51 protein-coding genes and 1 pseudogene (1 of these 52 cut by a window edge) are annotated in these 57001 nt (G+C 70.1%); 17 read left to right on the top strand and 35 right to left on the bottom strand.

Annotated elements, in window-relative coordinates:
- From L0H79_RS00670 to L0H79_RS00655, 4 genes are all read right to left on the bottom strand, one after another.
- Positions 1–710, bottom strand: partial view of a ribonuclease J gene (locus L0H79_RS00670; protein WP_301482600.1) — the beginning only. Its footprint begins 976 nt before the window's first position; 710 of the gene's 1686 nt are visible here — the first part of the coding sequence; its start codon is at positions 708–710; the stop codon falls past the left edge of the window.
- Positions 711–753: 43 nt separating this feature from the next.
- On the bottom strand, positions 754–1641 hold the full coding sequence (gene dapA / locus L0H79_RS00665) for a 4-hydroxy-tetrahydrodipicolinate synthase (RefSeq protein WP_301482599.1): 888 nt from the start codon (positions 1639–1641) through the stop codon (positions 754–756).
- A 292-nt stretch (positions 1642–1933) separates the two neighbouring features.
- The gene (locus L0H79_RS00660; RefSeq protein ID WP_301482598.1) at positions 1934–2383 is read right to left on the bottom strand and encodes a dihydrofolate reductase; all 450 of its coding nucleotides are present in this window, start codon (positions 2381–2383) and stop codon (positions 1934–1936) included.
- Positions 2384–2405: 22 nt separating this feature from the next.
- Positions 2406–3224, bottom strand: coding sequence for a thymidylate synthase (locus L0H79_RS00655; protein ID WP_301482597.1), 819 nt, complete (start codon positions 3222–3224; stop codon positions 2406–2408).
- Positions 3225–3586: 362 nt separating this feature from the next.
- On the opposite strand from L0H79_RS00655, the gene ilvG reads away from it, so the two are divergent.
- On the top strand, positions 3587–5335 hold the full coding sequence (gene ilvG / locus L0H79_RS00650) for an acetolactate synthase 2 catalytic subunit (RefSeq protein WP_301482596.1): 1749 nt from the start codon (positions 3587–3589) through the stop codon (positions 5333–5335).
- Between the two features lie 194 nt (positions 5336–5529).
- Positions 5530–5730 carry an ACT domain-containing protein gene (locus tag L0H79_RS00645; RefSeq protein ID WP_301482595.1) on the top strand — a complete coding sequence of 67 codons (201 nt, stop codon included), beginning with the start codon at positions 5530–5532 and terminating at the stop codon, positions 5728–5730.
- A 52-nt stretch (positions 5731–5782) separates the two neighbouring features.
- Here the strand turns inward: L0H79_RS00645 and paaE are convergent, their stop codons facing one another.
- The 5 genes from paaE to paaA all read right to left on the bottom strand — a co-directional run bounded on the left by paaE (position 5783) and on the right by paaA (position 9675).
- Entirely contained in the window at positions 5783–6922 is a 1140-nt protein-coding gene (gene paaE, locus L0H79_RS00640; protein WP_301482594.1) for a 1,2-phenylacetyl-CoA epoxidase subunit PaaE, read from the bottom strand.
- A 5-nt stretch (positions 6923–6927) separates the two neighbouring features.
- Complete coding sequence (gene paaD / locus L0H79_RS00635) at positions 6928–7431, bottom strand: 1,2-phenylacetyl-CoA epoxidase subunit PaaD (protein ID WP_301482592.1); 504 nt, start codon at positions 7429–7431, stop codon at positions 6928–6930.
- A 5-nt stretch (positions 7432–7436) separates the two neighbouring features.
- On the bottom strand, positions 7437–8222 hold the full coding sequence (gene paaC / locus L0H79_RS00630; protein ID WP_301482590.1) for a 1,2-phenylacetyl-CoA epoxidase subunit PaaC: 786 nt from the start codon (positions 8220–8222) through the stop codon (positions 7437–7439).
- 95 nt (positions 8223–8317) lie between these two features.
- A complete protein-coding gene (paaB, locus tag L0H79_RS00625) occupies positions 8318–8638 on the bottom strand; it encodes a 1,2-phenylacetyl-CoA epoxidase subunit PaaB (protein WP_301482588.1) in 321 nt (106 codons plus the stop codon).
- A complete protein-coding gene (gene paaA, locus L0H79_RS00620) occupies positions 8635–9675 on the bottom strand; it encodes a 1,2-phenylacetyl-CoA epoxidase subunit PaaA (protein WP_301482586.1) in 1041 nt (346 codons plus the stop codon). The genes paaB and paaA overlap by 4 nt, the downstream gene beginning before the upstream one ends.
- A 74-nt stretch (positions 9676–9749) precedes the next feature.
- On the opposite strand from paaA, the gene L0H79_RS00615 reads away from it, so the two are divergent.
- The 3 genes from L0H79_RS00615 to L0H79_RS00605 are packed head-to-tail and all read left to right on the top strand — an operon-like array spanning position 9750 to position 11421.
- On the top strand, positions 9750–10370 hold the full coding sequence (locus L0H79_RS00615) for a GNAT family N-acetyltransferase (RefSeq protein ID WP_301482584.1): 621 nt from the start codon (positions 9750–9752) through the stop codon (positions 10368–10370).
- A 5-nt stretch (positions 10371–10375) separates the two neighbouring features.
- Positions 10376–11110, top strand: coding sequence for an AzlC family ABC transporter permease (locus L0H79_RS00610; RefSeq protein WP_301482583.1), 735 nt, complete (start codon positions 10376–10378; stop codon positions 11108–11110).
- Positions 11107–11421: an AzlD domain-containing protein gene (locus L0H79_RS00605; RefSeq protein WP_301482582.1), complete on the top strand. Its 315-nt coding sequence runs from the start codon at positions 11107–11109 to the stop codon at positions 11419–11421. Before L0H79_RS00610 ends, L0H79_RS00605 begins: the two co-directional genes overlap by 4 nt.
- Before the next feature lie 103 nt (positions 11422–11524).
- Here the strand turns inward: L0H79_RS00605 and L0H79_RS00600 are convergent, their stop codons facing one another.
- The 3 genes from L0H79_RS00600 to dapB all read right to left on the bottom strand — a co-directional run bounded on the left by L0H79_RS00600 (position 11525) and on the right by dapB (position 14769).
- Entirely contained in the window at positions 11525–13216 is a 1692-nt protein-coding gene (locus L0H79_RS00600; protein ID WP_301482580.1) for a hypothetical protein, read from the bottom strand.
- A 150-nt stretch (positions 13217–13366) separates the two neighbouring features.
- Positions 13367–13984 (bottom strand): isopentenyl-diphosphate Delta-isomerase, encoded by a 618-nt coding sequence (gene idi, locus L0H79_RS00595; RefSeq protein ID WP_301482578.1) that lies wholly within the window; start codon positions 13982–13984, stop codon positions 13367–13369.
- Entirely contained in the window at positions 13981–14769 is a 789-nt protein-coding gene (gene dapB / locus L0H79_RS00590) for a 4-hydroxy-tetrahydrodipicolinate reductase (protein ID WP_301482577.1), read from the bottom strand. The genes idi and dapB overlap by 4 nt, the downstream gene beginning before the upstream one ends.
- Positions 14770–14860: 91 nt before the next feature.
- Between dapB and L0H79_RS00585 the strand changes: the two genes are divergently transcribed.
- A complete protein-coding gene (locus L0H79_RS00585; RefSeq protein WP_301482576.1) occupies positions 14861–16438 on the top strand; it encodes an FG-GAP-like repeat-containing protein in 1578 nt (525 codons plus the stop codon).
- A gap of 208 nt (positions 16439–16646) precedes the next feature.
- Here L0H79_RS00585 and L0H79_RS00580 read toward each other — a convergent pair whose 3' ends face one another.
- Together L0H79_RS00580 and rpsO are read right to left on the bottom strand one after the other, a co-directional pair.
- A complete protein-coding gene (locus tag L0H79_RS00580) occupies positions 16647–18890 on the bottom strand; it encodes a polyribonucleotide nucleotidyltransferase (protein ID WP_301482575.1) in 2244 nt (747 codons plus the stop codon).
- Positions 18891–19037: 147 nt separating this feature from the next.
- Positions 19038–19307: a 30S ribosomal protein S15 gene (rpsO, locus tag L0H79_RS00575; protein ID WP_301482574.1), complete on the bottom strand. Its 270-nt coding sequence runs from the start codon at positions 19305–19307 to the stop codon at positions 19038–19040.
- Between the two features lie 210 nt (positions 19308–19517).
- On the opposite strand from rpsO, the gene L0H79_RS00570 reads away from it, so the two are divergent.
- Positions 19518–21551, top strand: coding sequence for an MDR family MFS transporter (locus tag L0H79_RS00570; RefSeq protein WP_301482573.1), 2034 nt, complete (start codon positions 19518–19520; stop codon positions 21549–21551).
- Between the two features lie 107 nt (positions 21552–21658).
- Here the strand turns inward: L0H79_RS00570 and lpdA are convergent, their stop codons facing one another.
- On the bottom strand, positions 21659–23056 hold the full coding sequence (lpdA, locus tag L0H79_RS00565) for a dihydrolipoyl dehydrogenase (protein WP_301482572.1): 1398 nt from the start codon (positions 23054–23056) through the stop codon (positions 21659–21661).
- A gap of 80 nt (positions 23057–23136) precedes the next feature.
- Complete coding sequence (locus L0H79_RS00560; protein WP_301482571.1) at positions 23137–23607, bottom strand: nuclear transport factor 2 family protein; 471 nt, start codon at positions 23605–23607, stop codon at positions 23137–23139.
- 174 nt (positions 23608–23781) lie between these two features.
- Here L0H79_RS00560 and L0H79_RS00555 point away from each other — a divergent pair, with 174 nt between their 5' ends.
- Positions 23782–24255 carry a MaoC family dehydratase gene (locus L0H79_RS00555; protein WP_301482570.1) on the top strand — a complete coding sequence of 158 codons (474 nt, stop codon included), beginning with the start codon at positions 23782–23784 and terminating at the stop codon, positions 24253–24255.
- A gap of 494 nt (positions 24256–24749) precedes the next feature.
- Here L0H79_RS00555 and L0H79_RS00550 read toward each other — a convergent pair whose 3' ends face one another.
- Positions 24750–25205: a hypothetical protein gene (locus L0H79_RS00550; protein ID WP_301482569.1), complete on the bottom strand. Its 456-nt coding sequence runs from the start codon at positions 25203–25205 to the stop codon at positions 24750–24752.
- A gap of 781 nt (positions 25206–25986) precedes the next feature.
- On the opposite strand from L0H79_RS00550, the gene L0H79_RS00545 reads away from it, so the two are divergent.
- Complete coding sequence (locus L0H79_RS00545; RefSeq protein WP_301482568.1) at positions 25987–28014, top strand: hypothetical protein; 2028 nt, start codon at positions 25987–25989, stop codon at positions 28012–28014.
- A gap of 63 nt (positions 28015–28077) precedes the next feature.
- Here L0H79_RS00545 and ndk read toward each other — a convergent pair whose 3' ends face one another.
- The 6 genes from ndk to ileS are packed head-to-tail and all read right to left on the bottom strand — an operon-like array spanning position 28078 to position 34651.
- Positions 28078–28500 carry a nucleoside-diphosphate kinase gene (ndk, locus tag L0H79_RS00540; RefSeq protein ID WP_301482567.1) on the bottom strand — a complete coding sequence of 141 codons (423 nt, stop codon included), beginning with the start codon at positions 28498–28500 and terminating at the stop codon, positions 28078–28080.
- Between the two features lie 5 nt (positions 28501–28505).
- Positions 28506–28883 (bottom strand): DUF4233 domain-containing protein, encoded by a 378-nt coding sequence (locus tag L0H79_RS00535; RefSeq protein ID WP_301482566.1) that lies wholly within the window; start codon positions 28881–28883, stop codon positions 28506–28508.
- A gap of 38 nt (positions 28884–28921) precedes the next feature.
- Positions 28922–29362 carry a hypothetical protein gene (locus tag L0H79_RS00530; protein ID WP_301482565.1) on the bottom strand — a complete coding sequence of 147 codons (441 nt, stop codon included), beginning with the start codon at positions 29360–29362 and terminating at the stop codon, positions 28922–28924.
- Between the two features lie 26 nt (positions 29363–29388).
- Positions 29389–30714, bottom strand: coding sequence for a folylpolyglutamate synthase/dihydrofolate synthase family protein (locus L0H79_RS00525; protein WP_301482564.1), 1326 nt, complete (start codon positions 30712–30714; stop codon positions 29389–29391).
- 56 nt (positions 30715–30770) lie between these two features.
- A complete protein-coding gene (locus L0H79_RS00520) occupies positions 30771–31394 on the bottom strand; it encodes a GNAT family N-acetyltransferase (RefSeq protein WP_301482563.1) in 624 nt (207 codons plus the stop codon).
- Complete coding sequence (gene ileS, locus L0H79_RS00515) at positions 31391–34651, bottom strand: isoleucine--tRNA ligase (protein ID WP_301482562.1); 3261 nt, start codon at positions 34649–34651, stop codon at positions 31391–31393. The genes L0H79_RS00520 and ileS overlap by 4 nt, the downstream gene beginning before the upstream one ends.
- 273 nt (positions 34652–34924) lie before the next feature.
- On the opposite strand from ileS, the gene L0H79_RS00510 reads away from it, so the two are divergent.
- Complete coding sequence (locus L0H79_RS00510) at positions 34925–35092, top strand: FAD-linked oxidase C-terminal domain-containing protein (RefSeq protein ID WP_301482561.1); 168 nt, start codon at positions 34925–34927, stop codon at positions 35090–35092.
- On the top strand, positions 35089–35622 hold the full coding sequence (locus L0H79_RS00505) for an NUDIX hydrolase family protein (protein WP_301482560.1): 534 nt from the start codon (positions 35089–35091) through the stop codon (positions 35620–35622). Before L0H79_RS00510 ends, L0H79_RS00505 begins: the two co-directional genes overlap by 4 nt.
- A gap of 124 nt (positions 35623–35746) precedes the next feature.
- Here the strand turns inward: L0H79_RS00505 and L0H79_RS00500 are convergent, their stop codons facing one another.
- The 9 genes from L0H79_RS00500 to rimP form a co-directional block, all read right to left on the bottom strand.
- Positions 35747–37735 (bottom strand): TIGR03960 family B12-binding radical SAM protein, encoded by a 1989-nt coding sequence (locus L0H79_RS00500; RefSeq protein ID WP_301482559.1) that lies wholly within the window; start codon positions 37733–37735, stop codon positions 35747–35749.
- A gap of 64 nt (positions 37736–37799) precedes the next feature.
- Entirely contained in the window at positions 37800–39665 is a 1866-nt protein-coding gene (locus tag L0H79_RS00495) for a long-chain fatty acid--CoA ligase (protein WP_301482558.1), read from the bottom strand.
- A 133-nt stretch (positions 39666–39798) separates the two neighbouring features.
- A complete protein-coding gene (locus L0H79_RS00490) occupies positions 39799–40758 on the bottom strand; it encodes a bifunctional riboflavin kinase/FAD synthetase (RefSeq protein WP_301482557.1) in 960 nt (319 codons plus the stop codon).
- Positions 40759–40800: 42 nt separating this feature from the next.
- Positions 40801–41730, bottom strand: coding sequence for a tRNA pseudouridine(55) synthase TruB (gene truB / locus L0H79_RS00485; RefSeq protein WP_301482556.1), 930 nt, complete (start codon positions 41728–41730; stop codon positions 40801–40803).
- Positions 41723–42187: a 30S ribosome-binding factor RbfA gene (gene rbfA, locus L0H79_RS00480; RefSeq protein WP_301482555.1), complete on the bottom strand. Its 465-nt coding sequence runs from the start codon at positions 42185–42187 to the stop codon at positions 41723–41725. Before rbfA ends, truB begins: the two co-directional genes overlap by 8 nt.
- A 319-nt stretch (positions 42188–42506) precedes the next feature.
- Entirely contained in the window at positions 42507–45494 is a 2988-nt protein-coding gene (gene infB / locus L0H79_RS00475) for a translation initiation factor IF-2 (RefSeq protein ID WP_301482554.1), read from the bottom strand.
- Positions 45495–45660: 166 nt separating this feature from the next.
- Positions 45661–46056 carry a YlxR family protein gene (locus L0H79_RS00470; RefSeq protein WP_301482553.1) on the bottom strand — a complete coding sequence of 132 codons (396 nt, stop codon included), beginning with the start codon at positions 46054–46056 and terminating at the stop codon, positions 45661–45663.
- Positions 46017–47021, bottom strand: a complete 1005-nt coding sequence (nusA, locus tag L0H79_RS00465) for a transcription termination factor NusA (RefSeq protein WP_301482552.1) — start codon at positions 47019–47021, stop codon at positions 46017–46019. The genes L0H79_RS00470 and nusA overlap by 40 nt, the downstream gene beginning before the upstream one ends.
- A complete protein-coding gene (rimP, locus tag L0H79_RS00460; RefSeq protein WP_301482551.1) occupies positions 47021–47581 on the bottom strand; it encodes a ribosome maturation factor RimP in 561 nt (186 codons plus the stop codon). Before rimP ends, nusA begins: the two co-directional genes overlap by 1 nt.
- 113 nt (positions 47582–47694) lie before the next feature.
- Between rimP and L0H79_RS00455 the strand changes: the two genes are divergently transcribed.
- The 4 genes from L0H79_RS00455 (at position 47695) to L0H79_RS00440 (ending at position 52403) form a co-directional block, all read left to right on the top strand.
- Positions 47695–48690, top strand: coding sequence for a hypothetical protein (locus tag L0H79_RS00455; protein WP_301482550.1), 996 nt, complete (start codon positions 47695–47697; stop codon positions 48688–48690).
- Positions 48687–49616: an aminoglycoside phosphotransferase family protein gene (locus tag L0H79_RS00450; RefSeq protein WP_301482549.1), complete on the top strand. Its 930-nt coding sequence runs from the start codon at positions 48687–48689 to the stop codon at positions 49614–49616. Before L0H79_RS00455 ends, L0H79_RS00450 begins: the two co-directional genes overlap by 4 nt.
- Before the next feature lie 195 nt (positions 49617–49811).
- Positions 49812–51803 (top strand): thioredoxin domain-containing protein, encoded by a 1992-nt coding sequence (locus L0H79_RS00445; RefSeq protein WP_301482548.1) that lies wholly within the window; start codon positions 49812–49814, stop codon positions 51801–51803.
- A gap of 384 nt (positions 51804–52187) precedes the next feature.
- On the top strand, positions 52188–52403 hold the full coding sequence (locus L0H79_RS00440; protein WP_301482547.1) for a hypothetical protein: 216 nt from the start codon (positions 52188–52190) through the stop codon (positions 52401–52403).
- 18 nt (positions 52404–52421) lie between these two features.
- Here the strand turns inward: L0H79_RS00440 and L0H79_RS00435 are convergent, their stop codons facing one another.
- The 3 genes from L0H79_RS00435 to L0H79_RS00425 are packed head-to-tail and all read right to left on the bottom strand — an operon-like array spanning position 52422 to position 55695.
- Positions 52422–53204, bottom strand: coding sequence for a TSUP family transporter (locus L0H79_RS00435; RefSeq protein WP_301482546.1), 783 nt, complete (start codon positions 53202–53204; stop codon positions 52422–52424).
- Entirely contained in the window at positions 53201–53932 is a 732-nt protein-coding gene (locus L0H79_RS00430; protein WP_301482545.1) for an HAD family hydrolase, read from the bottom strand. Before L0H79_RS00430 ends, L0H79_RS00435 begins: the two co-directional genes overlap by 4 nt.
- Positions 53929–55695 (bottom strand): proline--tRNA ligase, encoded by a 1767-nt coding sequence (locus L0H79_RS00425; protein ID WP_301482544.1) that lies wholly within the window; start codon positions 55693–55695, stop codon positions 53929–53931. Before L0H79_RS00425 ends, L0H79_RS00430 begins: the two co-directional genes overlap by 4 nt.
- 230 nt (positions 55696–55925) lie before the next feature.
- Between L0H79_RS00425 and L0H79_RS00420 the strand changes: the two genes are divergently transcribed.
- Together L0H79_RS00420 and L0H79_RS00415 are read left to right on the top strand one after the other, a co-directional pair.
- Positions 55926–56732 (top strand): methyltransferase domain-containing protein, encoded by an 807-nt coding sequence (locus L0H79_RS00420; protein WP_301482543.1) that lies wholly within the window; start codon positions 55926–55928, stop codon positions 56730–56732.
- 50 nt (positions 56733–56782) lie between these two features.
- Positions 56783–57001 (top strand): annotated as a pseudogene (locus L0H79_RS00415) (GNAT family N-acetyltransferase); the annotation flags it as partial.

Genomic DNA, 57001 nt, shown 5'->3' with positions numbered 1-57001 from the left:
ATGATGCGTCGCTGGGCGTGCCGGAAGATCTTGTCGATGGCTGGCGCGATCTCGCGCTCGGGTGTGGTGAAGCCGGGGATGTCGGCGTTGGTCGAGTCGGTGAGGAACAGGTCGACACCTTCCTCGCCGACGCGGGCGAAGGAGCGCAGGTCGGTCAGGCGTCCGTCGAGCGGGAGCTGGTCCATCTTGAAGTCGCCGGTGTGCAGCAGCGTCCCGGCCGGGGTGCGGACGAAGACGGCGAGCGCGTCTGGGATCGAGTGGTTGACCGCGATGAACTCGAGATCGAAGGCGCCGAGCCGTTCGCGCTGGCCCTCCTTGACGGCAAGCGTGTACGGCTTGATGCGATGCTCCTTGAGCTTGGCCTCGACGAGGGCAAGCGTCAGGGTCGACCCGATCAGGGGGATGTCTCCCTTGAGCTTCAGCAGGTACGGGACGGCGCCGATGTGATCCTCGTGGCCATGCGTGAGCACGACTGCCTCGATGTCGCCCAGCCGGCCTTCGAGGTAGGAGAAGTCCGGCAGGATGAGGTCGACGCCCGGGTGGCTGTCCTCGGGGAAGAGGACGCCGCAGTCGATGACGAGCAGCCGCCCCTGGGTCTCGAGGACGGTCATGTTGCGGCCGATCTCGCCGAGGCCGCCGAGGGCGACGACACGCAGGCCGGTTCGGTCGAGCGCCGGTGGATAGGTCAGTTCCGGATGCGGGTGGCTCACGTAGCTCCTGTCGGGTGATGGGTGGACGTGTCGGAGCGACGGCTCAGTCGCCGATCGTCGCGAGGGCGACGCGCAGTATCTCGAGCTGGCTCTCGTCGGCGGGCACCAGCGGAAGACGCACGGTGGGTGTCGCGATGTGGCCCTGCTCCGCCAGCGCGGCCTTGGCCATGATCGCGCCCTGCGTGACGTGCATGACGGCGTCGACGATCGTGTGCAGGGACCGGTGCACCGCGCGGGCCTCGTCCCAGCGCCCGTCGACGACAGCGTCCGCCATTCGTCGGTATGCCGCTGGGCTCACCTGGGAGGTCACGCCGACGAAGCCGGTGGCCCCGTTCACGAAATGGGCGAGGTCCAGCGAGTCGTCGCCGGAGTACCAGGCGAGCCCGGTCGCCTCCATGATCTGGCTGGCGAACCAGAGGTCGGCGCGGGCGTCCTTGACCGCGACGATGCGGTCATGTTCGGCAATCCTCAGGTAGGTGTCACGAGCGATGGCGATCCCGGACCGCCCCGGGATGTCGTAGACCATGACGGGCAGGTCGCTCGCCTCGGCCAGGGCGAGGAAGTGCGCGACGAGCCCCGCCTGCGGTGGCTTGTTGTAGTACGGCGTGACGGCGAGCACGGCGTGGGCTCCGGCCTTCGCGGCGGCCCGGACCGACTCGACGCTCTTGGCCGTGTCGTTGCTCCCTGCGCCCGCCACGACGACCGCCCGGTCTCCCACGGCGTGCACGACGGCCCGAAGCAGGTCCTCCTTCTCGCCGGCCGAGGTCGTCGGCGACTCGCCGGTGGTGCCGGAGATGATGAGCCCGTCGTGGCCCTGGTCGACCAGGTGCGCGGCCAGGCCCGCGGCGGACTCGAGGTCGAGGGAACCGTCCTCGTGCATGGGCGTGACCATCGCCGAGAGAACACGTCCGAGCACGGGTGCGTCTGCCATGCGCCAAGGTTAGCGGCCCGGTGCGACACCGGCCCGGCCTCGTCCGGACCGGTGACCACAGACTCGGCGGACGGGTGCCGACGGGTCCGAGCCATTGCCGCTCCGAGCCACACTGATGCGTCGAGCCACATCTCTAAGCGGCCCGGGAGGGCGGACCTGGAAGCAGGGCACTACTCGCTCGGGGGTCCGAGTAGTGCCCTGCGTCCCTACCATCGGTAGGGACCGACCTGGCGTTACAGTGCGGGCCGTGCTTTCTTGGTGCGGGCCGGCTCCGACAGTGGCCCGACGGTTCTCACCGGCGCTTGTGGACCACCCAGGTGAAGCCGTCGTGCGGATCGCGCGAGACCTCGCGCCACTCGGCAGGGTCGACGTCGGGGAAGGTGACCGAGCCGGCCGGGGACTGATCCACCTCCGTGACCAGGAGGCGAGCGGCATACGGCATGGCGGCGCGGTAGATCTCCCCCCCGCCGACGACGAAGACCTCGTCGGCGGGACCAGCGAGCGCGAGTGCCTCCTCGACCGAGTGGGCGGTCTCCACGCCGGGCTTGAACCACTCGGGCTGCCGCGTCACGACGATGCTGCGCCGCCCCGGTAGGACCCCCGTCGACTCGAAGGTGCGCCGCCCCATGATCATCGGGTGGCCCATCGTCGTGCGTTTGAAGTACTTCAGGTCCTCGGAGATGTGCCACGGCATCGTCGTGCCGTCGCCGATGACGCCGTTGCGCCCGACGGCCACGATCATCGAGACAAGGGTCATGGCCGGCTCAGACGGCGATGGGCGCCTTGATGGACGGCTCGGCAACATAGTTCTCGAGGACGAAGTCGTCGAGGTCGAACTCGTCGATGTGCCGCTTCGCCGGGTTGATCCGCATCGTCGGCAGCGGATGAGGCGTGCGCGTGAGCTGCAGTCGGGCTTGGTCGATGTGGTTGAGGTAGAGGTGCGCGTCGCCGAGGGTGTGCACGAACTCGCCCGGCTCCAGATCGGTCAGCTGGGCCACCAGCTGGGTCAGCAGCGCATAGGACGCGATGTTGAACGGCACGCCGAGGAAGATGTCGGCGCTGCGCTGGTAGAGCTGGCAGGACAACCGACACTTGCCCGAGTCTTCAGGACCCGCCGGCGAGACGTAGAACTGGAACATCGTGTGGCATGGCGGCAGCGCCATGTCCTCGATGTCGGCGACGTTCCACGCGGAGACGACGAGGCGGCGGCTGTCGGGGTTGGTGCGGATCTGCTCGATCACCTTGGCGATCTGGTCGACGTGGCGCCCGTCCGGCGTCGGCCAGGAGCGCCACTGGTGGCCGTAGACCGGGCCGAGGTCGCCGTCGGCGTCGGCCCACTCGTCCCAGATCGTGATACCTCGGTCGTTCAGCCACTTCACGTTCGTCTCGCCGCGCAGGAACCACAGCAGCTCGCCGATGATCGAGCGCAGGTGCAGCTTCTTGGTGGTGAGGGCAGGGAAGCCGTCGGCCAGGTCGAAGCGCATCTGGTAGCCGAAGACGCTGAGCGTGCCGGTGCCGGTGCGGTCGGACTTCTCCTGGCCGTGGGTCAGCACGTGGTCGAGCAGGTCGAGGTACTCGCGCATGGATGCAGCGTAGCCGCGCTCGTCGGCACGCCACCGACGCCGAGCGCGCGGGTGGTAGAACACAACAAGTCCTTGGCCGGCCGACGGCTCACGCTCGCACAGGTCGACACCGGCGGACTTGTTGTGTCCTTGTGCCCGCCTTGCCCGTCTCGCCGTCCCTGGGCCGCCGCCCGTCTCGCAGGGTGGTCGGCCGGTTTCGCCACTCGGCTGGCTGCACTAGTGTGTTCCTCGTGTTGACATGGCTCAGCTCGATTATCGGGCGGCGCGCGGGAATCTGACCCGAGCCGTCCTGGACCGCGCGCCCCTCACCAGACCGGTGATCGGGCGCTTTTTCTTTGCCCATGAGGAGAGAGGAACGCCCGATGACCACCGTGCAGAGCCGCACCACCACCACCGAGGCGCAAGCTGTCAGGACAGGTGCCCAGTGGATCGTCGACGTCCTGGCCGAGCAGGGCGTCACGACCGTCTACGGCTACCCGGGCGGAGCGATCATGCCGCTCTACGACGCGCTCTACGACGCAGACGTGCGGCACGTCCTGACCAGGCACGAGCAGGGAGCGGCCCTCGCGGCCGTCGGCCACGCCCGGTCGACCGGGCAGGTCGGCGTCTGCCTCGCGACCTCCGGCCCCGGCGCGACGAACCTGGTCACCGGCCTTGCCGACGCACTGCTCGACTCCGTCCCGGTCGTCGCGATCACCGGGCAGGTCGCCTCGCCGCTCATCGGCACCGACGCGTTCCAGGAGGTCGACGTCCTGGGCCTGTCCCTCGCCTGCACGAAACACAGCTATCTCGTGCGCGACGTCCGCGACCTGCCGCGCGTGCTCGACGAGGCATTCGAGCTGGCGCGGTCGGGCCGACCCGGCCCAGTGCTCGTCGACGTCGCCAAGGACGTCCAGCTCGCGCCGGTTCCCGCGGACGTCCTGATGGCCCGAGCTGACGCCAACGACCACCCGACGGCGCAGACGCGCGGGGCGAGCCCAGCGGCATACGGGCTGGGTCTGGAGGTCGACGAGCAGGACGTCGCCGCGGCGCGAGAGCTCATCCGTATGGCGCGACGCCCGGTCCTCTACGTCGGCGGAGGTGTCGTCTCGGCGGACGCCACGGCCGAGCTGCGCGCCCTCGCGCGCGCGACGGGCATCCCGACCACGACGACGGCCAAGGCGCTGGGGGCGCTGGAGCGCGGCGCAGGCCTGCACCTCGGGATGCTCGGGATGCACGGCAACGCCGCCGCCAACCTCGCCGTCCAGCAGGCCGACCTGATCGTCTGCGTCGGGGCGCGGTTCGACGACCGGGTGACCGGCAACCCGGCGACGTTCGCTCCGGGTGCCCGGGTCGTGCACCTCGACGTCGATCCCGCCGAGGTCGGCAAGGTGCGACGGGCCGACGTGCGCCTCATCGGCGACCTGCGTGAGCTCCTGCCCCGCCTCACCGTCGAGACCGACATCGAGCCGTGGCGCACCCGGGTCGGCGAGCTCGCCCGGCAGCACGGGTGGCGATACGACCATCCCGGCGAGGGGATCTACGCACCGGCCCTGCTGCGCGAGCTGTCCGAGCGGATGCCGGCCCGGACCGTGGTCACGACCGATGTCGGCCAGCACCAGATGTGGGCCTGCCAGCACGTCGAGGTCGATCACCCACGCGACTTCGTCACCTCCGGCGGGCTCGGCACGATGGGGTTCGGCCTCCCGGCAGCCGTCGGCGCCCAGCTCGCGCGACCCGGCGACACGGTCGTCTGCATCTCGGGCGACGGCTCGATCATGATGAACATCCAGGAGCTCGCCACGCTGCGGCGCTACGGCCTGCCGGTCAAGATCCTGCTGCTCGACAACCAGCGGCTCGGCATGGTGCGCCAGTGGCAGGAGCTCTTCTTCGAGGCCCGCTACAGCGAGACGACGCTCGATGACAACCCCGACTTCGTCGCGGTGGCGGCGGCGTTCGGTGTGGCCGGACGGCACATCTCGCGCCGGGACGAGGTGGCGGGCGGTGTCGCCGAGCTGCTCGCCTGCCCCGGCGCGTTCCTGCTCCACGTGTCGATCGACGCGCAGGAGAACCTGTGGCCCCTCGTGCCACCCGGCGCGAGCAACAGCGACATGATGGGAGAGCTCCCGTGAGCGCCGACCGACGCGAGGACACGACCGAGCGCCAGCGAGGGAGGCCCGCAGCGGCGGGAAGAGGCGCGACAGAAGGCATCAGCGCCGACCGACGCGAGGACACGACCGAGCGCCAGCGAGGGAGGCCCGCAGCGGCGGGAAGAGGCGCGACAACGGGCACGAGCCGGTCACCAGGCACGACACACCTTGAGGTCGTGGCGCGGGTCGCCCCAGAGCTGATCGAGCGGCTCGGCCGGGTGCTGCGACATCGCGGGGCCCTCGTGGAGCGGCTCACCTTCGAAGCCTGCGCGAGCGAGGCAGTGCTGCACGCGGACGTGCGGTGCGCCGCACCGGTCGAGGTCATCGTCGCTCAGCTCGAGCGCCTTCCCGACGTGCACTCGGTGCGTGCGTCATGAGCGCCGACCCGGCGCTCCGATCCTTCCTCGCTGACGCTCGGTCGAGTCTCACTCAGACGTCGTAGTCCAGCTCCACCTCGTCGGTCACCGGGTGGCTCTGGCAGGTCAGCACGAGACCGCGCTCGACCTCGTCCGGCTCCAACGCATAGTTGCGGTCCATCCGCACCTCGCCGGTGAGCAGCTTGGCCCGGCAGGTCCCGCAGACCCCGTTGGTGCACGAGAAGGGCGCGTCCGAACGCACCCGCAGCACCGCGTCGAGGATGACCTCCTCCCGGCTCGGCATGGGCACGATGCTGGTGCGCCCGTCGAGCGACACCGTCACCACGGCCTCGGGCGGTGCCGACTCGTCGATGACAGGCTTGCGCCTCGGCCCGGTGCCGTCGTCGACGTGGAAGATCTCGTGGTGGATATGGCGCGCCTGCACACCCCGGTCCGTGAGCAGCTTCTCAGCACCTGTCACCATCCCGAAGGGGCCACAGAGGTACCACTCGTCGACGGTCTCGACCGGCACGAGCGCCGCGAAGAGCCGTTCGAGCCGCTCCGGGTCGAGCCGGCCGGTGAAGAGCTCGACCTCCTGCGGCTCACGAGAGAGCACGTGGACGAGCTGGAACCTGCTCGGGAAGCGGTTCTTCAGGTCCTCGAGCTCCTCGAGGAACATGATCGTGTCGGTGCGGCGGTTGCCGAACAGCAGCGTCACCCGCGACCCGGGCTCATCCTCCAGGGCGGTCCCGATCAGCGAGATGACCGGGGTGATGCCTGACCCGGCCGCGATCGCGACGTGATGCCGTATGGCGCCAGGCTGGGCGGCGCAGGTGAACGACCCGAGCGGGGTCATGACGTGCAGGTGCTGGCCCACGCGCAGCTCGTCGTTGATCCAGTTCGACATCCGCCCCTCGGGGACCCGCGCGACCGCGACACGTCGGGTACCGGCCCGGCCGATGGCATGCAGGGACTGGCAGATCGAGTAGGACTGGCGGACGTCCTCGCCCATGATCCCGGACCGGAGGGTCAGGTGCTGGCCGGGCAGGAAGGCGTACTCCTCTGCGAGGTCGTCGGGCACCCGGAAGGTCACCGCGACCGCGTCGTCGGTCAGCCGTTCGATGTCGAGGACCTCGAGCTCGTGGAACACCGCCCGGCGCCCGGACGGTGAGGAGGACTCGTCTGCGACGAGGGTGGTCTCGATGTCGGTCATGGGCGTCACATTGCCTTGAACTCGTCGAACGGCTCACGGCACGCGTTGCAGCGCCGCAGCGCCTTGCACGCGGTCGAGCCGAAATGGGCGATCTCGGTGGTGTCGTCCGACCCGCAGTGGGGGCAGACCACGACGTGGCGGCGCAGCTGGAGCGGGACCGGGCCGGCGGCACGGACCGGGCCGGGGGGGGCGATGCCGAAGCGGTGCAGCGCCTCCTTGCCCTGCTCCGTCATCCAGTCGGTCGTCCACGCCGGCGAGAGCTGCGTGCGCACCTCGACGGCAAGACCCCGCACCGATGCCTCGTGCTCGATGCGCGACCGGATCAGCTCCATGGCCGGGCAGCCCGAGTAGGTCGGGGTGATCGTCACGGTGACAGTGCGGGCGTCCTCGTCGAGCACGACCTCTCGCAGGATGCCGAGGTCGGCGATCGAGATGACCGGGATCTCCGGGTCGGGGATCGCCGAGATCGCCTGCACCACAGCGTGCTTCGTCCCAGAGTCAACAGCCATCGTGCTCACCACGTCGCCCCCGGATGCGACCGTGCGATGTGCTGCAGCTCGGCAAGCAGGAAGCCCATCGGCCTGGAGTGCAGCCCGTCGCGGCCACCACGCGAGCGCCAGCCGGGCGCCTCGGGCATCGTCAGCGTCGCCTCGGCGACCGTCGCCTCGACGACGTGCTGGGCTCGGGCACGCAGCTGACTCGGCGCCATCGCGACGAGACCCGCCTGGACCGCCTCGAGCGACATGGGGTCGTCCTCGAACAGCTCGTCGACATACGGCGCAGCCCAGTCGATCGCCGCCTGCATCCGCCGGTGCGACTCGTCGGTCCCGTCCCCGAGCCGCAACACCCAGTGCCGCGCGTGGTCGAGGTGGTAGCGCACCTCCTTGACGGCCTTGCCCGCCACCCCCGCCAGGACGGGGTCGCTGGAGGCGAGCTGAGCGGCATACAGCTCGTTCTGGTAGGCCGCGAACCACAACATCCGCGCCATCTCCCGCGCGAAGTCACCTCGCTCCTGTTCGACGAGATGCACGTTGCGCCACTGCCGCTCGTCACGGAACATCGCGTAGTCGTCCTCGCCGCGGTCGGTGCCGTCGAGCTCGCCGATGCGAGGGTAGAGCCCGCGCGCCTGACCGAGCAGGTCGAGCGAGACGTTGCCGAGCGCCATGTCCTCCTCGATCTGGGGTGCGTTCGTCATCCACTCCCCCAGCCGTTGCGCGTAGACCATCGCGTCATCCGCCACACCGAGCAGGTATGCCGCCGAGCCCCCTTGCGCTGCAAGCTCGCTCGTGTCCTCGCTCACGGCTTCTGTCGCGCCTCTTCCCTGCGCTCCGGGCCTCGCTCGTTCCGCCCACGCGGAGCGTGGGACCCGGCTCGTGTCCTCACTCCGGTCGGCGCTCACAGGTACTCCACGTCCTTGGGCACGTCGTAGAACGACGGATGACGGTAGATCTTGTCGGCGGCCGGGTCGAAGAACGAGTCCTTCTCGTCCGGGCTGCTCGCGGTGATGTCGTCGGCCCGCACGACCCAGATCGAGACGCCCTCCTGGCGGCGGGTGTAGACGTCGCGGCCGTTGCGCAGCGCCATCTCGGCGTCCGGCGCGTGCAGCGAGCCGACATGGGTGTGCGCGAGGCCTCGCTTGCCGCGCACGAAGACCTCCCAGAGCGGCCAGCTCCTCTCGGCATCGACCCCAGCCACCTCCGTCGTCGACTCGCTCACGCGGCACTCTCCCTGGCCTCGGCGTGCTTGGCGGCGTAGGCGTTCGCGGCCTCGCGAACCCACGCGCCCTCCTCGTGGGCGCGCCGCCGGTGGGCGACGCGTTCGGCGTTGCACGGCCCGTCACCACGCAGCACCCGCCAGAACTCGTCCCAGTCGATCTGGCCGAAGTCCCAGTGTCCCCGCTCCTCGTTCCACCTCAGCTCCGGGTCGGGGAGCGTGAGCCCCAGCTTCTGCGCCTGCGGGGCGGTCATGTCGACGAACTTCTGGCGCAGGTCGTCGTTGCTGAACCGCTTGATACCCCACGCCATCGACTGCGCGGTGTGCCCTCCGGTGGCGGCCTCGCCGGTGTCGGGAGGGCCGAACATCATCAGGGCCGGCCACCACCAGCGGTTCGCCGCGTCCTGGGCCATCGCGCGCTGCGCCTCGGTGCCGCGCGAGAGCACCCAGAGGATCTCGAAGCCCTGCCGCTGGTGGAAGCTCTCCTCCTTGCAGACCCGGATCATCGCCCGCGCGTAGGGCCCGTAGGAGCATCGGCACAGCGGCACCTGGTTCATGATCGCCGCACCGTCGACGAGCCAGCCGATCGCGCCGTTGTCGGCCCAGGTCAGGGTCGGGTAGTTGAAGATCGAGGAGTACTTCTGGGTGCCGTTGTGCAGGCGGTCGAGCAGTTCGGCCCGGTCGATGCCGAGCGTCTCGGTCGCCGAGTAGAGGTAGAGCCCGTGCCCGGCCTCGTCCTGCACCTTGGCCGTCAGGATCGCCTTGCGCCGCAGCGAGGGGGCGCGGGTGATCCAGTTGCCCTCCGGCTGCATGCCGATGATCTCGGAGTGGGCGTGCTGGGCGATCTGCCGGATCAGCGTCTGGCGGTACTTGTCCGGCATCGCGTCGCGCGGCTCGATCCGCTGGTCGGCGGCGATGAGCGCATCGAAGTCATCCCCGACCTCGTGTCGTCGGTCCTCGTGCCGGCGGGCCTGGTCATAGGACTCGGTCTCGGCGGCGTTGAGGGGGTCGTTGGGGTCGATGACGTCGTTGCCATACATGAGTCCAGTATGCGAGACCGACCACGGGCCGGGCAAAGACCGGGCCGTCGAGGCGGACCTGAGAGACTGTGGCCGTGGTTGAGGCAGGACACGGACACGAACACATACATGGACACGAGGGGCACAGCCACGAGCACGCGGGGCCGCTGGCCGATGCCAGCGTTCGCCTCGCCCGTGATGCGGACGCCCCGGCGGTGGGATTCGTGCAGGCCGTCGTCTTCCGTGACGCGTATGCCGCTCACCTGCCTGCCGAGGCCATCGACCGGTTCGAGCCACGCCCCTTCACGAAGGCGTGGCGTGCCGCGCTGGCCGAGCCGCCGTCGCGCGACCACGTGCTGCTCGTCGCCTGCGCGGGCGAGCAGGTCGTCGGCTTCGCCGCGATGGCTCCGTCGGCGGACCCCGACGCCGGTGAGCGGACCGCCGAGCTCACGACGATCGCGGTGCACCCCGACGCGCGCCGGCAAGGCCACGGTTCGCGCCTGCTCAACGCGGCGGTCGACACCGCCCGCGGGAGGGGCCGCGGTGAGCTGACGACGTGGGTCATCGGCACCGACGACGACACTCGCGGGTTCCTCACCGCTGCCGGGCTCGTGCCCGACGGCGCCCACCGGGGTCGCGTCGTCTCACCGGAGGGCGAGACGCTTCAGGAGGTGCGCCTGTCCGCCGACGTGTCGCACGACCCACGGTCGGCGTGACGGCGGTGCACGAGAAGTCTGCCGGGACGCGACTCGACCCGGTCCTGCGTCGCCAGGTCTGGCGGCAGGGCCTGTCCGTCGGCGTGGCGACCGGCGCGTACGGCATCAGCTTCGGTGCCCTCGCGGTGGCGGCCGGCCTGAACCTCTGGCAGACCCAGGCGCTGTCGGCGCTGATGTTCACCGGCGGGTCCCAGTTCGCCTTCATCGGGATCGTCGGCGGCGGCGGGCTCGGGGCCACCCCCGCCGCGATCGCCGCATCCTCCATGCTCGGAATCCGCAACGGACTCTATGCGCTCGAGCTGACCCAGCTGCTGGGAGTCACACGTCTGCGCAGGCTCGCCGCCGCCCACGTGACGATCGATGAGTCGACCGCAGTGGCGGTCTCGCAGGGCGACGTGCGGGCTGCCCGACTGGGCTTCTGGGTCACCGGCCTGTCGGTCTTCGTCCTGTGGAACCTCATGACGCTCGCCGGGGCGCTTGTCGGCAACGCGCTCGGCGACCCCAAGCAGTGGGGTCTCGACGGCGCCGCGTGCGCGGCCTTCACCGCGTTGCTCTGGCCGCGCCTGAAGAGCCGTGACGCGGTGGGCATCGCCGTCCTCGCGGCCGTCATCGCGATCGGCCTATCCCCCGCCGTCCCGGCAGGAGTCCCGGTCATCGCGGCGGCCGCCGCTGCGCTGCTGGCTTGGCGGGCCCCGAGAACGGCTGCGGGGCAGGCACGGACCGAGGAGACGCAGTCATGACGATGTGGGTCGCGGTCCTCGTCGCGGCTGGGGTCGCCTTTGCGCTGAAGCTCGCCGGCTACCTCGTGCCCGCCAAGGTGCTTCAGGAGCCCCACGTGAAGAGGGTGACGGCCGCCCTGCCGATCGCTCTGCTCGCCGCGCTCGTGGCCACCCAGACGTTCACCGGCCCGCACGGGAGCCTGGCCCTCGACTCCCGCGCTGCCGCCGTAGGGGTCGCCGTCATCGCCCTGCTGCTCCGGGCCCCGTTCATCGTCGTCGTGGTGCTCGGCGCCCTGACCGCGGCGCTGCTCCGCCTCGCCGGCTGGGCCTGACCATCGCTCGCTCCCAACATGGCATCGCGACAGCGAACGACCCCGACGAGAAGTGGCCTCTCGACGCGTCGGAAACATCCAGAGGCCACCTTCCCGTCATCCGCTACTTGAGTGACACGTCAGGAGATCGCACGAGGTCGGCGGTGGCACCGATCCCGATCTTCTTGTCAGCCTGGGTCTCGACAGCCACCGTGACCAGAACGACCCGCGTCCAGACGCCACCGAGCGAAGCGGGGTACTGCAGGGCCTTCGCGTACTCGTTCTTCCAACCCATCGTCTGTCCATCGACGGGTGTCACCACCGAATGGCACTGCAGCGTCATGACGGTGAGCACTCCCCCGCTGGTGCGGACCGCCCGAAGCGACTCCTTCGGCTCCTCACGGACGAGGTAGGGCCGACAGGTCACCGCCGTCGACGCCGTCCCCTCGACCTTGTCGCGCAGGCGGTTGCGGACCTCGTTCATGGACGTGCTCGGCTTGACCTTGGTGCTGCCGCCCTCGAACCACCCGATGATGTCCTTCATGAGGGCGACTGACGTGGCCACCTCCTTCGTCGTGGCCGTGGCGTCGCCTGCGCCGAGGGCCTTCGCCGGGCGGACGTCTGCAGGCACGCTCTGGGCGAGTCTCCACGGCGCCGTCGCAGATGCCCGGGAGAACACCCTGAGGTTGTCGGACGGGCTGTGCTTGTCCGAGGTCGGCTTGACCTGAGACACCTTCGTCGTCAGTGCCGACCACATGGGATACGCCGCGAACCGTGGTGAGTACACCTGACCACCAGCATGAGCGAGCACGAGCTTCTCCTGCGGTTCGCCGACCGCGTGCTCGATGGCGGAGTCGGCTCGGTCCGCAGCGAGAACCGGGCCCGTATCGGCCTTGTCCCAGAGCTTGATGTCGAACTTCTTGGCCAGCGCCGCGATCGCCGCGTTGTTGCGCTGGTCGTAGTCCTTCAGCAGGGCGGTCACCTCTTCGGCCGTCACTGCCGTCTTGGTCACCGGAGCCGTCGATGCAGGCACGGCCGAGGGAAGCGCGAGACAGCCGGACAGGGCGAACGTCGAGCTCGCCGCCAGAACGAGCACGCCGGCCTGATGCCCGCGGCGGATCACGACGCCGGCCACATGGCCGGGCTCTGACTCACTGGCATCTGTCGGCGCACTGGCTCGTGCTGCGTCATCAGTAGGCCGCTCGACGGGCGGACCCTGCCCACCATCCGGCGCACGCCGACGCCGGCGCCGCAGCACCAGCAGCACGGCGATCAGGACGAGACCGACTGCCGCGACGCTGAGAGCCATCCGGAACAAACCGGGGACGGCCACCCCGAGGCCGACCTGTGAGGTCGCGCCTTCGACGTACTGCATGACGACCTGGATGGGTGCGCCGGTGAGCGGGACGTCAAGGGTCGCGGAGCCCTCGTCAGTCGCCTGGTGGGACCAGAACGTCGCTGTCTCAGGTGCCGTCGGTGCGCCCTTCGAGCCAAGCGTCCGGCCCGACACCTCTCCGGACGCCGACACGTGGTCCGCCTCGAACCTCTTGGCGTCACCCAAGTAGCTCGCGACATCGACCGGGTGGCCCGCGCCGATGAAGACCGCACCTCGGTCGGCTGATGCCGTGACCCGCAGAGTGGTCCCGGAGTAGGCCAGCAAAGTCGGTGCGGTGACGACCACCTGCGGACTGGACGCCACTTCGTGCTGGGGCAGCGCGATCACGTCATCAGGGCCGACCCAGACCGCCACCACGGTCCCGACGACGAGCGCTACCGTCGCCAGAACGCCGACCAACCAAACCCCGAGCCGCTTCATCCATCTTCTCCCTCGTATCGTCGCCGAGTCTTCCTGACCCGAGCCAGCGCGACTCTACTGGAAGCAAACGCGTCCGTGTCCACGTTGTCCACAACCGAGACGGTCAGGCGCACCCCGTCGAGCGGGCACGAGTGCCCGGTCGAGTGGGCTTTACCTCCCGGTCGAGGGGGCGCCGCCGCCGCGTGGTGCCAATACGGCGGGTAGGTCCACCTCGTCAGCGGTGGGCCACGCATCCGGTCCGGGCCCCAGCCGGTCGAGCTGCTCGACCTGCAGACGGCACCATACGGAGACGTCGCGGACCTTCCCGACGACCTCGGCGGCAAACGTCGCCCAGTGCACCCACTCGAACGAGGCCACCTCCGCCGGGTCAGGCCGCGGCTGCGCGTCGACCCGGCCGACGAGCACCGGGCACATCTCGCGCTCGACCACACCGGCCATCTCGGCGCGGTAGGCGAACCGAGGCAGGACGAGGCGCAGGTCGCCCACAGGCAGCCCGAGCTCGTCTGCCGCGCGACGCCGCACCGCATCCTCGAGACCCTCACCCGGCGCCGGATGGCCGCACACCGAGTTGGTCACCACCCCCGGGAAGGTCGCCTTGTCCAGAGCCCGCCGCGTCACGAGCAGGCGGTCACGTGCGTCGAAGAGGTAGGCCGAGAAGGCCAGGTGCAGCGGCGTGTGCGCCCCGTGGACGGAGGCCTTCGCAGCGACGCCGACGCGCCGACCGTCCTCGGACAGGAGCACCACGAGCTCATCGTCAGGCGAGGTCACGTCTCGACCAGCCCGAGGTAGTGCTCGAGCCCCACGGTCAGACCGGGGTGGTCAGCCACCCGCCGCACGCCCTCGATGACCCCGGGCATGAAGGAGACCCGGTCGAAGGAGTCGTGCCGGATGCTCAGCTGCTCCCCCACGTTGCCGAGCAGCACCTCCTGGTGCGCGACGAGCCCGCGCAGCCGCACCGAATGAACGGGTATGCCGTTCACCCGCGCCCCGCGGGCGCCGCCCGGGTCGTGGGTGGTGGCGTCGGGCACGGGACCGGCGCCCGCACCATCTCGGGCGGCCGCGATCAGGCCTGCTGTCCGGGCCGCGGTGCCGGAGGGGGCGTCGACCTTGTCGGGGTGGTGCAGCTCGATGACCTCGACCGACTCGTAGAACCGGGCGGCCTTCGCGGCGAACGACATCATCAGGATCGCGCCGATGGCGAAGTTGGGGGCGATCAGCACCCCGACGGGCGAGCCACTGCTCGACGGCGGAGCGTCGGCGAGCTGGCCACTCAGAGTCTCGAGCTTGGCGTCGTCCCAGCCGGTCGTCCCGACGACGACATGCACCCCTCGAGCCACGCAGTATGCGACGTTGGCCGGTGACGCGTCCGGCACCGAGAACTCGACGACGACATCCGCGCCACTGAGGTCGCCGAGGTCGTCGCCCTGGTCGTAGCGGGCCACGAGCCGCAGGCCTTCGGCTGCCTCGACGGCACGGCACACCTGCGAACCCATCCTGCCCTTGGCACCGATGACGCCGACCCTGATCCCGTGGTTGTCGTTAGCATCCGTCACGAGCGACAGGCTATCCGGGGCGACCGATGTGACCTTGGTCCCTACCATCAGACGAGAACCGTTGTGCACTGGAGAGGTCGAGGGGACCGCCATGAGTCATCGAACCACCGTCACCGCTACCTTGAGCGGTCTCGTCCTGGCCGCGTGCGCAGTCGCCGTCGCGCCCAGCGCCTCGGCCGCCACGATGTTCGGCCACGACATCTCGTGGCCACAGTGCCCGAGCAGCGTCGGTGGATACGACCTGCCGATGCCACCGACGTCGACCCAGTTCGTCGTCGTCGGGCTGACCAAGGGTCTGCCCTTCACCGAGAACCCGTGCCTCGCGAGTCAGGTCGCCTGGGTCAAGGACCGCGCCAAGCCGGCGCAGGCCTACACGATGGCTGCCTACCCGACCTCGGCCCAGCTGACGACATACGGCAGCAAGGGTCCCTGGTCGAGCAGCACGAGCGCGGGCAAGCTCTCGAACGTCGGCTACGCGCAGGCCCGCTTCGCGGTCGACAGTCTGGCCAAGGTCGGGTTCAAGGCGCCCGTCGTGTGGATCGACGTGGAGCCGCGCAGCGCCCAGCCGTGGCCGACCGGCACCGGCACCAAGGAGCGCGCGAACCGGTACGTCGTCGAGGGCGTGATGCGGGGCCTGCGCGACGCCGGATACCCCTACGGCCTCTACTCGTATGCCGCCGGGTGGCAGCAGATCACCGGCAACTGGCGGCTCCCGGGTGTCCCGGTCTGGGCGACCGCAGGCAGGCTGGACTACCCCGAGGAGGCGGCCGACCGCTGCACCCAGGCGAGCTTCTCCGGCGGCCGCGTCTATCTGTCGCAGTGGTACGACGACGAGCGGGACTACGACCGGACTTGTGGGACGTACGCCTTCACCGCCCTGTCGATGCCGGCTTCGACGCTGTCCAACTCGACAGCCGAGTTCAACGGGGACTGGACCAACGACGTGCTCGCTCGGGTCGGCTCGACCGGGGAGCTGCGCATCTACGCCGGGACGACGCGCGGCACCCTCTCGTCGGGGGTGCGGATCGGCACCGGCTGGTCCGGCATGGACGTGCTCGAGACGGTCGGCGACCTGAGCGGCGACGGCCCTGCGGATGTCCTCGCGCGTCAGCGCTCGACCGGCGACCTGTGGCTCTACCGGGGCAACGGCAAGGGCGGCTGGCTGTCGCGGACCAAGGTCGGCACCGGCTGGAACGGCCTCGACCGGATCATCGCACCGGGGGACTTCAACGGTGACCAGCGCGTCGACATCCTCGCTCGCGGCGCGTCCAGCGGGAACCTCTACCTCTACGCCGGCACCGGCACCGGCACGGTCCGCTCCGGCGTGAAGATCGGCAGCGGGTGGCAGGGCCTCGATGTCATCGTCGGTGCCGGCGACGTGAACGGCGACGGGTTCGCCGATGTTGTCGCCCGCCAGCGCTCGACCGGCTACCTCTGGCTCTACCCCGGCAACGGAAAGGGCGGCTGGCTGAGCCCGACTCGCATCGGGAGCGGTTGGAACGGGATGACGGCCATCATGAGCCCTGGTGACCTGAACGGCGACCGGGTTCCCGACATCACCGCCCGGGACAGCCACGGCCGGCTGTGGCTGTACCCGCGAACGGCCTCCGGCTGGCTCGCCAAGGTCCAGATCGGCAGCGGCTGGAACGGCATCAACGCGATCTTCTGATCACGCAGCGGCGCCACGTGACCGGAACAAGTGGGGCGCCACGACCGCGCCCGTGCTCCGCCGCCGCCATCACCGCCCGTCGTTCCGGCCGGTTGTCCCCGCAGCGGGGCGGGAGAGCGGTCACGGGAGCGGGACGGCGCGGCACACCGGGGTGATGTGCCGCGCCGTTCGACTGGTCAATGCCGACTGCACAATGCCAGCCAGAGGATCACGCGTCGGCGTGGGCCTCCTGCTTCTCCTCGGGGAGGACCGCCGCGAGCGATAGCTTGCCGCGCGGGTCGATCTCCTTGAGCTCGACCTGCAGCTTCTGGCCGACCTTGACGACGTCGTCGACCGAGTCGATCCGCTTGCCGCCGACCAGCTTGCGCACCTCGGAGATGTGCAGCAGACCGTCCTTGCCCGGCAGCAGGGAGACGAACGCGCCGAACGTCGTCGTCTTGACGACCGTGCCGAGGAAGCGCTCCCCGACCTCGGGCATCTGCGGGTTGGCGATCGCGTTGACCGCGGCGCGGGCCGCCTCGGCGGACTGTCCGTCGACCGCGCCGATGAAGACGGTGCCGTCGTCCTCGATCGAGATGTCGGCGCCCGTGTCGTCCTGGATCTGGTTGATCATCTTGCCCTTCGGGCCGATGACCTCACCGATCTTGTCGACGGGAACCTTCACCGTGATGATCCGCGGTGCGAACTCGCTCATCTCGTCGGGCACGTCGATGGCCTCGGCCATGACGTCGAGAATGTGCAGGCGCGCGTCGCGGGCCTGGGTCAGCGCGCCGGCCAGCACCGAGGCGGGGATGCCGTCGAGCTTGGTGTCGAGCTGGATGGCCGTGACGAACTCGCGGGTACCGGCGACCTTGAAGTCCATGTCGCCGAACGCGTCCTCGGCGCCGAGGATGTCGGTGAGAGCCGCGTACTGCATCTCACCATCGACCGTGTCAGACACCAGGCCCATCGCGATGCCCGCGACCGGGGCGCGCAGCGGCACACCGGCGTTGAGCAGGCTCAGCGTCGAGGCGCAGACCGAGCCCATCGACGTGGAGCCGTTCGAGCTGAGCGCCTCCGACACCTGACGGATCGCGTAGGGGAACTCCTCGCGCGTCGGCAGCACCGGCATCAGGGCCCGCTCGGCGAGCGCACCGTGACCGATCTCGCGGCGCTTGGGCGAACCCACGCGGCCGGTCTCACCGGTGCTGTAGGGCGGGAAGTTGTAGTTGTGCATGTAGCGCTTGCGGGTCGCCGGCGAGAGCGTGTCGAGCTGCTGCTCCATCTTGAGCATGTTGAGTGTCGTGACCCCCATGATCTGGGTCTCGCCGCGCTCGAAGATCGCCGAGCCGTGTACCCGCGGGACGACCTCTACCTCGGCGGACAGGGCCCGGATGTCGGCAAGGCCACGACCGTCGATGCGGACGTGGTCACGCAGGATGCGCTGACGGACCAGCTTCTTCTGCAGCGCGCGGAAGGCGGCCGACACCTCCTTCTCACGGCCGGCGAAGTCACCGGGCTGCCCGTCCGTGCCCGTCAGGGCCTTCTTGACGGCGGCCTTGATCTCGTCGAGCCGGCCCTCCCGCTCGTGCTTGGCGGCGATGGTCAGCGCGGCAGCGGTCTGCTCGGAGACGGCGGCCTCGACGGCGGCATACGCGTCGTCCTGGTAGTCGAGGAAGACGGGAAACTCCTGCACGGGCTTGGCGGCCGCGGCGGCGAGCTGCGCCTGGGCCTCGCACAGCGCCTTGATGAACTTCTTGCTCGCCTCGAGGCCCTCGGCGACGACCTCCTCGGTCGGGGCCTGCTTCCCCTCGTCCTTGACGAGGTTCCACGTCGCGACGGTTGACTCCGCCTCGACCATCATGATGGCGACGTCATCGGTGCCGTCCCGGTCCGTCACGACGCGGCCGGCGACAACCATGTCGAACGTCGAGCGGTCGATGTCCGAGAAGCTCGGGAAGGCGACCCACTGCCCGTCGATGAGCGAGACGCGCACGCCCCCGATCGGCCCGGAGAAGGGCAGCCCGGAGATCTGGGTCGAGGCGCTCGCCGCGTTGATCGCGAGCACGTCGTACTGGTGGTCGGGATTCAGGGACAGGACCGTGATGACCACCTGGACCTCGTTGCGCAGGCCCTTCTTGAAGGTCGGGCGCAGCGGCCGGTCGATGAGCCGGCAGGTGAGAATGGCATCGGACGAGGGACGGCCCTCGCGGCGGAAGAACGAGCCGGGGATCCGGCCGACGGAGTACATGCGCTCCTCGACGTCCACCGTGAGCGGGAAGAAGTCGAGCTGCTCCTTGGGCTGTTTGCCCGCGGCGGTCGTGGACAGCAGCATCGTGTCCTCGTCGAGGTATGCCGTCACGGCTCCCCCGGCTTGCCGGGCAAGGCGGCCGGTCTCGAACCGGACCGTGTGGGTGCCGAAGCTGCCGTTGTCGATCACGGCCTCGGCGAAGGTGATGTCTGGACCCTCCATGTGGGTCCTCGCTTTCTGTTTCTGTTCTCTTCACGTGCCCTCGCACATCGTCGTTGGGGGCGGGGTTCCTTCATCGCCGGGGGGCCCGCCCCCTCCGGCGAGAGGCGGTCACCGCAGCCGGTGGGGTGACCGCCTCTCGTCAGAAACTCATCGGCGCAGACCGAGGCGCTTGATCAGGGAGCGATAGCGCTCGACGTCGGTGGCCTCGAGGTAGCGGAGCATCCGCTTGCGGCGACCGACGAGCAGGAGCAGGCCACGACGACTGTGATGGTCGTGCGCATGCACCTTGGAGTGCTCGGTCAGGTCCTTGATCCGCTGCGTCAGCATCGCCACCTGGACCTCGGGGGAGCCGGTGTCGCCCTCGGACGTGGCGTACTCGTCGATGATCTTCTTCTTCACGTCAGCGTCCAACGGCATGGATGACCGACTCCTTCTTCACTCGTTGCGCGGCGCCCCGGGGCAGGTCCACCCGGGCACTCTCGATCCGCGGCCGATCGAACGGCACCGGCCAGCCTAACAGCGCGCCCCACCCTCGCCCTAATCGTCCGGTCACCTCCGTGACGTCCACCCTCGCCGCCGCCGTGCCGATACCGTCGGGAGCAGGGCTGTCTGAGACAGGAGACCGAGATGAGCGCAAGCGCGCCCGTGGCGCCAGAGCAAGTCTCCCAGCGACGCATCCTGTTGATCATCGGGGCGCTGCTGCTGGGCATGTTCCTGGCGGCGCTCGACCAGACGATCGTGGCGACCGCGCTGCCGACCATCGCCGGCGACCTGCACGCGCTGTCGGAGCTGTCGTGGGTGGTGACCGCCTACATCCTCGCCTCGACGGCATCGACACCGTTGTGGGGCAAGCTGGGTGACCTCTACGGCCGCAAGCGGTTCTTCCAGGCGGCGATCGTCATCTTCCTGGTCGGATCGGTGCTGTCCGGGATCAGCCAGTCGATGGCTGAGCTGATCGCCTTCCGGGCGCTGCAAGGTGTCGGCGGCGGCGGTCTGATGATCACCGCGCAGGCCATCGTCGGCGACGTGGTCTCCCCGCGCGACCGGGGCAAGTACCAGGGCATCTTCGGCGCGGTGTTCGGGGTGACCAGCGTGCTGGGCCCGCTGCTGGGCGGGTTCTTCGTCGACCACCTGTCGTGGCGTTGGGTGTTCTACATCAACCTGCCGGTGGGCCTGCTGGCACTGGTGGTGACCGCGGTGGTGCTGCCCGGCCGGACCGAGCGGATCCAGCACTCCATCGACTACCTGGGCACCGTGCTGCTGGCCGGTGCCGCCACCGCGCTGGTGTTGCTGACCACGCTGGGTGGAACGACCTGGCCGTGGTCCTCCGCGCCGATCTATCTGCTGGGCGCCCTCGCGGTGGTGCTGATCGCGGCGTTCGTGGTGGTTGAGCGGCACGCGGCCGAGCCGGTCCTGCCGCTACGGCTGTTCAAGAGCCGGGTGTTCACCGCATCCAGCCTGGTCGGTTTCGTGGTCGGCTTCGCCATGTTCGGGGCGATCACCTACCTGCCCCAGTACATGCAGGTGGTCCGTGGCCAGAGCCCCACCGCCTCGGGCCTGCAGCTGCTCCCGCTGATGCTCGGGCTGCTGATCACCTCGATGGGCACCGGCATCCTGATCAGCCGGTGGGGCCGCTACAAGGTCTTCCCGATCCTGGGCACCGCGGTGATGACGCTGGGCATGTGGCTGCTGTCGCAGCTGGACGTGTCCACCAGCCCCGCGCAGTACAGCGCGTACATGTTCGTCCTCGGAGTGGGCATCGGCGGGGTGATGCAGGTCCTGGTCATCGCCGTGCAGAACGATGTGCCCTACCGGGACCTGGGGGTGGCCACGTCCGGTGCGACGTTCTTCCGCTCGATCGGCGGCTCGTTCGGCACTGCCGTGTTCGGAGCGATCTTCGCCAACACCCTCACCGGCAACGTCGCCCACTACCTGGCCGGCATACCCCTGCCACCTGGGTTCAACCCCGAGGCCGGTGCCAGCCCCGCCATCCTGGCCCAGCTGCCCCCAGAGGTGCACGACGGCTTCATCCATGCCTACGCCGCCTCGTTGCAGACGGTCTTCCTCGCGGCCGTCCCGATCGCCGCACTCGCGTTCTGCTTCGCCTGGCTGCTGAGGGAGGTGCCGTTGCGCGAGACCGTGACCACCCCGGACCAGTCGCAGGCGCTGGCCCCGTCGGCGATGCCGGTCGGCGAGGACCCGGCCGACCAGGTCGCCCGGGTGCTCTCCGTCCTGTCCAGGCGCGAGGGCCGGCACCGGGTCTACACGGAGCTCGCCGCGGCCGCAGGACTCGAATTGGACCCACGCTCGACCTGGCTGCTGCTTCGGCTCGGTGACCGCCGCGCCGTCAACCTCGACGCGATGGCGCGGAGCCTGGAGCTGACCCGCGAGCAGATCGAACGCCTCGGTGAGCCGCTGCTGCGGGCGGGCCTGGTCACCGTCGAGGGCAGGACCGCCTCGTGCACCCGGGCCGGCGATGTCGCCATCGACCGGTTGGTGGCCGCGCGCCGCACGATGCTGCAGGCCCGCCTCGGCACGTGGGCCGACGAGCACGACGAGCGCCTCACCGCGAGGCTCGACGAGCTCGCCCGCGACCTGTTGCGCGACCCGGAGCGGCGCAGCCACCTGTTCGCCGGTGGTCACGATCAGTCCGGGCGCTAGGGGCGTGGGTGCCGGTGCCGCCCGCGCGTGCTGGAACCGAGCAACGACCCAGAGGTATGCCGCCCAGCCCGGTGAGCTGGGCGGCATACCTTCGCGCCGGGTCGGGTTCAGAGGTTGATCATGTGGCCGGCGATCCCCTCGATGGCCTCCTTCATCGCCTCGCTGAGGGTCGGGTGGGCGAAGATGTTGCGGGCCACCTCGTCGGCGGTGAGGTCCCACTGCTGGGCCAGCGTGAGGGCGGGGAGCAGCTCGGTCACCTCGGGGCCGATCATGTGCCCGCCGACGATCTCGTTGTGCTCGGCGTCGGCGACGATCTTGACGAACCCGACCCCCTCGGCCATGCCGCGGGCCTTGCCGTTGGCCGAGAAGGGGAAGCTGGCCGTCTTGACGTCGTAGCCCTTGTCGCGGGCCTGCTGCTCCGAGTAGCCGAACGAGGCGATCTGCGGCTGGCAGAACGTCGCCCGCGGGATCATGTCGAAGTTGATCTCCATCGTCTCGGCGTCGGCGATCGTCTCGGCGGTGACGACCCCCATCGCCTCTGCCGTGTGGGCGAGCATGAGCTTGCCGGTGCAGTCCCCGATCGCGTAGACCCCCTGGACGTTGGTGCGGCCCCGGGCGTCCACGCCGACGGCGCCCCGCTCGGTCAGCTGCACCCCGGCCGCCTCGAGCCCGAAGCCCTCCACCCGGGGAGCGAAGCCGAAGGCGGCGAGGAACTTGTCGGCCTCGAGGACCTTCTCATCGCCACCGGCGGCGGGGGCGACGGTGACGCGCACACCCGAGCCGGTGTCCTCGACGTTCTTGACCGCGGTGGAGAGCAGGACGGTGACGCCGAGCTTCTTGTACTGCTTGAACAACTCCTTGGAGACGTCGGCGTCCTCGGTCGGGACCATTCGGTCGAGGAACTCGACGATCGTGACGTGGACGCCGAAGTTCTTCAGGACATAGGCGAACTCGACCCCGATGGCGCCCGAGCCGCCGATGATGATCGAGCTCGGCAGGTCGGCGTCGAGGATCTGCTCCTCGTAGGTGACGACGTTGGGGCTGACCTGCATGCCGGGCAGCATCCGCACCGTCGCTCCCGTGGCGATGATGAGGTTGTCGAAGGTGATGGTGCGCGACGAGCCGTCGTTCAGGGCGACGTCCATCGAGGTGGGACTCGTGATCGTCCCCCAGCCGTCGACCTCCTCGATCTTGTTCTTCTTCATCAGGTAGTGCACGCCCTTGGCGCTGGCCTCGGCCACGCTCCGGCTACGGGAGTGGGTGGCGGCGAAGGACATCGTCGCGTCACCCTCGATGCCGAAGGTCTTCTTCTCGTGCGTGATGATGTGCGCGATCTCGGCGTTGCGCAGCAGCGCCTTGCTGGGGATGCACCCGACGTTGAGGCAGACACCACCCCAGTACTGCTTCTCGACGACCGCCGCCTTCTTGCCGAGCTGGGACGCGCGGATCGCCGCGACATAGCCACCGGGTCCGGCCCCGAGCACTACCACATCGAAATCAGCCATGGGCGACACCCTATCGGTGGGCGCCAGGAGCCGCGCGGATCGGGCCGGGTGCGACCCGCGACGCCACGGTCGGCGCGAGCTCAGAGCCCGAGGTCGGTCAGCCCGGGATGGTCCTGGGGGCGGGGGCCGGGCGCGTCCCAGTGGTAGAGGCGTGCCGACTCCGCGATCTGCAGGTCGTTGATGCTCGCGTGCCGCAGCTGACAGCGCCCGTCTGCGTCGAACTGCCAGTTCTCGTTGCCGTAGCAGCGGTACCAGAGTCCGTCCTTGCCGCGGCACTCCGAGGCGAAGCGCACCGCGATGCGGTTGTCCCCGTAGCCCCACATCTCCTTGATCAGCCGGTAGTCGAGCTCGCGTTCCCACTTCTGCACGAGGAACGCGACGATCTCGTCGCGACCTTTGACCCACGTCGTCCGGTTGCGCCACCGGCTGTCCGGCGAGTAGGCCAGGGCGACGCGCTCGGGATCTCTGGTGTTCCACAGGTCCTCGGCAGCCCTGACCTTGGCGATCGCGTCGTCGCGACCGAACGGCGGGACGACGGGTTGGTTCGGCATGGCTTTCCTCTTTCGAGAGACATCCCCTGCCTGTCCTTCGACGGTAACCCCATCCAGCAGCGGCCACCCACCGCAGAGCCGCTGACCGAGGTCCAATGGATGTCCCTGTCGCCGTCGCCGAGCCCTGAGGTATGTTCGGGACTCATCTCCAGTCCCGCCGATGGGAGGCCCACCTTGGCAAACGAGACGCCCTACAGCCAGCTACCCGCTCTCGCCGGCACCCACCTGGGCGAGAGTGCTTGGCACGAGATCGACCAGGACCGGGTGAACCTGTTCGCCGATGCGACCGGCGACCACCAGTGGATCCATGTCGACCCGGAACGCGCCGCGGCCGGCCCGTTCGGCGGCCCGATCGCGCACGGTTACCTGACCCTGTCGCTGGCCCCGGTGCTGCTCGAGGAGATCCTCATCGTCGCCGACGCGGCGCAGATCGTCAACTACGGGCTGGGCAAGGTGCGGTTCCCGGCCCCGGTCCCGGTCGGGGCACGACTGCGGCTCTCGGCAGACTGCCTCAGCGTCGAGGAGGTCACCGGCGGATACCAGGTCGCGTTGGCACTGACGTTCGAGCTCGAGGGACAGCCCAAGCCCGCGTGCGTAGCCGAGATCCTGTTCCGCTACTACGGAGCCGCCGCCACTCAGGCCACCTGAGGTCCTGCCCGACCCGAGCGATTCACCGACGTCCTCTCGGCGCCTCGGCCGGAACGCGTGGGTAGCGGACGTCGCACCGCTGTTGTGGCACTCCTACAACAAGTCCGAGGTCATGCTCGTCCGTGGACCAGCAGATTCCCGCCGCAGGTGCGCGCGCACAGCACATCTCGTGCGCCGGTCGGTGGGCCGCTTGGCCAGCGTGGTGGGAGCACTTGGTTGATTACCCTCTGGGTGATTGGTACTGGGGCAGGCAGGCAGGCAGGCAGCGCGCGCCCATCATCATCTACCCCCCGATCTCCAGCGGGGCCGTCGTCACGCAACACACACGCCTCGGGCGCATCCCGCACGGGGCAGTCGGCCCGCACTCCATTCTGGATCAGCACCTCACTTATCTCGGTCTCGCAGGAAGTACTGCCTAATTCGGCCCCTTTGTAACTCCAGTCCGGTCGGGCTGGTCTTCTGCCACAGGGCCACCACCCCGGCCACTACGATCGCTACTCCGACCACCAGAACCGCCAAGCCCACGGTGGCGCCGTCCAGCAGGAGCGTCTCCCCGAGAAGCAGGACCGCCGCCCCGGCCACCAGAACCGCCAAGCCCACGGCGGCGCCGTCCAGCAGGAGCGCCCCCCGAGAAGCAGGACCGCCACCCCGGCCGCAAAAGTCGCCGCCGCGAGCGGCGGGGGGCCGTCATTCTGCAGGACGGCGACCCCGACCAGGAGGACGGCCACCCCGGCCATCAGGCCAGCCGATCCGGCCAATAGGCGCGCCGGCCCAGTCAGGGTGGCGCCGCCGCGCAGGAGCGCCACCGCAAACAGCAGGACCGCCATCCCCAGCAGCAGGAAGGCCACCCCAAACAGGGGGGCTCCGAACACGAAAAATGCCACCCCGAACAGGAGGACCGCCACCCCCAGCAGCAGGAACGTCACCCCGATCGGCAGGCCGGTCACCATCCCGTAGGAGTGCCATCCCGAGCAGCAGGAGTGCCACCCCGGCCAGCAGAAACGCCACCCCGAACAGCACGGGGGCCTCGTCTTCCCGCAGGGCATCCGCGCCGACCAACGAGAACATCGCCCCGGGAAACAGGACCGCCACCGCTATGGCTGCAGCGGCAAAGTCAAGGTTCGCCCGGAGCGTTTGCCACGACAGCAAGCAGGCCGCCAGCCAAAGGCAGAAGCTTTGCAACAGTTGCGGCCCGAGTGAGTTCAACGTTGATCCGATATAGACGGCGACCAACACATAGCCGGCAAGGAACACAACGCCGGCAAGGAAGGCCCACTGGCGGGAGCCGTAAGCCTCCCGCCGGAGACACCCTCTGGGGCTAACAAGCAGCGCTGCCAGTGCGAGGATCGTCGGGGCAACCCAAGTGAACGGCGAGTCAAGAAACACGTCACTGACGAGGTTGACCGCGACACCGGCGACGAGTACCCCGATGATCCACGTCGCTACCCGGTTCGGGTCCCACCCGGTCTTTTCAAGCACTGGCGAGGGCGTTGGCGACTGCCTGCCCTGATCTCCCGATGCCTGCGTCACTCTTCGAGAGCGTAGGGCGTGCATCTTCACGTAGCGCCCTCGATCTGAATTTCTCGCCGTCGCCGGCCAACGGTCAGGCCGGATGTTCGCTTGGGTACGTACTCCACCAGTACCCCCGAGAGCTTGCTTCAGAAGGGGCCAGTTCTGCGTAAGTCGCAAGGGAGTGCCATGGACGACCGTGGCTCTGGCACGATTCGCCATGTGGCAGCACAGAGCCCCCTCGACGTCTGGGTATCGAGCTTCACCGCCGTCCTGGAGGCGGGGGCCGCAGTCGACCTCGTCGGGCCGAACGATCCGGACGTCCTGGCCAACGAGCCATGGCCGGTGGAGCAGCAGGTTCCCGCATCAGCCATACGCACGGCACTCCTGCGCCCACCGGCGACGGTCGACCCTCGCGGGCTGGTGCTTCGCGGGGCTTGGATCACCGGGGCACTGAACCTCGAAGACGCCGATATCCCGTTCCCGGTGACTCTCGACCATTGCGTGCTGGCAGGCGGCCTAACCGGTGAGGGCTGCAGCATCCGACGTCTGGCGATGACGGACTCGCGTGCAGAGCGCGTGGACCTGGACGGCGCCAGGGTCGACCGCGACCTGGTCATCGCCAAGACGACGTGCGGGCAAGTGCGTGCTGTCGGAGCCACTATCGGCGGCCAGCTTGTCCTGTCCGGTGCCAGATTGGCCAACCGCGACGGGGTTGCCCTGAACCTTGATGGGGCCGAGATCCGCGGCAGCCTGCTCGCCGGGGACGGGTTCACCGCCACCGGGGAACTGCGTGCACTCGACGCCACCATCGCCGGCTTCCTGGTCCTGTCCGGTGCCAGATTGGCCAACCCCGACGGGGTTGCCCTGAACCTCGACTGGGCAGAGATCCGCGGCAGCCTGCTCGCCGGGGACGGGTTCACCGCGACCGGGCAGGTGCGTGCGCTCGGCGCCACCATCGGCGGCCAGCTCGACCTCTCTGGCGCCAACCTGGCCAACCCCGACGGGGTCGCCCTGAACCTTGACGGGGCCGAGGTCCGCGGCGGCCTGATCGCGCGCGACGGGTTCACCGCCAGGGGGCAGGTGCGTGCGCTCGGCGCCACCATCAGCGAGTTCGTCCTGTCCGGCGCCTGCCTGGCCAACCCCGACGGGGTCGCCCTGAACCTCGATGGGGCCGAGATCAGCAGTCGCCTGGTCGCCCGCGACGGGTTCACCGCCACCGGCCAGGTCCGTGCGATCGGTGCCACCATCGGCGGCCAGTTCGTCCTGTCTGGCGCCAGATTGGCCAACCCCGACGGGGTTGCCCTAGCCCTCGATGTGGCCGAGATCCGCGGTGACCTGTTCGCTCGCGCGGGGTTCACCGCCATCGGTCAGCTCGACTTGTCTGGCGCCACCATCGCCGGTCAGCTCGACTTGTCTGGCGCCACCCTGAGCAACCTCGGCAAGCTGAGCAACGGCAAGGTCGCCCTGCTCCTTGAGCAAGCCAAAGTCCAGGCACTGCTCGTGGATGGAATCACCCAGTGTGAAGGGGGCGTGGACCTTACCGCCTGCCAGCTCGGCGACCTCGTCGTGAATCATGAAGCGAACGGGTTACCGCGGCTGACGGGCGCGGCCGGGTGGAGCGTGCGCGACATCCACGGGCACCTGCGCCACGACCGGTCGGCGGCCATCGCATGGCTCGACACCAGCGACAGGTTCACCACCAGCCCCTGGGAAGAGCTCGCCCGCGTCTACGACCGCAACGGCCAACCCGCCGACGCCCGCCGGGTCCGGTTCGCGGCCGCGCACCGGACGACCCGGCGCGCACCCTGGCACTCGAAACTGTTCCGCTGGCTCTACGCCAGCAGCGTCGGATACGGCTACTACCCGCTGCTCGCCGCGGTGTGGCTGCTCGCGGCCATCCTGACGGCCACCGCCCTTACCGCCGCCACCCCCGGCGCGTTCCTGCCGACCGCGGCAACAGCCCGTATCGCCGCGCCGCCCGCGGGAGTGGCCTGCCCGAGCCTCACGGAGCCCATGACCGCAGCCGACGATCCCGCCTGCCGGGCCTCCGGCTACCCGGCACTGCATCCCCTCACTTATGCACTGGCGACCGTCTCCCCCGCCTCGGCGGTCACCCCGCCGGCCTGGGCGCCGCTGGCCCCCGGAGCAGCCTGGCTCGAGACCACCCTGACCGCCCTGAAACTCCTCGGATGGCTGATGACCGTGCTGCTCCTGGCCGGGCTCACCGGGCTGCTCCGCAAAGGATAGCTCCGCCACCATCGAGTCAGTCCCCACAACACCAACATGGCCCGCAGTCAGAAACCGGTGGGTTCAGGACTGCGGGAACCAGATCCCGATCTCGCGGGTGGCCGACTCGACCGAGTCCGACCCGTGGACGATGTTCTGCTGCACGGCGGTGCCCCAGTCGCGGCCGAAGTCACCGCGGATCGTGCCCGGCGCCGCGTCGGTCGGGTTCGTGGCTCCGGCCAGTGCCCGGAAGCCCTTGACACAGTCGTGGCCCTCGATGACGGCCGCGGTGACGAGGCCCGAGGACATGAACTCGAGCAACGGCTCGTAGAACGGCTTGCCCTCGTGCTCGGCGTAGTGCTGCGCGAGCACCTCGCGGGTCGGTGTCAGGATCGCCAGGACGCTGAGGGTGTAGCCCTTGGCCTCGACGCGCCGCAGCACCTCCCCGGTCAGTCCGCGCTGGAAGCCGTCGGGTTTGACGAGGACGAGGGAGCGTTCGATGGTCACGGGCGTCACCCTACCGGCGTCTGCATCCGGTCGACGGCGCCTCCCTTGAGCAGCGAGGTGACCCACAGGGCGAGGAAGATCAGGCCGGCGAGGAACATCATCGGCACGACGAACCCGGCCAGGAGCGTCAGGACCTGGACCAGCCACCCGAGGGTGACGCCATACGGCTTGCGGGTCAGCCCCGCACCGAGCAGGCACAGGGCGGCGATGACCGAACCGACGAGCAGGTAGCGGCCGGCGGTGGCCGGATCGCCCTGAGCGATGGCGGTGCCGCGTGCGACGAGCGCGCCGAAGAAGATGATGATCGACTGGCCGGCCAGCACCGTGGCGAGCATCCGCCAGGTGAACCTGCCGGTCCTGCCGTAGAAGACGAGCCGCGACATGCGTTCCCTATTGCCTTTCGTGTCAACAGCCTTTCGTGTCAAAAGTCCTGCGAGGTGTCCCAGGACCGGATGATGGCCTGGGCCTCCGTGTCGCTCGCCCCGGTCGCCTCGGCGTAGAGCACCATCGCGTCCTCCCGGCGACCGGCAGCGACGAGGCCGCTGATCCGTGACCGGGCCTCGGGCGTGAGTCGGCCGTCGGTCCAGGACCGGGCAGCGTCCTCGACGCCGGGACCCTTGCCGGGGACGAACCACGAGTCGACCACCCGCTTCGCTTCCGGCAGGGCTGCCCCGGTCGCCTCACGGTAGAGCTTGATCGCGTTGACCTTGCGGCCGGCACTGATCTCCCGGCTGATGCTCGCGCGCGCCTGCTCGGTCAGGCCCGGGTAGGCCCTCTCCCGGTCGCGCCGGCCGACGAGCCGCCCGTAGAGCACCACGAGCACGATGATGATCGCGACGATGAGCAGCAGACGCAGGATCATGGGGTCGAGCCTACGTGGCGCACGCCTCAGGTCTCGTCGTGGCCGAGCAGGAGGCGCACCTCGCCGGCCGTGATCACCGAGCCCGTCGCGAGGACTCCGCCACCGAGCCCATCGGCCTCCGCCAGAGTCACGGCCTGCTCGAGGGCGTCCGGCAGGTTCGGGACGACGGTGACCCGGTGCGCGCCGAAGACCTCGACGGCGAGCCGGCCAAGCCGGGCCGGGTCGAGCGCTCGGTGCGAGGAGTTGCGGGTGACCACGACCTCGGACAGCACCGGCTCGAGGATCTCGAGGATCCCGACGGCGTCCTTGTCCGCCACGATGCTGAGCAGGCCCACCAGCCGGGTGAAGGTGAACGCCTCATCGAGTGCGCTGACCAGGGCCCGAGCGCCGTGCGGGTTGTGGGCGGCGTCGACCACGACCGTCGGCGAGCGCCGCACCACCTCCAGCCGGCCGGGCGAGGCCATGGCCGCGCAGGCGGCGAGCAGCACCTCGTGCTCGAGCGGCTGCTCACCGCCTCCGACGAAGGCCTCGACGGCGGCCACCGCGACCGCCAGGTTCTGTGCCTGGTGGGCGCCGTGCAGCGGCAGGAACAGGTCCGGGTAGTCACCCGCGAGGCCCCGGAGCGAGACGAGCTGCCCGCCGAGCGCGACATCGCGGGTGAGGACACCGAAGTCGGTCCCCTCGACGAGGATCCGGGCTCCGACCTGCTCGGCACGCTCGCGCAGGATCTCGGCGGCCTCGTCGGCCTGCAGCGCCGACACGGTGATGCCGTCGGGCTTGATGATCCCCGACTTCTCCTGCGTGATCGAGGCGATGTCGTCGCCGAGCAGGTGGGTGTGGTCGAGGTCGATCGGGGTGATGACCGAGACCCGCGCGTCGGCGACGTTGGTCGCGTCCCACGTGCCGCCGAGCCCGACCTCGACGACGGCGGCGTCGACGGGGGCGTCTGCGAAGGCGGCGTACGCCACGGCGACGAGGGTCTCGAAGAAGTTGAGCCGGCGCCCGCCCGACTCGAGTGACCGGCCGTCGACGAGGTCGACGAGCGGCCTCACCTCTTCGTAGGCGGCGATGAGCTTCTCGCGCGGGATCGGTTTGCCGGACAGGGCGATCCGCTCGCGCAGGTCGTGCAGGTGCGGCGAGGTGAAGCGGCCTGTCGTCACGCCCAGCTCGCGCAGGATCGTGTCGATCATCCGGCTCGTCGACGTCTTGCCGTTGGTGCCGGTCAGATGGACGGTGGGGAAGGCGTGCTGGGGATCCCCGGCGAGCTGCATGACGGCGCGGATCCGCTCGAGCGAGGGCCCGATGTCGTTCTCCGGGGCGCGGGACAGGATCTCCGCCTCGATCTCGCGCATTCGCCTGCGCTCCTCGAGGCGACGGGCCGCCTGATCGGCGGCGTCGGGCCGCGGGTTCACCGAGCTTCCCGCTGTCCGGGCGGGACCGAGTCGTCGGGCGGGACCGAGTCGTCGGGCAGGACCGAGCCGTCGGGTGAGGCAGCGTCGGCGGCCTGGTCGTCGCCCATGACCAGGTCCTTGGCGAGGTCCTTGGCGAGCCAGATCTCGTCCGGCAACCCGGAGCCGCCCGGCTCGCGGTGCGTATACCGGAACCCGTTGCGCTCGTAGAAGCGGGCCGCGTGGTCGTTGCCGTCTATGTGGGAGACGTGCAGCGTGCGGTGCCCCAGCTGGCTGGCCCGCAGCACCACCTCGTCCAGGAGCCTGCGCCCGATTCCCTGGCCCTGGTGACCGGGCAGGACGTAGAGCTTCCACAGGACGAGCTCGTTGCCCTGGCTTCCGTAGGAGGCCATCCCCACGACCGCTGCGTCCTCGTCCGCGACGAGCGTCCGGCCGACCCGGATGCCTGGGATGACAGCATCGGCGGTCCACCACTTGGCCAGGCCCATGGCGACGTAGTCGGGGCCCGCGATCGGCTCGTACGTCACGCGCCAGGTCTCGTGGCCGACCCGCAGGACGGCGTCGAGGTCGTCGCCGGTCGCGGTCCGGATGGTGACGGGGCTCTGTGCCTCCGCTGGGCTCATCGCCTGGCCACCATGATCCGAGCCTGCTGGCCGTCGCCGATCTCGACCATCGCGCCCGTACCGGCCGGAAGGGCGTGCTCGGCCCCGGCTGAGGAGAACTGCGTCGCAAGGGTCTCCCCGACGATCAGGTCCCGATGGGTGACCGTCGCCTCGAAGACCTCGTCCGTCCCGGTGATGGTCAGGCTGATCCGGTCGCTGACGTGCAGCCCGGCCTCCCGGCGCGCCTGCTGGACGGCCCGGACGAGGTCGCGGGCGAGGCCCTCGCTGGCGAGCTCAGGTGTCACCTGCGTGTCGAGCACGACGAACCCGCCACCGGGCAGCATCGCGGTCGCCGTGCCCGCGGTCTGCTCGGCCACGACCGTCTCGAGCGTGTACTCGCCATCGTGCAGTGCCAGGCCACCGGTGGTCACGACCCCCTCGGGCGAGACGGACCAGTCGCCGCTCTTGCTTCCCCTGATGGCAGCCTGGACGTCCTTGCCGAGGCGGGGGCCGGCGGCGCGGGCGTTGACGGTCAGACGCTGGATCACGCCGTAGTCGGCATCGCTCTGGGAGCCGAGCTCCACGAGCCGGAGCGCCTTGACGTTGAGCTCGTCCCGGACGATCTGCTCGAAGGGCTCGAGCGCGGACGAGTCCGGCACGACGACGGTGAGCGACTCGAGCGGAAGGCGGGCTCGCAGGCCCCCCGCCTTGCGCAGGCTCGACCCGACGGAGCAGAGCTCTCGCGCCCGGTCCATGACCGAGACGAGCGCCTCGTCCATGGGCAGCTCGGCTGGGTCGGGGTAGTCCTGCAGGTGCACGGAGCGGGCACCGGTCAGGCCTCGCCAGATCTCCTCGCTGACCAGCGGCAGGAGCGGCGCGACGGCCCGCGTCACCGTCTCGAGGGTGGTCCACAACGTGTCGAAGGCAGCCCTCGACGCGTCGGACTCCCCGCCCCAGAACCGGTCGCGCGAGCGGCGGATGTACCAGTTGGTCAGCACGTCGACGAAGGCGCGCGTGCTGTCGCAGGCCGCAGCCACCTCGTAGTCGTCGAGCTGGTCACGCACCTCGGTGACGAACTCGTGCAGCTTCGCGAGCAGGTACCGGTCGAGGACGTCGGACGATGCCGTCGAGCGCTTCGCGTCGTACCCCGCCCCGCCGTTCGCGGTGTTGGCGTAGAGGGCGAGGAAGGACCAGGCGTTCCACAACGGGATGATGACCTGACGGACGCCGTCACGGATGCCCTGCTCGGTCACGACGAGGTTGCCGCCGCGCAGGATCGGGCTGCTCATCAGGAACCAGCGCATCGCGTCGGCTCCGTCGCGTTCGAACACCTCGGACACGTCCGGGTAGTTGCGCAGCGACTTGCTCATCTTCTGCCCGTCCGAGCCGAGGACGATTCCGTGGCTCACGCACGACTTGAACGCGGGCCGGTCGAACAGGGCCGTCGCGAGAATGTGCAGCGTGTAGAACCACCCACGGGTCTGGCCGATGTACTCGACGATGAAGTCGCCCGGGAAGTGGTGCTCGAACCAGTCGGCATTCTCGAAGGGGTAGTGCACCTGGGCGAAGCTCATCGAGCCCGAGTCGAACCACACGTCGAGCACGTCCTCGACTCGCCGCATCGTCGAGCGCCCGGTCGGGTCGTCGGGGTTTGGCCGGGTGAGCCGGTCGATACCGGGACGGTGCAGGTCGGTGACGGGCACCCCGAAGTCGCGCTCCAGCTCCTCGAAGGAGCCGTAGACGTCGAGTCGCGGGTACTGCGGGTCGTCCGACTTCCACACCGGGATCGGGCTGCCCCAGAAGCGGTTCCGAGAGATCGACCAGTCGCGGGCGTTGGCCAGCCACTTGCCGAACTGGCCGTCCTTGACGTGCGCGGGAGTCCAGTCGATCTGCTGGTTCAGCTCGAGCATCCGGTCCTTGACCTTCGTGACCTGCACGAACCAGCTCGAGACCGCCATGTAGATGAGCGGCTGCCGGCAGCGCCAGCAGTGCGGGTAGCTGTGCTCGTAGGTCTCCCGGCGCAGCAGGACCGTCCCGTCCGTCGTGGAGCCCATCTCACCTGCACCGCGGGTGCGGGCCTTGAGGTGGTCGATGATGTGGGGGTTCGCGTCGAAGACGTGCATCCCCTCGTAGTCGGTCACCGGATGGGTGAAGGCACCGTCCGGGCCGACGGGCACGACGACTTCGATGCCGAACGCGTCGGTGAGGACCTTGTCCTCCTCACCGAAGGCGGACGCGATGTGGACCAGACCCGTGCCGTCCTCGGTCGTGACATAGTCCGCGGGCAGGACGACGTGACCGTTCGGGTGGCCGAGGAAGTACGAGAACGGCGGGGTGTAGCGGCGCCCGACGAGCTCGGCGCCCTTGAGCCGCTGAACGATCCGGCCGGCCAGACTCGACGGGTCGGAACCCCCGAGCTCCTTGGCGTAGGCGGCCAGCCGCGCCTCGGCGATGACGTAGCGCTCGGTGACCCCGGTGAAGTCGGACTCGACGACGACGTAGTCGATGTCGGGGTGCACGGCCATCGCGACGTTCGACGGCACCGTCCACGGCGTCGTCGTCCAGATCAGGGCCAGCTCGCCGGTCTCGAGCCGGTAGCCGATCGTGACGGCCGGGTCCTGGCGCATCTGGTAGACGTCGTCGTCCATCCGCAGCTCATGGTTCGACAGCGGCGTCTGGTCGTTCCAGCAGTACGGCAGCACCCGGAAGCCCTCGTAGACCAGGCCCTTGTCGTAGAGGCACTTGAACGCCCAGATGACCGACTCCATGAAGCTCGGGTTGAGCGTCTTGTAGTCGTTCTCGAAGTCGACCCAGCGTGCCTGCCGCGTCACGTAGCTGACCCACTCGTCGGTGTACTTGAACACCGAGGCCCGGCACGCGTCATTGAACTTGTCGATGCCGAGGTCGAGGATGTCCTGCTTGGTCTTCAGGCCGAGCTGGCGCTGCGCCTCCAGCTCGGCGGGCAGGCCGTGCGTGTCCCAGCCGAACCGCCGCTCGACCCGCCTGCCCCGCATCGTCTGGTAGCGCGGCACGATGTCCTTGACGTAGCCGGTCAGCAGGTGCCCGTAGTGGGGCAGGCCGTTGGCGAACGGCGGCCCGTCGTAGAAGACGAACTCGTTGGAGCCGTTCTGCCCGGCGTCGCGGTTCTCGACAGAGGCCAGGAAGGTGCCGTCCTGCTCCCAGTACTCGAGGACATGTTCCTCGACCTGCGGGAACCGGGGCGCGGTGGGCACGTCGGCCGGGTGCTGCGGGTCTGTGGTGACCTTCGGGTAGGTCATGTGGTGGTCTCCTGGCGTCGCTCGCTGCCTCACTCGACGAGGACGACGTCACCGGGAGAGCCCCGGCGACACCGCGGTACCACCTCGCTTGCCGCACGAGCCCGCCGCCCCGCAAGGGGTGGTGAGCGGCATACGACCGCTTCGTCTCAGGCTGTGACGGGCCCACCCGTCCGGGTCTAGTGGGGGCGTCGCCGCCCTGTTCTTCCGGAGGCTCACCGCTGATGACGGCTCAGACGCCTGTGGTGACATTCTAGCCGGACGTAGGGTGGCTCAGTGCCGACCTTCCCCACCAGTGTGCCCTCGCGGGTCGTGGGTGACATCGTGGCGGTCCTCGAGCTCGGCAGCGCCGAGCTGGCCAGGCAACGCCGGGGCAAGGCGGTGTTCGACCCGTCGGGCATCATGAACCCCGGCACGGTCTTCACGAGAGAGGCAGACGCATGACCGAGGTGGACACGACGAGCTCATGGCTGAGCCGGGAGGATCTCAACTCGGCCCGGGAACGCCTGCCGATCCTCTACGTCCACGCGGTGCCGGTCCGCAGCGACGATCGCGGCGTCGTGACGCATGTCGGGCTGCTCCTGCGAGCGGACTCCGACGGCGGCATCGGTCACGAGGTCGTCGGGGGTCGCGTGCTCTACCACGAGCGCATCCGCGATGCCCTGGCCCGGCACGTGGAGAAGGATCTCGGTCCGGTCGCGCTGCCCCGGATCCCCCTGTCCCCCCAGCCCTACACGGTGGCCGAGTTCTTCCCGACGCCCGGCGTGACGCCCTACCACGACCCGCGACAACACGCGGTCTCGCTGGCCTACATCGTCCCCGTCGTGGGTGACTGCCGGCCGCAGCAGGACGCGCTCGACCTGGCCTGGGTGACGCCCGAGGAGGCCGCGTTGATGGCCCAGCACGGTGAGATGACCGGTGGCCACGGTGTCCTCGTGCGCCAGGCCCTCGCCCACATCGGCCACCCCATCTGATCGAGAGTGCAGAAGTCCTGATCGAGAGTGCAGCAAGCCTGGCGGCTCCGTTGCGGCCCGCGCACTCTTTCGGCCGGCCGCAGGCCAGGCGACCTGGTCGTCGATGGGCCACACCGCGCCTGCGTCAGCGCGTTTCGGCCAGCTGCTGGCTCCCCTGCCCTAGGACGGTGAGCGGCAACAGCTTCCGGCCGGTCGGGCCGACCTCGATCTGGGTACCCAGCTGCGGGCAGACCCCGCAGTCGAAGCACGGCGTCCATCGGCAGTCGTCGAGCTCACGCTCGTCGAGGGCGTCCTGCCAGTCCTCCCACAGCCAGTCCTTGTCCAGGCCCGAGTCCAGGTGGTCCCACGGCAGCACCTCGTTGTGCTCCCGCTCCCGGGTCGTGTACCACGCCACATCCACCGGGTAACCGGCGAACGCCTCCCGCGCGCAGCGCATCCAGCGCTCGTAGGAGAAGTGCTCGCTCCACCCGTCGAACCGCCCACCGTCACGCCACACCGCCTCGATGACCCGGCCGACGCGCCGGTCGCCGCGTGAGAGCAACCCCTCGACGACCCCCGGCTGCCCGTCGTGGTAGCGGAACCCGATCGACGACCCGTACCTGCGGTCGGCCCGGATCGCCTCGCGCAGCTTGAGCAACCGCGCGTCCGTCTCCTCCGGGCCGAGCTGGGCGGCCCACTGGAAGGGCGTGTGCGCCTTGGGGATGAACCCGCCGATCGAGACGGTGCACCGGATGTCGCGCCGCCCGCACGCCTTCCGGCCAGTCTCGACGACCCGCCGCGCCACCTCGGCGATCTGCAGGACGTCCTCGTCGGTCTCGGTCGGCAGGCCGCACATGAAGTAGAGCTTGACCTGACGCCACCCGGCCCCGTACGCCGCCGCGACGGTCTCGATGAGATCCTGCTCGGTCACCATCTTGTTGATGACACGCCGGATCCGCTCGGAGCCCCCCTCGGGCGCGAACGTCAGGCCCGAGCGTCGGCCGCCCCGGGTCAGCTCGTTCGCGAGGTCGATGTTGAAGGCGTCGACCCGGGTCGAGGGCAGCGACAGGCCGGTCTGGGTGCCCTCGTAGCGGTCGGCGAGCCCCTTGGTGAGGTGCGCGATCTCGGAGTGGTCGGCCGAGGACAGCGACAGCAGCCCCACCTCCTCGAACCCGGTTGCGGCCAGGCCTCGCTCGACCATCTCGCCGATGCCGGTGATCGAGCGCTCACGCACCGGCCGGGTGATCATGCCGGCCTGGCAGAAGCGGCAGCCGCGGGTGCAGCCGCGGAAGATCTCGACCGACATCCGCTCGTGGACCGACTCGGCGAGCGGCACGAGCGGCTGCTTCGGGTAGGGCCACGCGTCGAGATCCGTGACGGTGTGCTTCGCCACCCGCCAGGGCACGCCCGGTGCGTCCGGCGACGGTGCGACGCGCTGGATCCGCCCGTCGGGCAGGTAGCTCACGTCGTAGCACGACGGCACGTAGACCCCACCGGTACGGGCCAGCCGCAGCAACAGCTCCCGGCGCCCACCGGGGCGGCCCTGCCCCTTCCACTCCCCCACGATGTCGGAGATCGTGAGGACCGCCTGCTCGCCGTCGCCGATGACAGCAGCATCGATGAAGTCGGCGATCGGCTCCGGGTTGAACGAGGCGTGACCACCCGCGATGACCACGGGGTCCTGGAGGGCCCGCTCAGCGGCATACAAGGGGATGTTCGCGAGGTCGAGCGCGGTGAGCAGGTTCGTGTAGCCGAGCTCCGTCGAGAACGAGATGCCGAGGACGTCGAAGTCGCGCACCGCGCGGTGCCCGTCCACGGTGAACTGGGGCAGCCCCGCCGCCCGAAGCTGTGACTCCATGTCGGGCCACACGGCGTAGGTCCGCTCGGCGAGCGCGTCCGGGAGTTCGTTGATGACCTCGTAGAGGATCATGACGCCCTGGTTGGGCAGCCCGACCTCGTACGCGTCGGGGTACATCAGCGCCCACCGGGTGGTCAGCTCCTCGCCGGCGGGACCGAACCCGCCGACGTGCCAGTCCTTGACGGTGGAGTTGAGCTCGCCGCCGACGTACTGGATCGGCTTGCTCACCCGTTCCAGCAGCGGTTCGAGGGCGGGGAAGATCGACTCGCCGGGCATTCGCCCAGTGTAGGAGGGTATGCCGCCCACGCCGGTGCCGCGGCACCCCACCCGCCGCGCGTGGTCAGGGCTCGACGTACAGCTTGTCGAGCTGGTCGCGGTACTTGTCGGTCACCGCCTTGCGACGCAGCTTCATGCTGGGGGTGAGGTCGCCCTCCTCGATGGTGAGGTCGCGGTCGAGGATGGTGAACCTCTTGATCGTCTCCCACTGGTTGAGTCCGGAGTTGAGCTCGTCGACGGCCGACTGGACGAGGGCCTGCGCCTCGGGTGAGGTGACGATCTCGGCGTAGCCGGCACCCGCCTTCCCGTGTGCTGCGGCCCACGCGGTGATTGCGTCGGGGTCGAGCGTCACGAGGGCGGTCGCGTAGTTGTGTCCGGCCCCGTACACGACGACCTGGCTCAGGTAGGGGAACATCCCCTTGAACTTCGCCTCGATCGCCGCCGGCGCGATGTACTTGCCGCCGGAGGTCTTGAAGAGGTCCTTCTTCCGGTCGGTGACGTAGAGGAAGCCGCGCTCGTCGATCCGGCCGATGTCGCCGGTGCGGAACCAGCCGTCCTCGCCGAGCACCTCGGCGGTCGCCTCGGGGTTGTTGTGGTAGCCCCGCATGACCCCGGGTCCCTTGATGAGGATCTCGCCGTCCTCCTCGTCGATCCGCACCTCGGTCTCCGGCAGTGGCCAGCCGACCGACCCGAACGCGTAGGACCCGGGCTCGGTACGGTTGACGGTCGTGCCGGACGACGACTCGGTCAGCCCGTAGCCCTCCAGGACGGGCAGGCCCACCGCGCCGAACCACTTCGCGACGTCGGCATCCAGCGGTGCCGAGCCGCTGATCATGAACCGGACCCGCCCCCCGAAGCGCTCCTGCACCTTGGACAGGACGAGCGCGCTCGCCGCGGCGTGCTGCACCGACAGGAGCGGTGAGGGCGAGTCACCGCGTTCCTTCGCGTCGCGCATCTGTCCGCCGACCCCGAGGGCCCAGTCGATGAGGGCCTTCTTGACGCCGGTCTCGGAGTCGAACATCATCGCGATCCGGCCGTGCGCCTTCTCGAAGATGCGCGGCGGCCCGGCCATGAAGGTCGGCTTGACGATCGCCATGTTGTCGACGATCTTGTCGATCCGCCCGTCCACCGCGGTGGGGAAGCCGACCTGCAGCGCGGTCGCGACGAGCATCTTGCCGAACACGTGCGACAGTGGCAGCCAGAGGAACTGGAGGTCGTCCGGGCCGAGCAGACCGCCGGCCTCGATGACGGCGCCCTCGTAGACGACGCTGTCCTGCACGAGGCGCACCCCCTTGGGGCGGCCCGTCGTGCCCGACGTGTAGATGAGGGTGGCCAGGTGGTCCGGCTTGATCTCGTCGATCCGGCTGCTGACGAGGTCGGGGCGGGCCTGCAGCGCGGCGCGGCCACGCGCCTGCAGGTCGGCGAGGGTGACGACCCACCCGTCGTCGGAGGCCGAGCCGGTGAAGGTGACGACCTGGCGGACCTCGGGGATCTCGGCGCGGCGCTCGGCCAGCTTGGCGACCTGCGCGTCATCCTCGGCGAAGACGAGAACGCTGCCGGAGTCACTGAGGATGTAGGCGACGTCCGGCCCGATCGTCGTCGGGTACACGGTCGTGGTCGCGCCGCCGGCGCAGACGATGGCGAGATCGGCGATGACCCACTCGTAGCGGGTCTGCGATGCGAGGGCGACCCGGTCCTCGATGCCGATGCCGAGGTCGATGAGCCCGGCCGCCACGGCTTCGACGAGCTCGTAGGCCTCCTCCCACGTCACCGTCGCCAGATCGGCGCTGTCCGGGTCCGGGAAGTACTGGAACGCGGGCGCGTCAGGTGTCGCCTCCACGCGGCTACGCAGCAGGGCACCGACGCTCGGGGCGCGGTTGCCGAGGACCGACCAGTCGACCTTCTCGTGGGGGGCGGCGAGTCCGGGCATGACGACACTCCTTGGGTCAGAGCGACCCCGGCGCGGGCCACCTGTGGGGATGATGTCATGCGAGCGGGGCAGGGGTCATGTCCTTCTGGGTGGATGAGATCCGCTCGTGACCGATGGGTAACCCGGGGAGCCGTCAGGACGGCACGATGGCGGAGAGGATCTGCCGGCAGCGCGACACGTCCTCGGTCATCTGGCCGACCAGTGCCTCGACGGAGTCGAACCTCAACGTGGGGCGCAGGTGCTCGACGAACTGGAACGAGATCGCCTCGCCATAGAGCTCGAGGTCGGTGCGGTCGAGGACGTAACCCTCGACGCGCCGCGCCAGTCCGTCGAAGGTCGGGTTCGTCCCGATCGAGATCGCGGCGGGCAGCATCCGGTCGGGGTCGCCGCCCGGCAGGTCGCGGCGCAGGAGCCATCCCGCATAGACGCCGTCGGCCGGGACCATTCCCTCGGGCTCGGCGCTCAGGTTCGCCGTCGGGAAGCCGAGCTCACGTCCACGGTGGTCGCCGTGGACGACCGTCCCGGAGACCTCGTGCGGCCGGCCGAGGATCAGGGCCGCGTGGTTGACGTTGCCGGTCGTGAGATCCGAGCGCAGCTGGGTCGAGCTCCAGCGCGCCCCCTCGCCGATGTCGTCGAGGGCGAGCACGTCGAAGCCGTACCTCGTGCCGAGCCCGCGCAGGGTGGCGACGTCGCCGGAGTTCCGCACGCCGAACCGGGTGTCCTTGCCGACGACGACGGCACTGGCGTGCAGGGCCTCGACGAAGGTGCCCCGCACGAACTCCTCGGGCGTCTCCGTGGCGAACTCGTGGGTGAACTCGAGCACGAGAGTGGCGTGCAGCCCGAGCGTCGCGAGCTGGTCGAGTCGCTGCCCCAGCGAGGAGATCAGGGTGGGGGCACGGTCGGGGTAGAGCACCGCGACGGGATGCGGGTCGAAGGTCACGGCCACGGCGAGTGCCCCCCGGTCGCCGGCCTCGGACACGACGCGGCGCAGGACCGCACGGTGACCGCGGTGGACGCCGTCGAAGTTGCCGAGGGTGACGACGGTCGGCCCGAGGTCGCCCGGGATCTCGTCGGTTCCGTACCAGCGCTGCACGGCGACCACTGTAGTGGGCGCCTCGGCGAGGCCCGGCCCGTGTCAGGTGACGGGGAACACGACCCGGGAGCGGACGGTGGGCCGCGTCTCGTCGAGGATCGCGACGAGCCGGCCGATCGGGTCGATCGCTGCAACGGCGTCGCCGCCGCTCGGGGTGGCCGCGATCGGTCGCCCGTGGGAGAGCCGGTCCGCCTCCTGCGCGGTGACCTCGCGCACAGGCAGCTGGGCACGCGCCGCCTCGGCCATGGACAGCAGGGGTATGCCGCTCACCCCCGCACGCTCGGACCGCTCCACGAGCGCGTCGAGCGAGGTCGCCGACGCGAGCGTGAAGGCTCCGACCCGGGTGCGCCGTAGCGCGGTCAGGTGGCCTCCGACTCCGAGGTCGCGGCCGAGGTCGCGGGCCAGGGCGCGGACATAGGTTCCGGAGGAGACCTCGACCTCGATGTCGACGTCGACGACCGGGATGGTCTGTCCGGCCCCGGTCGTGGCTCGCTCCGGCGTGGTGCGCAGGACGTCGAACCGGCTCACCCTCACGGTGCGGGCGGCCAGCTCGACGTCCTCGCCGGAGCGGACCCGCGCATAGCTGCGCACCCCGTCGATCTTGACGGCGCTGACCGCGCTCGGCACCTGCTCGATCGTGCCGGTGAGCCCGGACACCGCGGGTGGGAGAGCGGCCTCGAGGGTGGCCGGGTCGGACACGCCGAGCGCCTCGACGCTCTCGCCCTCGGCGTCGTCGGTGACTGTGGTCTGGCCCAGCCGGACCGTCGCGGTGTAGGCCTTGTCGCAGCCGACCAGGAAGGTCAGCAGCCGGGTCGCCCTGCCCACACCGAGCACGAGCACACCGGTCGCCATCGGGTCGAGGGTGCCGGCGTGGCCGACCCGTCTGGTGCCGAGCAGGCGCCGGGTCCTCGCAACGACGTCGTGGCTCGTCCAGCCCGTCGGCTTGTCGACGACGAGCAGGCCCTCAGGCATCGGCGCCCGGGCCGGCCTCGTCCTCGCTCGCGTCGTCCCGGGGGGGCTTCTTGTACGGGTCGGCCTCGCCTGCGGGCCGGGCCCCGGCCGCGGCGCGGGCGAGCTCGGCGTCCCGGGCGCGGGTGCGGGCCATCAGGTCCTCGAGGTGGGCTGCGCCTTCGGGTAGCGCATCGGCGATGAACTCGAGGGAGGGGGTCAGCCGGATGCCGATCTGCTGGCCGACGGCCGAGCGGATCCGGCCGCGGTAGGCCTCGAGGACCTCGGCGGTCGTCTGCCTGGCCTGCTCGTCCCCGAAGACCGTGTAGAAGACCGAGGCGTGCTGCAGGTCGCCGGTGACCCGGCTGTCGGTGATCGTGACGAAGCCGAGCCGCTCGTCCTTGACCCGGTGCTCGAGGTACTCCGCGACGATGACCTTGATCCGGTCGGCAACCTTGCGTGCGCGGGCGGGGTCAGCCATGACGACCTCCTGGGCTCGGGGACGGGCGAGGGACCTGGGTGGCCCAGACACACCACCCTAGTCGGGCACCTCGACACTTCCTCTCGTCGAGAGTGCACTTGTCCTCATCGACAGTGCACTTGTCCTCATCGAGAGTGCACTTGTCCTCATCGAGAGTGCACCTGTCCCGATCGACAGTGCACTTGTCCTCATCGACAGTGCACTTGTCCCGATCGACAGTGCACTTGTCCTCATCGACAGTGCACGTCTCTGGTGCCGACATGGGTGGGCCGGTGCCCCAGGCGATCCCGCCTCGAGCACCGGCCCTGTAGCGATGGGTTCAGGCGCGCGGCTTCTCGCGCATCTCGAAGGTCTCGATGACGTCCTCGATCTGCAGGTCGTTGAACGACCCGAGGTTGATGCCGCACTCGAAGCCTTCGCGCACCTCGGTGACGTCATCCTTGAACCGCCGCAGTCCGGCGACCTCGGCCTCGCCGACGACCGTCCCGTCCCGCACGATGCGGGCCCTCACGCCGCGCTTGATCTCACCGGAGCGCACCAGCGAGCCGGCAACATTGCCGAACTTGCTGGAGCGGAAGATCTCCCTGACCTCGGCCGTGCCGAGCTGGACCTCTTCGTACTCCGGCTTGAGCATGCCCTTGAGGGCTGACTCGACGTCGTCGATCGCCTGGTAGATCACCGAGTAGAAGCGCATGTCCACGCCCTCTCGGTCGGCGAGCTCGGCGACGCGCTCGGCGGGCCGGACGTTGAAGCCGATGATGATCGCATCGTCGACGGTCGCGAGGTTGACGTCGTTCTGCGTGATCGCGCCGACCCCGCGGTGGATGATCCTCAGATCGACCTCGTCGCCCACGTCGATCTTGAGCAGCGCGTCCTCGAGGGCCTCGACCGACCCGGAGACGTCACCCTTGAGGATGAGGTTGAGCGTGTCGACCTTGCCCGCGGCGAGAGCCTCGTTGAGGTCCTCGAGCGAGATCCGCTTGCGACGCTTGGCGAGCGATGCTGCACGGGCCGCGGCCTCACGACGCTCGGCGATCTGCCGTGCGGTCCGGTCGTCGGGCGCCACGAGGAACGTGTCGCCGGCGCCCGGGACGGAGGTCAGGCCGAGGACGAGGACCGGACGCGAGGGAGGCGCCTGCTCCACGTTGCTGCCGTGCTCGTCGAGCATCGCCCGCACCCGGCCGTGACCGTTGCCGGCGACGATCGCATCACCGACGTGCAGCGTCCCGGACTGGACCAGGACCGTGGCCACCGGCCCGCGACCCTTGTCCAGGTGCGCCTCGATGGCGACACCACGGGCGTCCTTGTTCGGGTTGGCCCGCAGGTCGAGCGCCGCGTCAGCAGTCAGCAGGACCGCCTCGAGCAGCCCGTCGATGTTCGTCCCCTGCTTCGCCGAGACGTCGACGAACATCGTGTCGCCGCCGTACTCCTCGGCGATGAGGTTGTACTCGGTCAGCTGCTGACGGATCTTGGCCGGGTTGGCCTCAGGCTTGTCGATCTTGTTGACGGCCACGACGATCGGTACCCCGGCCGCTTGGGCGTGGTTGAGCGCCTCGACCGTCTGTGGCATGACGCCGTCGTCGGCCGCGACCACGAGGATCGCGATGTCCGTCACGGACGCACCACGGGCACGCATGGCCGTGAAGGCTTCGTGACCTGGGGTGTCGATGAAGGTGATGGCGCGCTTCTCGCCCTCATGGCTCGAGACGACCTGGTAGGCACCGATGTGCTGGGTGATGCCGCCGGCCTCGTCCTCCGCGACGTGCTCGGACCGGATGGCGTCGAGCAGCTTGGTCTTGCCGTGGTCGACGTGGCCCATGACCGTGACTACCGGCGGACGCGGCTCGAGATCTTGGTCCTCCTCCGCGGCAGCCTCGGCTTCCAGGTCGATGTTGAACGACTCGAGCAGCTCTCGCTCCTCGTCCTCTGGCGACACGACCTGGACGTCATAGCCGAGCTCGACACCGAGCAGCTTGAACGTGTCCTCGTCGAGCGACTGCGTCGCCGTCGCCATCTCACCGAGGTGGAACAGGACCGTGACGAGCGAGGCAGGGTTGGCGTTGATCTTGTCGGCGAAGTCCGTCAGCGACGCGCCGCGCCGCACTCGGACGATCGTCGAGCCGTCCCCGTGGGGAACGGTGACGCCGCCGATCGTCGGCGCCTGCATCTGCTCGAACTCCTGACGCTTGGCGCGCTTGGACTTGCGGCCTCGAACCGGACGACCGCCGCCCCGTCCGAAGGCACCCTGGGTACCGCCGCGCCCACCCGGGCCGCCGCCGCGGGGGCCGCCGCCGAAGCCGCCACGCCCGCCGCCCGGACCTCCGTGTCCACCGCGGCCACCTGCGGCACCCGTGCCACCGCGCCCAGGGCCCGGACGGGCCCCGGGACGGCCGAGTGTGCTGCGCTCCGGCATCATGCCGGGGGTCGGGCGCGGACCGCCGGGACGCGAGCCGGCGCCGCCAGGGCGAGGGGCGCCCGGACGGGGGCCGCCAGGACGCTGTTGGGGACGCGGCATTCCCTGGCTGGGGCTGAACGGGTTGTTGCCCGGCCGGGGACCGGCATCGCTGGGACGCGGACGCTGCTGCATGCCCTGGCTGGAGCTGAACGGGTTGTTGCCCGGGCGCGGGCCCCCCGGACGCGGCGCCGGGCGGGGGCCCGGAGTAGGAGCCCGGCGCGGGCCGGCGTCTCGCGAGCTCGGCTTCGGGCCGGCCGGTTTCGGGCCGGGACGCGCCGGTGTGCTCGCTCCCGCCCGCGCGGCTGGTGCCGCAGCCGGGGCGGCAGCCGGTGGCGCGGCCGGAGTCGGCGCCGCATCCGCAGCCGGCGCTGACGGAGCGGATGCCGCAGCCGGTGCGGCCGGAGCGGATGCCGCAGCCGGTGCGGCCGGAGCGGATGCCGCAGCGGGGGCCTTGGCCGCCGGTACCGCATCGGCGGTCGGTGCTGCGGCGGGCGCCTTGGCCGCCGGAACCGGTGCCTTGGCGGCCGGAGCCGCAGCGGGCGCCTTGGTCGCTGGTGCAGCCGGGGTGGCCGCGTTGCGCGCAACCGCCTCCGCGGGGGCCGTCGCGCCCTTCGCGGGGGGGGCTGCGACCTTCGCAGGCGTCGCCGGCGCGGCAGCGTTCTTGCCCGGGGCCTTCCCGGCGGCAGCAGCCTGCTCCTGCGGGAAGGTCTCCTTGATCTTGCGGACGACGGGAGGCTCGATCGTCGATGACGCCGACCGAACGAACTCCCCTTGGCTCTTCAGGTGGGCGAGCAGCACTTTGCTCTCGACCCCGAGCTCCTTGGCGAGCTCGTAGACCCGGACCTTAGCCACATTTCTCCTGTCTCGGTCCGACCGACAGGAGTGGCCGAACCGTCGTTACAACTGGGGCTTGCTCATCGCTGAGTACTCATCGGGTGCTCATCGCGTTTCAACCCGCCTCATGTGCGTTGACCGTTCCTTCTGACGTGTGATCGGCGCGGGTGCGCCGACGCGTGTGCTAGGAGTGCCGGATACCGAGATGCTGTGCGACCGGGCGGAGATCGACCGGTCCCTGCAGGTGCAGGGCACGTCCGAACGCCTTGCGGCGCACCGCCAGCTCGAAGCACTCGGGCGTGGGGTGCACCCACGCGCCGCGCCCCGGTTTCCGACGCCGCGGGTCAGGAAGGAGGATGGTCGCCCCACGAGTGGGCCTCCCGTCCTCGGTCTGGTCCGCGACAACTCGCAGCAGTGCCGACCAGCTATCCGAGCGTCGACATCCCACACACGTGCGGGACGGCTCAGCGCGGAGTCCAGTCCGGTCGGCCACGTACCAGTCTAGCGCGTATGCCGCCGTGCTGGCCCCCAGCCCCAGGCTCACCCCTGCTCGGTGTCGGGCCGGATGTCGATGCGCCATCCGGTGAGCTTGGCGGCGAGGCGCGCGTTCTGCCCCTCCTTGCCGATGGCCAGGCTCAGCTGGTAGTCCGGCACCGTCACCCGGGCGGCGCGCGCCGACGGGTCGACGATCTCGACGGCCTGGACCCGCGCGGGGCTGAGCGCGGCCGCGACGAACGCCGCGGGATCCTCGGAGTAGTCGACGATGTCGATCTTCTCGCCACGCAGCTCGGTCATGACCGCCCGAACCCGTGCGCCCATCGGTCCGATGCAGGCGCCCTTGGCATTGACGCCGGGCACGCTCGAGCGCACCGCAACCTTGGTGCGGTGCCCCGCCTCCCTGGCCAGAGCCGCGATCTCGACGGTGCCGTCCGCCAGCTCAGGGACCTCGAACTTGAACAGCTGCCGCACCAGGTTCGGGTGAGTGCGCGACAGCCCGACCTGCGGCCCCTTCGGCCCGCGCTTGACACTGACGACATACGACCGGAGGCGCTCGCCGTGCAGGTACTTCTCCCCGGGCACCTGCTCGGCCAAAGGCAGCAGCCCCTCCACGTTGCCGAAGTCGACGTGGACGTTGCGCGGGTCCTGGCTCTGCTGGATCACGCCCGAGATGACGTCACCCTCACGGCCCTTGAAGTCGCCGAGGACGGCTTCGTCCTCGATGTCGCGCAGCCGCTGCACGATGACCTGTCTCGCGGTCGAGGCCGCGATCCGACCGAAACCCTCCGGCGTGTCGTCGAACTCGGGGCCCGGCTCCCCCCGCTCGGCCGGTTCGCCCTCCTCGGCGGGGAGCAGCTCACCCTCCTCGCGAGCCCACACGATGACGTGGCCGGTCTTGCGGTCGAGCTCGACGCGCGCGATCCGATAGCTCCCCTCGGTGCGGTGGTATGCCACCAGGAGGGCCTGCTCGATGGCGGGGATCAGCACCTCGAGGCTGATGTCGCGCTCGCGTTCGAGGGCGCGCAGGGCTGCCAGATCGATGTCCATCAGGGGTCCTCCTCGATGTCCGGGTCGTCCTCGGGTGCATCGGCGACGCCGTTGTCGTTCCGCTGGAACTCGACCTGGACGCTTCCCTTCTGGACGTCGTCCAGCTCGATCCTGACCGAATGCCCCGGAGTCTTCTTCGTGGCCGGCACCGCGAGGTGCACGGCATCAGGCTCGACCTCGACGAGCCGGCCGGTCACGGCCCCAGCGCAGTGGCGGACCTCGACGAGACGCCCGACATTCCGGCGGAACTGGTCCCGAGTCGTCAACGGCCGCCCGACACCGGGCGACGACACCTCGAGCACGTACGGAGCCTCACCGAGTGCGGACGACCCGTCGAGCACCGCGCTGACGGCGTGGGTGGCCTCGGAGACCCGATCGAGCGAGATCGGGGGGACGGTACTGGTCGTGTCTGTCGCGTCGAGCCCCGCGAGGTCAGCGTCGACCAGGACACGCACGATGCGTCGCTTGCCGGCGGGAGAGACGGTGACGTCCTCGATGACGAGACCGAGGGGTGCGAGGACCGGCCCGAGTGACTCCCTCAGCTGATCGGCCGCACTCATGTGAGCGTCCGTCCTCTCTTCTCGAATCCGGCGCCTGCGAGCACCCGTGAAGGCAACTCTAGGGGACACGTTGGAGTCCCGGCTCGCCGGAACCGGCATGCCATGATCTCGCCATGGACGTGGCAGGCGGGGTCGGCACCGACCGGCCCGGGCCTGTCGCACACCAGTGGCCCCCCCTCTCGCGGCGCCATGTTCTCGCGGCGGCTCTCGCTGCATCGGCGAGCCTGCTGGGCGGCTGTGGCCTGCGGCTCGACCTGCCCCAGCCGCCACCACCCGCGCCGACCCGGAAGCCGGCACCCGACGAGGCCCTCATCGTCTCCTTCATCCAGGACCTGCGAGGGCTCCGGGAGCGTGGCCAGCGACTCCGAGCGAGCGAACGCCATCGGTCTGACGTCGAGGACGCGCTTCGCGTCCTCGCCATGCAGGACACGGTCCTGACGGGCCGGCTCACGAACCAGGGCGTGCCGACCACCGAGATCGGGCCCGCCCCGACCGTCACGGCGTCCGGAGCCCCGAGCACCGCGCGCCCGACGGGCGGTCAGTCCTTGTCCGGGTTCGCGACAGCGCTCGTCGAGCTGCCCGCGGGACGCTGGGACACGCTCGCGTCCTCGAGCCTGGTGAATCGGGACGTGCTGCTTTCCGCCACGTCCGCCCGGCTTGCCTCGGCTCTCCGGCTGGACCGCTCGGTGCCTGTTCCTCCCGCCGAACAGGGTCTGCACGCGCGACTCGTCGAGCACACCGCGCCCCTCGTCTACGGCTTCGAGATCGTCGCCGCACAGTCGGTGGGCCGGGCCCGGGGCACGGCGCTGCATACTGTAACCCAGCTCGAGCGCCTCCTCGAGGAGCTGATCGACGGCCTGCCCGGCAGCGCGCTGCCGGGCGGTTGGTCGCTGCCCTACCCCGTCACGACACCCCAGGCTGCCGCACGGCTCGCCACGGATCTCCTGACGCGGGCCATCGCAGCGACGACGACACTCGCGGCCGCACGATCCTCCGCCCGCGACCTGGCGGCGGTGGGTGCGTGGAGCGCCCGCGTGCAGGCACTCGGCCCGCCACACGGCATACGACTCGCTGCGTTCCCCGGCACGAGTGGGACCGGCGCGACATGATCCACCTGATTCCCGCCCACTTCGCGCACCGCGTCAGCACGTACCCCATCGACGGGTACGTCTCGGGCGAGGACTGGGTCGCGCAGTTGCCGCGGCTGCTCGCCGAGCTGCTCGACGAGTGGGAGCTGGAGCCGGTCGCCCCGACGACGGCCGGCGCCTGTTCGATCGCCCTTCCGGTCCGGTTGCTCGGCTCGGGCCGCGATCTCGCAGGGGTGAGCGGCGAGGCGGTCCTCAAGGTCACCTGGCCCCACCCGGAGGCCGCGAGCGAGGCCCTTGCCCTCCAGCTCTGGAACGGCCGGGGTGCGGTGCGCCTCTACCGGGCCGACCCGGCCCGCTTCGCGATCCTGCTCGAACGGCTGCACCCCCGCGACCTGAGCAGTGTCCCCGTGGACACGGCGTGCGAGGTCATCGGCGACCTCCTCTCGAGGCTGCGCCGCCCATCCCACCCGCGAGTGCCGCGCCTTGTCGAGTACGCCGAGCGGCAGGCCGTCGAGCTACGCCGGGCCCCGCCGGTCATCCCCCGACGCTATCTCGACCAGGCAGCCGCGCTCGCCGGGGAGCTCGTCACACGGGAGCCCCTCGAGGAGACCCTGCTGCACACCGATCTGCACTTTGAGAACGTCCTCGGCGCCCACCGCGCCCCGTGGCTTGCGATCGACCCGAAGCCGATGACCGGCGACCCTGCCTTCGAGGTCGCGCCCGCGCTGTGGAACCGGTCCGACGAGCTCGGCACGGGCGCCGAGATCCGCGGGTCGCTGCGGCGACGCCTCGAGATCATCTGCGAGCGGGCCGGGCTCGACGAGGGCCGCGCTCGCGCCTGGACGATCGTGCGCGAGACCGACAACGCGGTGGATGCCGCACAGGACCCGCACGGGCGCAACCGGGTGAGCCTGGCGGTGGTGATCATCAAGGCGATGAACGACTGACCCTCGGGAGCTGACGGTCGCCCGGCGGCGTACCTCGAACGACCACTACTCCACGCCGCCGGGCTCGCTGAGCACAAGGGTGCAGGCGGCCAGGGCCATGGTGGTCGTCCGGGGGAACAGGAAGTATGCCGCTGAGCGCGCTCCGCGCCGTAACACCCCTCCAGGCGGGCCGCGAGGGCGTGACATGGTGAGGGCATGGGCAGCAACCGACTCGCCAGCGCCACCTCGCCCTATCTGCGTCAGCACGCCGACAACCCGGTGCACTGGCAGGAGTGGAGAGCCGCGGCCTTCGCCGAGGCACGGGAACGCAACGTCCCGATCCTGCTGAGCATCGGCTACGCCGCCTGTCACTGGTGCCACGTCATGGCGCACGAGTCCTTCGAGGACGACACCGTCGCGGCGGTGCTCAACGAGCGGTTCGTCTCGATCAAGGTCGACCGGGAGGAACGTCCGGACATCGACGCGGTCTACATGGTCGCGACGACGGCGACGACGGGCAGCGGCGGCTGGCCGATGACATGTTTTCTGACTCCCGAGGCAGACCCCTTCTTCTGTGGCACGTACCTCCCGCGTGAGCAGCTGCTGCGACTGCTCGCCGCGATCGACGAGGCGTGGCGCACCAGGGAGGCCGAGGTCCGCGCGAGCGGGACGCACATCGCTTCCTCCCTGGCGGCTGCGACGACGGCGCCAGGTGCCGCCCCCGTCGACGAACCCGTTCTCGCAACCGCCGTCGCGCAGCTCGCCACGAGCTTCGACGACCGGGACGCCGGGTTCGGCACGGCGCCGAAGTTCCCACCGTCGATGGTGCTCGAGTTCCTCTTGCGCCACCATGCCCGGACCGGCACCCCGATGGCCCTCGAGATGGCCGAGCGGACGCTCGAGGCGATGGCCCGAGGTGGCATCTACGACCAGCTCGGGGGTGGCTTCGCCCGATACGCCGTCGATGCCGGCTGGGTGGTGCCCCACTTCGAGAAGATGCTCTACGACAACGCCCTCCTGCTGCGGGTGTACCTGCACTGGTGGAAGGCGACCGGCTCACCACTCGCGCTGCGCGTCGTGGAGGAGACGGCCGAGTTCCTCCTGACCGACCTGCGCACCGAAGAGGGCGGCTTCGCGGCATCCCTCGACGCCGACACCCAGGGCCAGGAGGGGCTGACCTACGCGTGGACCCCTGGGCAGATCGTCGAGGTCCTCGGCCGTGCCGACGGCGACCTGGCCGCCGACCTACTGGGGGTGACCGCCTCGGGAACCTTCGAGAGAGGCACCTCGACGCTGCGCCTCATCGCGGATCCGGCCGCTCCCCAGTGGTTCTCGACGGTGCGTGCCCGCCTCAAGCAGGCCCGGGACGGTCGGCCACAGCCGGCTCGCGACGACAAGGTCGTGACGAGCTGGAACGGGCTGGCCATCGCCGCCCTTGCCGACGCTGGCGCCGTGGCAGGGCGACCGGAATGGGTGGCCGCGGCCAGGGCCTGCGCCGACCTCGTGCTCGGCCGACACCTCGTCGACGGCCGGCTGCGCCGCTCGTCGCTCGCCCGGACCGTCGGCGAGGCGGCCGGCGTCGCCGACGACTACGGCAACCTCGCCGAAGGGCTGCTCGCGCTGCACCAGGCCACTGGGGAGGTCCGTTGGTTCGAGGCGGCCGGTGATCTGCTCGAGCGCGCGCTGTCCCGCTTCGCGGCCGGGGACGGTGGGTTCCATGACACCGCCTCGGATGCCGAGCGGCTCTACCTGCGCCCCCGCTCGGGTGCGGACAACGCCGAACCGTCCGGCCAGTCCGCCCTCGCGGGCGCCCTCGTGACGTATGGCGCCCTCGCCGGCAGCAGCGTCCACCTCGAGGCCGGTCGTCGCGCCGTCGCGGCGGCGGGTTCGCTCGCCGGGCGCGACCCCCGGTTTGCCGGGTGGACCCTCGCGGTCGCCGAGGCCCTGACCTCGGGCCCACTCGAAGTCGCGGTCGTCGGGTCCGACGACGTGGCCGCACAGATGAACAGGCTGGTCCGGGCGTGCACGAGCCCCGGACTCGTCCTGGCCGCCGGCGCACCGGACAGCCCGGGAGTCCCGCTGCTCGCCGGCCGCCCGCTCGTCGACGGGGGCTCCGCGGCATACGTGTGTCGCGGCTTCGTGTGTGACGCACCCATAACGGACGTGGCGGCACTGGCCCGCGCCCTCGCGGCAGGTCGGCCGCGTTGAGCGGGAGGCATCGCGCGGCCGAGAACTGCGCTGGCGCAGCCGATCCGGCGGTGCAGATGGCTGCACGCTCGATCAGGTCTACTGAACTGTCGATCGGGTCTACTGAACTGTCGATCGGGATTACTGCACGCTCGAACAGGAGTGCTGAACTGTCGATCGGGATTACTGCACGCTCGAACAGGAGTGCTGCACGCTCGATCGGGATTACTGCACGCTCGATCAGGACTGCTGCACTGTCGACGAGGGGTACTGCACGCTCGATCAAGGGGTGGGACGGATGGAACTCCGGGCGCGGGCTCAGTGTTCTTTCGGTCGAAACGGGTATACCAACCCCTGAGGTCAGGGGGCTGGCTACGGCACACCAGCTGAACGGGGCGATGCACGATGGACAGAACCGACGTCAGGCCGACGAGGCACCTGGTCAACGAGTTGGCGAGGGTGGAGGAAGGCATCCGGCGGACCCGCGGCATGATCGGGCCGATTCAGGCCGAGCACGACGAGGGGCTGCGCGCTCTGCTGGCCCGGCGTGACGAGCTGACCAGGCTCGTGGGTGGGCACCGGGCGTCCAGACACGGGGCGAAGCGGCACCTGAGCGTCTAGTCCAGCCGCCCGCGCGGGTCAGGCCCACCAGCCGAGCAGGCTGCCGGCGATCCTGACGATGAACGCCGACACGATGATCACGAAGACGACCCGCACGAAGCCGCTCCCCTTCGCCACGGCGATCCGCGCGCCGGTGTAGCCGCCGAGCAGGTTGGCGGCCGCGATGACGACGCCGACCTTGACCAGGACCAGGCCCATCGGCGCGAAGAGCGTCAGTGCGCCGAGGTTGGTCGCGAAGTTCGCGATCTTGGCCTGCGCGCTCGCCTCGAGGAAGGCGTAGCCGAGCAGCCCGACGAGGGCGAAGACGAGGAACGAGCCGGTCCCCGGCCCGAGGGCTCCGTCGTAGACCCCGATGACGAAGCCGGTGGCCATCGCGAGCACGGCGTGCTTCGGTCCGTGGAAGCGCCGGATCGACTCGCGCCCCAGGTCGGGCCGCAGCAGCGTGTAGGCGCCCACGACGACGAGCAGCACGAGGATGATCGGGTTGAACATCGACTTGGGGATGTGCAGCCCGATCAGGGCGCCCCCGATGGAGCCCACATACGCGACGGCAGCCATGGGCAGGGCCGTGCGCAGGTCGGGCCGCACCCGTCGGGCGTAGGTGACCGCGCTCGTCGCCGTCCCGAAGATCCCCCCGAACTTGTTCGTCGCCAGCAGCTGGGCCGGGCTGGCACCGGGTAGGGCGAGCAGCAGCGCCGGGAGCTGGATGAGCCCGCCCCCGCCGACGACAGCGTCGATCCACCCCGCGGCGAAGGCTGCGAGAGCAAGGAAGAGAAGGGTCGTGCCGGTCGGGTCGCTCATCGACGGGCGAGATTCCAGGCCGCGACGATGGCAGCCACGTCGGTGAGCTCGTGCGCGACCGCGTCGGGGCTCGCGTCGTGCGACACCTGCTGCTCGACCGGGATGCGCGAGTGAGGGACCCAGATCGCGCGCATCCCGACCTGCTGGGGTCCGTGGACGTCCTCGTAGGACCGGTCTCCGACGTAGACGCACTCCTCGGGCGCGCAGCCGATCTCCCGGGCAGCGTACGTGAAGATCTCCGCCCGCGGCTTCACCCACGGCGTCTCGCTCGAGTACGTGTCGCCGTCGATGAGGTCGATCACGCCGTCGCGCTCGAAGATCGACCGGTGGTAGGCCCGGTCCCAGATCGTGTTGGACAGCACGCCGACGCGCAGCCCGGCCTCCCGCAGCGCCTCCCAGAGCGGCCCGACACCGGGGTGGGTGAGCGTGTGCGGCTCCCAGAAGCTGCGGTATGCCGCCGTGCCGGCTTCCGTCAGCGCCTCACCTCGCGCGAGCCCGCAGGCCTCGAGGATCTCGGGCAGCCGGGCGCTCACCCCGAGCGAGCGGCCACGCTGCCACGCGAGGGCCTCAGCGGCATACAGCCGGCCGGCGAGGTCGTCGCGGGCGCAGGCGAGGGTGCCGACGCCGTCGGCGAAGGCGGTCCACTGGGCGCGCAGGTCGATCTCGTGCCACGGGGTGATCGTGCCGCCCCAGTCGAACAGCACGGCGCGCACGGGCGCGCCGGTCACGCTCGGCCGACCTCCGCGAGCACCTCGGCGGCGGCCGACCCGACGGGCACCTCGCGGCGCAGACCGCTGCGGCGGTCCTTGATCTCGACGACGCCCCTGGTCAGGCCCTTGCCGACCACGACGATGGTCGGCACGCCGATCAGCTCGGAGTCCTTGAACTTCACGCCGGGGCTGACCCCCCTGCGGTCGTCGACGATGCAGCTCAGGCCCCGGTCCTCGAGGTCCACCGCGACCTGCTCCGCGGCAGCGAGAACCTGCTCGTCCTTGCCCGCCGCCACGATGTGGACGTCGGCGGGAGCCAGCTCGCGCGGCCAGCAGATGCCGGCCTCGTCGTGATTGCCCTCGACGACGGCGGCAACCGCGCGCGACACGCCGACGCCGTACGAGCCCATGGTGACGGTGACGAGCTTGCCCTTCTCGTCGAGGACCTTCAGGCCCAGCGCCTCGGCGTACTTCGTGCCGAGCTGGAAGACATGGCCCATCTCGATGCCGCGGGCGCTCTGGAGGACACTGTCACAGGCCGGGCAGGGGTCACCGGCGCGCACCTCCGCCGCCTCGATCGTGCCGTCCGCGGTGAAGTCGCGACCGGCGGCGAGGTCGATGACGTGGTGGCCCGGCTGGTTGGCGCCGGTGACCCAGCGAGTGCCCTCGGCGACGCGCGGGTCGAGCAGGTAGCGGATGTGAGCCGTGCCGTCGAGCCCGAGCGCGCCGGGACCGATGTAACCCTTGGCGAGCGCCGGGTTCGCGTCGAAGTCGGTGGCCTCGAAGGGCTCGACCTCGGCGGGGGACACCTGCGCCTCGAGACGCTTCTCGTCGACCTCGCGGTCCCCGGGGACGCCGATCGCGAGCGGCTCGCGGGTGCCGTCGGGGTGCACGAGCATGACGACGACGTTCTTGAGCGTGTCGGCGGCGGTCCAGGCCCGGTCCTCGCGGGGGAACCGCTCGTTGAGGTGGTCGACGAGGGTCTCGATGGTCGGGGTGTCCGGGGTGTCCTCGACGTGCGCGGCCGGCGCGTCGGCGAACGGCACCGGGTCGGGCGCCGGCACGCGCACGGCCTCGACGTTGGCGGCATACCCACAGCTCGCGCAGCGCACGTAGGTGTCCTCACCGACCTCGGCGGTCGCGAGGAACTCCTCGCTCTTGCTGCCGCCCATGGCGCCCGACATGGCTTGGACGATGACGTAGTCGAAGCCGAGCCGGTCGAAGATCCGCACGTAGGCGTCGCGGTGCGCCTGGTAGCTCTTCTCGAGCCCGGCCGCGTCGATGTCGAAGCTGTAGGAGTCCTTCATCACGAACTCGCGCCCGCGCAGCACACCCGCCCGCGGCCGCGCCTCGTCGCGGTACTTCGTCTGGATCTGGTAGAGGCTGACGGGCAGGTCCTTGTACGAGCTGAACAGGTCCTTGACCGTGAGGGTGAACAGCTCCTCGTGGGTCGGGCCGAGCAGGTAGTCGCCGCCCTTGCGGTCCTTGAGCCGGAAGAGGTTGTCGCCGTAGTCGGTCCACCGGTTCGTCGCCTCGTACGGCTCGCGCGGGAGCAGCGCCGGGAAGACGAGCTCCTGCGCCCCGATCGCGTCCATCTCCTGCCGGACGATCCGCTCGACGTTGCGCAGCACGCGCAACCCGAGCGGCAGCCACGCGTAGATGCCGGGGCTGACCCGGCGCACGTACCCGGCCCGGACGAGGAGCTTGTGGCTGGGGACCTCCGCATCCGCCGGGTCCTCGCGCAGGGTGCGCAGGAACAGGGACGACATGTGCAGGGCCACCGGGACTCCTCGGGGACGTGGGTCGGGTGCATGGTTGCGGCGTGTGGGGCGGGACCCCCGCAGAATAGCCGTCCTATGCCGACACACCGGAGCCACACCTCCGATCGACAGTGCCCCAGTTCCCATCGACAGTGCCCCAGTTCTCATCGACAGTGCAGCAGTCTCGATCGACAGTGCCACGATCCGGACCTGACCCCGACCCGCCCGTGAATACACCTAGCGTCCCGTTCATGGGCGAGGTCTACCTGCACGGACATGGTCCCAGCGTCATCGCGTCCCACACGACGCGGACGGCAGCCGACTCAGCGGCATACCTGCTCCCACATCTGCGGGCGGCGGACGCCCTCCTGGACGTCGGGTGCGGACCCGGGACGATCACCCTCGACCTCGCCGCAGCGGTCGCCCCCGGCACCGTCATCGGCATCGATGCGGTCGAGGCGCCCCTCATCGGGGCCCGCCGCCGGGCGTCCGCGCGCGGCGACAGGCAGACCGCCTTCGCGGTCGCCGACGTCTCCGAACTCCCTTGGGATGCAGGGCGGTTCGATGTCGTGCATGCCCACCAGGTGCTGCAGCACCTCACGGACCCGGTTGCCGCGCTGCGCGAGATGGGCCGCGTCACCCGTGCGGGTGGGATCGTCGCGGTGCGAGATGCCGACTACGGGTCGATGGTGTGGTATCCCGAGCCACCGGGCATGACGCGCTGGATGGAGGTCTACCAGGCGGCGGCACGGGCCAACCACGCCGAGCCGAACGCCGGCCGCCGGCTCACCGGGTGGTCGCATGCAGCCGGGCTGACCGAGCTGACCGCGTCGGCATCGACCTGGAGCTACACGACACCCGAGCAGTGCGCCTGGTGGGGCGCGACCTGGGCACGCCGAGTCCTCGACTCGACCTACGCGACCGAGGCGGTGCGGCACGGACTCGCGACACGCGGCGAGCTCGAGCAGATGAGTGAGGCGTGGCTCGAGTGGTCACGCCACCCCGACGCGTGGTTCGCAATGACCCACGGCGAGGTCCTGGCCCACGTCAGTCAGTAGGGGCCGGAAATGGGAGGCGACCCTGCCACGGGGTCGCCACACTGTCCGGTATGCCGCTCACCCGCTTGTCGTTCACGTGCACCTCCGCGCCGGCCGAGGCGCGCGAGTGGGTCGCACCGCTCGTGGCGCGAGAACCACTGTGGCTCAGCATCATCGCGACAAACATCGAGGAGGCCAAGACCGACCCGGCCCGCTACGAGAACCCGCGGTGGTGGGTGGGACGCGACCCGGCGGGGCGGGGGGCGGTCGCGGCCTTCATGCACACTCCC

It is taken from the genome of Intrasporangium sp. (genome assembly GCF_030452765.1).
GTDB lineage: Bacteria > Actinomycetota > Actinomycetes > Actinomycetales > Dermatophilaceae > Intrasporangium_A.
This window is presented reverse-complemented; position numbering and strand designations above follow the sequence as displayed.

What these genes read in the sequence shown, in the direction of transcription:
- dapA (WP_301482599.1), bottom strand. Translation starts at nt 1,641, where the DNA reads ATGGCAGACGCACCCGTGCTCGGACGTGTTCTCTCGGCGATGGTCACG.
- L0H79_RS00660 (WP_301482598.1), bottom strand. Translation starts at nt 2,383, where the DNA reads ATGATCGTGGCCGTCGGGCGCAACGGCGTCATCGGCGACGGCACGACG.
- L0H79_RS00655 (WP_301482597.1), bottom strand. Translation starts at nt 3,224, where the DNA reads ATGCGCGAGTACCTCGACCTGCTCGACCACGTGCTGACCCACGGCCAG.
- ilvG (WP_301482596.1), top strand. Translation starts at nt 3,587, where the DNA reads ATGACCACCGTGCAGAGCCGCACCACCACCACCGAGGCGCAAGCTGTC.
- paaE (WP_301482594.1), bottom strand. Translation starts at nt 6,922, where the DNA reads ATGACCGACATCGAGACCACCCTCGTCGCAGACGAGTCCTCCTCACCG.
- paaD (WP_301482592.1), bottom strand. Translation starts at nt 7,431, where the DNA reads ATGGCTGTTGACTCTGGGACGAAGCACGCTGTGGTGCAGGCGATCTCG.
- paaA (WP_301482586.1), bottom strand. Translation starts at nt 9,675, where the DNA reads ATGTATGGCAACGACGTCATCGACCCCAACGACCCCCTCAACGCCGCC.
- L0H79_RS00605 (WP_301482582.1), top strand. Translation starts at nt 11,107, where the DNA reads ATGACGATGTGGGTCGCGGTCCTCGTCGCGGCTGGGGTCGCCTTTGCG.
- L0H79_RS00600 (WP_301482580.1), bottom strand. Translation starts at nt 13,216, where the DNA reads ATGAAGCGGCTCGGGGTTTGGTTGGTCGGCGTTCTGGCGACGGTAGCG.
- L0H79_RS00585 (WP_301482576.1), top strand. Translation starts at nt 14,861, where the DNA reads ATGAGTCATCGAACCACCGTCACCGCTACCTTGAGCGGTCTCGTCCTG.
- L0H79_RS00580 (WP_301482575.1), bottom strand. Translation starts at nt 18,890, where the DNA reads ATGGAGGGTCCAGACATCACCTTCGCCGAGGCCGTGATCGACAACGGC.
- rpsO (WP_301482574.1), bottom strand. Translation starts at nt 19,307, where the DNA reads ATGCCGTTGGACGCTGACGTGAAGAAGAAGATCATCGACGAGTACGCC.
- L0H79_RS00570 (WP_301482573.1), top strand. Translation starts at nt 19,518, where the DNA reads ATGAGCGCAAGCGCGCCCGTGGCGCCAGAGCAAGTCTCCCAGCGACGC.
- lpdA (WP_301482572.1), bottom strand. Translation starts at nt 23,056, where the DNA reads ATGGCTGATTTCGATGTGGTAGTGCTCGGGGCCGGACCCGGTGGCTAT.
- L0H79_RS00560 (WP_301482571.1), bottom strand. Translation starts at nt 23,607, where the DNA reads ATGCCGAACCAACCCGTCGTCCCGCCGTTCGGTCGCGACGACGCGATC.
- L0H79_RS00550 (WP_301482569.1), bottom strand. Translation starts at nt 25,205, where the DNA reads ATGGTGACCGGCCTGCCGATCGGGGTGACGTTCCTGCTGCTGGGGGTG.
- L0H79_RS00535 (WP_301482566.1), bottom strand. Translation starts at nt 28,883, where the DNA reads ATGTCGCGGCTCGTCTTCTACGGCAGGACCGGCAGGTTCACCTGGCGG.
- L0H79_RS00530 (WP_301482565.1), bottom strand. Translation starts at nt 29,362, where the DNA reads ATGATCCTGCGTCTGCTGCTCATCGTCGCGATCATCATCGTGCTCGTG.
- L0H79_RS00525 (WP_301482564.1), bottom strand. Translation starts at nt 30,714, where the DNA reads ATGCGCGAGATCGAGGCGGAGATCCTGTCCCGCGCCCCGGAGAACGAC.
- L0H79_RS00520 (WP_301482563.1), bottom strand. Translation starts at nt 31,394, where the DNA reads ATGAGCCCAGCGGAGGCACAGAGCCCCGTCACCATCCGGACCGCGACC.
- ileS (WP_301482562.1), bottom strand. Translation starts at nt 34,651, where the DNA reads ATGACCTACCCGAAGGTCACCACAGACCCGCAGCACCCGGCCGACGTG.
- L0H79_RS00505 (WP_301482560.1), top strand. Translation starts at nt 35,089, where the DNA reads ATGACCGAGGTGGACACGACGAGCTCATGGCTGAGCCGGGAGGATCTC.
- L0H79_RS00500 (WP_301482559.1), bottom strand. Translation starts at nt 37,735, where the DNA reads ATGCCCGGCGAGTCGATCTTCCCCGCCCTCGAACCGCTGCTGGAACGG.
- L0H79_RS00495 (WP_301482558.1), bottom strand. Translation starts at nt 39,665, where the DNA reads ATGCCCGGACTCGCCGCCCCCCACGAGAAGGTCGACTGGTCGGTCCTC.
- truB (WP_301482556.1), bottom strand. Translation starts at nt 41,730, where the DNA reads ATGCCTGAGGGCCTGCTCGTCGTCGACAAGCCGACGGGCTGGACGAGC.
- rbfA (WP_301482555.1), bottom strand. Translation starts at nt 42,187, where the DNA reads ATGGCTGACCCCGCCCGCGCACGCAAGGTTGCCGACCGGATCAAGGTC.
- L0H79_RS00470 (WP_301482553.1), bottom strand. Translation starts at nt 46,056, where the DNA reads ATGGCGCATCGACATCCGGCCCGACACCGAGCAGGGGTGAGCCTGGGG.
- nusA (WP_301482552.1), bottom strand. Translation starts at nt 47,021, where the DNA reads ATGGACATCGATCTGGCAGCCCTGCGCGCCCTCGAACGCGAGCGCGAC.
- rimP (WP_301482551.1), bottom strand. Translation starts at nt 47,581, where the DNA reads ATGAGTGCGGCCGATCAGCTGAGGGAGTCACTCGGGCCGGTCCTCGCA.
- L0H79_RS00455 (WP_301482550.1), top strand. Translation starts at nt 47,695, where the DNA reads ATGGACGTGGCAGGCGGGGTCGGCACCGACCGGCCCGGGCCTGTCGCA.
- L0H79_RS00450 (WP_301482549.1), top strand. Translation starts at nt 48,687, where the DNA reads ATGATCCACCTGATTCCCGCCCACTTCGCGCACCGCGTCAGCACGTAC.
- L0H79_RS00445 (WP_301482548.1), top strand. Translation starts at nt 49,812, where the DNA reads ATGGGCAGCAACCGACTCGCCAGCGCCACCTCGCCCTATCTGCGTCAG.
- L0H79_RS00440 (WP_301482547.1), top strand. Translation starts at nt 52,188, where the DNA reads ATGGACAGAACCGACGTCAGGCCGACGAGGCACCTGGTCAACGAGTTG.
- L0H79_RS00435 (WP_301482546.1), bottom strand. Translation starts at nt 53,204, where the DNA reads ATGAGCGACCCGACCGGCACGACCCTTCTCTTCCTTGCTCTCGCAGCC.
- L0H79_RS00420 (WP_301482543.1), top strand. Translation starts at nt 55,926, where the DNA reads ATGGGCGAGGTCTACCTGCACGGACATGGTCCCAGCGTCATCGCGTCC.